This window comes from Polaromonas sp. AET17H-212 (assembly GCF_002379085.1).
Lineage (GTDB): Bacteria > Pseudomonadota > Gammaproteobacteria > Burkholderiales > Burkholderiaceae_C > Polaromonas.
The window spans coordinates 1-45,386 of the sequence record NZ_NBZW01000032.1; the positions used below are offsets into that span (position 1 = coordinate 1).

Consider the following 45,386-nt stretch of genomic DNA (forward strand, 5'->3'; position numbering starts at 1 on the left):
CGCTTGCATGCACAAGTTGTTGACCATCCTGAATGCGGTCATCAAGTCAGGCAGGCCGTGGCAGGCCACCTTCGGTTGTGCACAGCTTGCCAACGCTTGAAAAAACCTCAAAATGGATTTGACTTTGAACACAGTTGCTGATCCGCTTTCGGCTGCGCTCCTCGGCCCAGCCCGACGGGTGGGGAACAAGCAATACGGGAAAAAGAATCCGGAGTCCTTGAAGCGCAAAGCGCTTCAAGGACGGAACTCCCAACGAACGGTCATGTGTGCACGCGAGCGCAGCACAAGCGGCCAAATGAAGTCCCCCTCCATCGCCCAGCGGGGCGAGGGAGGGATAGGGGTGGGAGTGGGGAGTTGCGCCTACGGTCCAAGGCAAACCGCAGGCGCAGCGTGATGCCGCGAAGGGACTTGCACCCTTCTTGCGCCGATTTCTGAATGAAATCAGCCTTCAGCCCATATGCGACAAGCGCCACCAGCTACAAAAACAGGAGCAACTAGATGCGGCCTTCTTCGACAGCGTGGCAGGCGATCTTCACACCCTGAATGGTCAAAAGCTGCGGCCGCTCGGCGCGGCAGCGGTCATTGACATGCGGGCAGCGCGGGTGAAAGGTGCAGCCGGTGGGCGGGTTCAAGGGGTTGGGCACCTCGCCCTGCACCGGGGTGCGGGCGCGGCCGGTGTCGTGCATTTTCGGGATCGCGTCCAGCAGCATGCGTGTGTAAGGGTGCTTGGGGCTGGCAAACAGCGTCTGCTTGTCCGACAGTTCGACCAACCGCCCCAGGTACATCACACCCACCTGGTCACTGACGTGGCGCACCACAGCGAGGTTGTGCGAGATGAACAGGTAGGTCAGCCCGCGCTCGCGCTGCAGGTCCTTCATGATGTTGAGCACCTGCGCCTGCACACTCACGTCGAGCGCCGAGGTTGGCTCGTCGCACACCAGGAATTCCGGCTCGGTGGCGAGCGCCCGGGCAATCGAGATGCGCTGGCGCTGGCCGCCGGAAAACTGGTGCGGAAACTTGACCATGTCCAGCGGCGACAGGCCGACCGACTTGAGCAGTTCGCCCACGCGCGCCTTGAGCTCGGCCTCGTTCGTGATCAGCCCGTGTTCCTTGAGCGGCTCGCCCACGATGTCCTCCACGATCCAGCGCGGATTCAGGCTCGCGTACGGGTCCTGGAAAATCATCTGGATGCGGCGTCGCAGTTGCCGGCCCTGCGGCGTCTTGAAGGCCGCATGGGCGTCCTGGCCGTCGAAGGTCAGGCCGCCACGGGTCGGCTCGTACAGGCCCACCAGCAAACGGGCCACCGTGCTTTTGCCGCAGCCCGACTCGCCGACCAGGGCCAGGGTCTTGCCTTTTTCAATCTCGAAGCTGACGCCATCGACGGCATGCAGCATCAGCCGGGGCTTGCCTTCGAGCACCCGGTTCAGCCAGGGCGGCGACACATCAAAGGTTTTGGCCAGGTCAAAGGCCTGAACGAGAGGAGCGCCCACGCTTGTCGTTTCGCTTTTGCTCATGCGGTCACTCCCACCGTGGCATCGTGCAGCCAGCAGGCGGCACGTGTGGCACCGGCAGGCAGCAGGTCCGGCCTGTCCTGCGTGCAGCGGTCAAACACCTTGGGGCAACGCGGATTGAAGGCGCAGCCTTGTGGAATGGCATTCAGACGCGGCATGGCGCCGTCAATCTGGTTGAGCCGTTCACGGTCCAGCGTGATGTCGGGGATCGCCTCCATCAGGCCGGCGGTATAGGGATGCGAGGGGTGGTTGATCACCTCATGCACCGGGCCAATTTCGGCAATACGGCCGGCGTACATCACGGCCACGCGGTCGCAGGTTTCGGCAATCACGCCCATGTCATGGGTGATCAGCATCACGGCAGCACCGCGCTTCTTGCAGATGCTTTTGAGCAACATGATGATCTGCGCCTGGATCGACACATCGAGCGCCGTCGTTGGTTCGTCGGCCACGATCAGCTTGGGCTCGGCGGCCAGCGCCAGGGCAATCACCACACGCTGGCGCATGCCGCCCGAGAACTGGTGCGGAAAATGTTCAATGCGCTGCTCGGCCGCCGGAATGCCGGTGTCCTGCAGCAACGAAATGGCGCGCTGGCGCGCTTCGGCGTTGCTGACCGGCAGATGCGCCTGGATCGTCTCGATCAATTGCCGGCCCACGGTGTACAGCGGGTTCAGCGAGGTCAACGGGTCCTGGAAAATCGCACCGATCTTGCGCCCGCGGATGTGGCGCATCTGCTCGTAGGACAGGTTGTCGATGCGTTCGCCTTCGAGCAGGATCTGCCCGCCGCCGATGCGGCCCGGCGGCTCCAGCAGCCCGATGATGGCAGCGCCGGTCAGCGACTTGCCGGCGCCCGACTCGCCGACGACGCCCAGGATTTCACCGGGGGCGATATCAAACGAAATGTCGTCCAGCGCCCGCAGCGTACCGCGCCGGCCGGGAAACTCGACGATCAGGTTCTTGACTTGTAATAGGCTCATTGATTGGACGGGTAGGTTCTGTTCGAGCAGTCACCGCGGAGCCGGCTTTGCCGGGCCACTGGTGGCGCCGCCTCAAGGGGAGGCTGCCGCAGGCTGCTTCGGGGTGTCATCGTAGTCTCGGGTTCAGCGCATCGCGCAGCCAGTCACCGAGCAGGTTCACGCTCAGCGAAATCAGCACCAGCATCAGGCCGGGAAACACCGTGATCCACCACTCGCCGGAGAACAGGTAGTCGTTGCCGATGCGGATCAGGGTGCCCAGCGAGGGCGAAGTGGGCGGCGCGCCCACACCCAGAAAGGACAGGGTGGCTTCGGTGATGATGGCCGTGGCCACCTGGATGGTTGCCAGCACCAGCACCGGCCCCATCACATTGGGCAACACGTGGCGGCGCATGATGCGCATCGGTGTCACACCGGTCACACGTGCCGCCTGCACGTATTCCTTGTTGCGTTCGACCAGGGTCGAGCCACGCACCGTTCTGGCGTACTGCACCCATCCCGTGAGCGTGATCGAGATGATCAGCACCCCCAGCGCCAGGGAGTCCTGCGCATTGGGAAACAGCGCCCGCCCCACCCCGGCAATCAGCAGGGCCACCAGAATGGCCGGGAAAGACAGCATCACGTCGCACAGGCGCATCAGGGCAGAGTCGATCCATCCGCCATAAAAACCGGCCAGCAGACCCATGCCCACGCCGAATACCACCGACAGGACCACCGAAGCAAAACCCACCGCCAGGGAAACGCGGGCACCGTACATCAGGGCCGACAGGATGTCCCGCCCCTGGTCATCGGTGCCCAGCAGGTACTTGGCGGAGCCTTCGGCCGACCAGGCCGGTGGCAGGCGGGCATCGCTCAGTTCGAGCGTCGTCAGATCAAACGGGTTGTGCGGCGCCACAAAGCCCGCAAACACCGAACAGAAGATGCAAATGAGGGCGACTGCAGCCGCAGCCATCGCCACCGGGGAGGTGCGAAAGCTGTAGCCGATGTCGCCATCCCACCATCGGAATAGCGCGCTTTTCATCAACCCGTGTTACTTGTTGACTTTGACGTATTTCCAGGGCATGCCGTTGTCGGGCCACTGAACCATGTCAATGTTTTTCTTGGCCGCCCAGTTCAGCGCCTGCTGGTGCAGCGGCAGATGGCCCACCTCATCCTGATGGATCTTCAGCGCTTCGTGGATCATCTCGTTGCGTTTCTTGTCATCGGTCTCGGAAGCCACCAGGTCGGTCAGCTGGTCAATCCGCGCATTGCTGTAAGCGCCCAGATTGAACTGGCCGCGGCCACCCTCACCTGGCGTGGACATGATGGGGTAGAGCACGTTGTGGGCGTCCACCGTGCTCGGTGTCCAGCCCAGCATGTAGAAGCTGGTGTCACGGCGCAGGATCTTCGGAAAGTAGGTGCCCTTGGTTTCGGCTTCCAGATTGATCTTGACCCCGATGCGGGACAGATTTGCGGCCACGGCCTGGCAGATTTCACCGTCGTTGACATAACGGTCGTTCGGGCAGTTCATCTTCAGCTCGAACCCGGCGCCATAACCGGCGTCGGCCATCAGCTTCTTGGCGGCTTCCACGTCAAACGGCAGGCGCTTGGCGAGGTCGGGGGCGTAACCCTTGATCTCGGGTGCCAGCAGCGTGGCCACCGGCGTGGAGGCACCGCGCATCACACGGTTCTTGATGGCTTCGATGTCGATGGCCTGGTAGAACGCCTGGCGGACGCGTTTGTCCTTGAACGGGTTTTTGCCCTTGACGCTGGAAAATTGCAGTTCGTCGCGCTTCTGGTCCATGCCGAGGAAAATGATGCGCAACTCGGGGCCTTGCAGCACCTTGAGTTCGGCGTTGGCCTTGATGCGCGCCACGTCCTGCACCGGCACCGGTTCCATCACGTCAATTTCGCCGGACAGAAGCGCCGCGACGCGGGTGCTGTTGTTGCCGATGACGTTGAAGACCACTTCGTCCACATTGCCGTCGATCTTGCCCCAGTAGCTGCCGTTGCGGATAAAGGTGGTGCGGACATTGGGCTGGCGCTCACGCACTCGGAAAGGGCCGGTGCCGTTGGCGCGGAAAGACGCGGCGTTTTCAATGCCTTTGCGGCGGTCCACCGGCTTGGTGGCCTGGTTCGTTTCGCACCACTTCTTGCTCATGATGTGCCACTGCGTGAACAGCTCGGGCAGGATCGGAAAGGGGTTGTTCAGCACGAAGTCGATCGTGTGATCGTTGATCTTCTTGATTTCCTTGATCTGGCCGACATAACTCTTCATGTCGGAGCCGTCACCTTTGGCGCGTTCATAGCTGAAGATCACATCGTCCGCGGTGAACGGCGAGCCGTCATGGAACTGCACGCCCTTGCGCAGGTTGAAACGCCAGACCGTCGGCGAGGTCTGCTTCCAGTCGGTTGCCAGCGAGGGGGCCAGCTTGTAGCTGCGGTCGCGCGTGACCAGCGGTTCGTACACATTGCCCACCACCGTCAGTTGCAGCGATTCGTTGAGCGAATGCGGATCCAGCGAGAGGGCGTCACCCTGGTTTCCGACCCGCAGGGTCACTGCGGACGCTACAAAAGTTGTAGCTGCCAGCGCTGTACCCACAAGGGCGAAAGCGGCTTTTTTCGTGAAATTCATGGGACTCTCCTGTTGAACAAAAAATAATCAGCGCGGCACGGACAAAGGCATGGACTGCTCCACCAGCCCGGCATGCAGGGCGGCACCCAGCGGCAGGATGTCGTCATTGAAATCGTAACGGCTGTTGTGCAGAAAACAGCTGCCGACACCGTTTTCGGCGCCCTGGCCGATGCGCATGTAGGCGCCGGGTTTGACCTGCAGCATGAAAGAAAAGTCTTCGGCACCCATGCTGGGCTCCATGTCGCGCACGACGTGGTCCTCGCCCAGCAGGGTTTCCGCCACATCGGCGGCAAACATGGCTTCATCGAACGAGTTGATGGTGGCCGGATAAATGCGCTCGTAATGCACTGAGGCGGTGGCACCAAAGCCGAGCGCCACTGCGGTGCAGAGTTCGTTGAGACGACGCTCTATCAGGTCCTGCACGTCCGGGTTGAAGGTGCGAACCGTGCCCACCAGGGTGGCCTTGCCCGGCACCACACTGAAGGCACCCATGTCGCCGGCCTGCATCGCGCACAGGCTGATCACGGCGCTGTCAATCGGCTTGACGTTGCGCGAGACAATGCTTTGCACCGCCGTGATGATGTGCCCCGCCACCAGCACCGGATCAACCGTCATGTAGGCGTGGGCGCCATGCCCGCCGCGGCCGGTGATCTCGATGGTGATGCGGTCAGCGGCCGCCATCATGGGCCCCGGGTTGATGCCCACCGTGCCTGGCTTCATGGACGGCCAGTTGTGCATGCCATAAACCGCCTGCACCGGAAACCGGTCAAACAGGCCGTCTTCAATCATGACCCGCGCGCCGGCAAACCCCTCTTCGCCGGGCTGGAAAATCAGCACGGCCGTCCCGTCAAAATTGCGCGTGGCCGCCAGGTAGCGGGCTGCGCCCACCAGCATGGCAACATGCCCGTCATGGCCGCAACCGTGCATCATGCCGGCGCGCGAGGATTTCCAGGGAAAGTCGTTGTGTTCCGTCATCGGCAACGCGTCCATGTCGGCACGCAGGCCGATCATTTTTCCGCTGCTGTTGTGCTGGCCCTTGATGACGGCCACCAGCCCGGTCTTGCCGATGCCGGCATGCACCTCGTCCACGCCACAGCGCTGCAGCGCTTCCTTCACGCGGGCGCTGGTGTAGACCTCTTCGAAGCCAAGCTCCGGATGGGCGTGCAGATCGCGGCGAAAGGCCGTGATCTCGGGATGGAACTCGCTGATTTGCGCGAAGGCGCGGCCATTGGCCTTGAGCGCCGGAGCAGGCCGGGGCGACAACATCAGTGCCCCCCCGCCGTGCTGACACGCAAGCGTGGGTCCACCACAAAATACAGCAGGTCAACCACCAGGTTGATCACGACAAAAATCAGTGCAATCAGGCACAGGTAGGCGGCCATCACGGGAATGTCGGCAAAAGTCACGGCCTGGATGAAGAGCAGGCCCATGCCTGGCCACTGGAAAACGGTTTCGGTGATGATGGCAAAAGCGATCAGCCCGCCCAGCTGCAGACCGGTGATGGTCATGACCGGCACCAGGGTGTTTTTGAGCGCGTGCCCAAAATGGATGGCGCGGTTGGACAGGCCGCGCGCGCGCGCAAACTTGATGTAGTCGGTGCGCAGCACTTCGAGCATTTCGGCGCGCACAAGCCGCATGATCAGCGTGAGCTGGAAAATCGCCAGCGTCACGGCCGGAAGCACGATATGGTGCCAGCCCTTGGCCGTCAGCAGGCCACTGCTCCACCAGCCCATCTGCACCACGTCGCCACGTCCGAAGCTGGGGAACCAGCCGAGGCCCACGGAGAAACCCAGAATCAGCAGGATCCCGATCAGGAAGGTCGGGAGCGACACGCCCACCAGCGACACCGTCATGAGCAGCTGGCTCAGAAAGGTTCCGCGGCGCAGGGCCGCATACACACCCATCGGGACACCAATCGCCAGGGCCATGACGGCAGCCACCAGTGCCAGCTCAAGCGTCGCGGGGAAACGCTCTGCGATCAGGCGCGAGACCTTGGCGCCCTGGCGCAGGCTGAGACCGAACTCGCCCTGCACGGCATTGACCAGAAAGTGGCCGAACTGCACGAAAAAGGGCTTGTCCAGCCCCAGATCGGCGCGTAGCTGCGCAATCTGGTCAGGCTGCGCATCCTGCCCAAGCAGAAACACCACCGGGTCGCCAACATACTGGAACAGCATGAATGCAATAAAAGCCACAGCGACCATCACGATCACGGCCTGGAGCAGGCGACGGAGAATAAATGCAAACATTCGGGAGTATGGTTTTGAGCGAAAGACAATGCTAGCAGAGCAAGCACTGTGCCGACACCGGGATTTCCTTTAGGCCTAAAGAAAATAACTACAAAAAAGGGCCCCGGAAGGCCCTCTTTGACGGCACGCTCAGTTGACCTTGATCAGTCTCCAGTCAAGCCGGTTGTCGGCGCGGTGCACGACATCAATGTTTTTCTTCATCGCCCAGGGAATGATCTGGTTGTGCAGCGGAATATGTGAGACCGTGTCGTTCGACAGCTGCAAGGCCTCGGTCAGCAGGCGGTTGCGCACCGGCAAATCGGTTTCCACTTTCACGCGGTCCACGATGTAATCCATGCGCGGGTTGCTGTAGCGGCCCACGTTGTAGTTGCCATCACCGCCCGTACCCACACTGCGCGTCAGTGACTGCAGGCTGTAAAGGCCATCGAAGGTCGGCACACCCCAGCCCAGCATGTAGATGCTGGCCTCGTAGCGCTGGATCATCGGGAAATAGGTGACCAGCGGCAAGGTGCGCAGCTTCGCCTTCACACCGGCCCGGGCCCACATCGCAGTGACAGCCTGGCAGATTTCCTCGTCATTGATGTAGCGGTTGTTCGGACAGGCAAAATCCACCTCGAATCCATTGGGATAACCGGCCTGGGCGAGCAGCCTCTTGGACGCCTCGGGATCAAAGGGGTGGCGCTTGTGGACACCTTCGGTCCAACCATTGACCTGCGGCGCCACGATCGCTCCCGTCGGCTGGCTCAGACCGCGCATGGTGACGCGCTGGATCGCGTTGATGTCTATGGCCTGGTACAACGCCATGCGCACGCGCTGGTCCTTCAGCGGGTTCTTGCCCTTGATGTTGGAACCCGGCAGCTCGTCGCGAGACTGGTCCATGCCGAAGAAAATGGTGCGGTTCTCGATGCCATCGATGACCTTGAGGTTGCCGGTGCTGCGCAGCCGGCCCAGATCCTGGATGCTGGGATCAAGCACAAAATCGACTTCACCCGACAACAAGGCAGCGACCCGGGTGGCCTCCGATTTGATCGGTGTGTAGACAACTTCGGTCACATTGGACTCGTTCTTGCCCCAGTAATTGGGGTTTGAAACAAGAACCAGCTTCTGGTCAGGTTGCCATTCCTTGACCATGAATGGGCCGGTGCCCATGGCATTGCGGTGTGCAAAGGTTTCGTCCTTGGCGCGGATGTCTTTCGGCTCGGTCGACTTGTTTTTCTCGGCCCACGCCTTGCTCATGATGCGCAGTTCGGTCAACTGGTTGAGCAGCACCGGGTTCGGGCCTTTCATCATGATGTCCACGGTCGAATCGTTGACCTTGACCACCTTGTCGATGCCCTGGGTATACACCGCATAGTTGGAGGTTTTGGCCGTCGCGCGGGTCAGCGAGAAAACCACGTCGTCCGCCGTGAGTGGTGTGCCGTCACTGAACTTCACGCCGGAACGCAAGGTAAAGCGAACCTGCGTCGGCGAGACGTCGCGCCAGGAAGCGGCGAGCTGGGGTTCCACCTTGAAAGTGCGGCTGTTGTAGTAGACCAGCGAATCGTAAACGGCTGCGTGGACGCCATTGCCAAGCGCATTGTTCTGCGAGTGGATGTCAAACGTGGGGATATCGCTCGCGCTTGACCATTTAAAGGTCTTGGCCTGCACGGCGGGCACAACAGCAAAGGATGCGGCCGCAGCAGCAGCGATAAAAAGCAGGTGGAATTTCATGGTTTTCTCTTTGAAGTAAGCGACGAATATACAACCGGCCCATCAGGGCAAGGCAAGGGGTTTCCCCTGAAAGCCCCCCCCCCCGAAACATGCGCGAGACCCAGGGCTGCGCGACCAGGGTGCGCACGCCATCAGATGCCTGCAAAGGTCAGGCCAGGCAGGCGGCTAACGCGCGCGCGCAACCTTGTCGAGCGTGACCGGCCCATACCATGCAGCGGTATTCGAGCGTGTGTTGTCGCTGTCGGTCATGATGCCTATGCCCACCAGCGCGCCCGGCGCTTCGCCGAAAGCCTTTTCATAGTCAGCACGGATATTGCGCTCGTAGTCGACCCATTGGCGCAATTTGCCGGCGCCGGATTCGACGACAAGCTTGCGTATCCTGTCGGTACGCGGATTGACAATCACGGTGCCCGGCGGGCGGGTGTTGCACCACACGTACATCAACGTTGCATAAGGCAACTCCTCGCCGGTCAACGCGCGTGCCAGTTCGGACAACATGGCGTTCTTGCTGGAGAACTTGCTGCGGTCGCCTTCAAACACCAGCACCACGCGGACCGGCGAATCATCAGCATCGCGCAGCGCCATGTCGGCTTGCGCAATCAGCTCAGGCACTTTCCACGAAAACCGCACATTGGCCAGATCGTCCGGTTCCACGCGCAACTCCTGGCGCACCATGCTGGCCGACGAATTGGAAGTGGCCGCCATCGCCTCGCGCCCGTCCTTGCGTTCATAACGGAAGAGGCTGGGTTTCTTGCCCGGAAAAGGGTAGTGCCGCCAGTCTGGCGTGACCCGGTTGCTGGCGGACGCGACCACCCAGGGGGTTGAACTGAGCTTTGCTGGATCAGGCGTGGCAGCCGGCGGCATCCATGATGCACAGCCTGCCAGTTGCGACAAGGCCAACAACACTACCCCCATACCCAAACCACCCCACCATTGCCTCCCCTCAACTTTCGTCATTAGCATCTCCCAAAGTGGCATGCAATTTGCATTTTCCATGAAAAAAGCCGCCCGAGGGCGGCTTTTTAAACTCTCTAAATTGAAGCTGGCACAAGGCCAGCCGTCAATTAGAAGGAGTGCTTGATACCGAAGTCGTAACCGGTCGAACGTGCGTTCACTGCAGTCACGGCACCGTTCAGAGCCTGGGATGCACCGCCGCTGTTCGTCACGCGAGCGAACGTGGTGTACAGAGCCGTACGCTTGGACAGGTTGTGCACATAACCCAGAGCCCATTTTTTGGACTTGGGTGTACCAGCAGCGTCGGTTTTGTAGGTGGAGTAAGCCACACGGATCTGGCCGGCACCCATGGGAACCAAAGCACCAACCAAAGCGCCTTTGCCCGTCACATTGGTGGGGACAGAGTCAACTTTGTCACGGGTCACCAAAGCCATGGCTTGGGCGACACCGAAGTCATACGAACCGCCAATGTTGGTGGACTGGATCTTGCCCGTGGTGGCGGTCGCAGCGTACTTGGTGCTGGACGTTGCCAGAGCCACGTTGATCGGGCCGTTGGCGTAGCCGAGGCGAATAGCAGAACCCGTGCCGTCTTTTTCAGTGGCTGCGCCGTTCTTGTTGTTCTCACCGAGGTAGTGCTGAAACTGGCCGTAGAAGCCGCCCAGATTGCCTGGCAGGAAGTAGCCAACGCTGTTGGAAGCGCGAACGCTGACTGGCCCACCAAGGCTGGAAACGTTGGCCTGGGAGCCGCCCACGCCAACCGTACCGAACGGATCAAACACGGTCTGATTCCAGAACTGTGGCGTGTAGTCACGGCCCAGACGCAGTTCACCCAGGCCGCTGGCCAGGCTGACCGTCGAACGACGGTTGAAGGTCAGGCCGCTGCCCACGGAAGCGCCATTAGCCTGGTTGTTGGTGTTCGTGGCTTGAAAGGTGCCATTGTCGGCGTTTATGCCGGCTTCCAGCCAGAAGCTGGCAGACATGCCACCGCCGAGGTCTTCCGTACCACGGAAGCCCAGACGGCTGGTGTTGTAACCACCGCTCGTCAGTTGGCTCTTGCTGGAAGAACCAACGCCGGAACCGGAGCCGTGAGCGTAGTTCACGTCAACAACACCAAACAGGGTCACGGAAGACTGGGCCGAAGCCACGCCGGCAGTAGCCAGAATAGCCAAAGCGACTAGGGATTTTTTCATTGCGAGTTTCTCCAAGGTTAAACATAGGGCTCCAGGATTTTGGATCCCCGGGCCAACCTCCATTTAGGAAGTTGTATGTATTGCACCAGAGGCCGAGAGCTTTCGCAAAGGAAATGGCCCGATAAATTCAATTCCGTTGCACCCCTGCAACAAACGCAAGTACCCCTAGCGCGGCATTTATCCGTCTTTCAAAAGCCGGCTGACACCGATACTCATGTACTACAATTTGTACTACATTTACAAAAATCAGCTGGACTAAACCATAGCCGCGATCAATAACTTTCCGGCCCACCCTTTCCCCATGATTTCCCCCAATGACATTCCAGCTGATCTCGCTGCGCGACGCCAACCAGAATTTTTCCAGGCTCATCGCCGCTGTTGAGCGCGGAGAAGCCTTCTGTATCACCCGGCGCGGACAGGAGGTGGCGCGGTTGACACCCTCGCCCACGCCTGCGCCGGTGGAGAAATTGCCTGGCCTTGAAGACCGGTTGCCGGCCGACATGGCCGCACTGGACGTGTCCCTCGGGGAACGTGTCCGCCAGCTGGAGGCCCGACTGGATAAACTTTCATCAGCCCTTCCACCCACTGACAAGCGATAAATACCCCCATGGATGCCCTGCTCACTACCGCCGACAGCGCCCTGCGCACCCTGTTTGCCAAGCCCCGTGCCAGCCGGACATGCCCGACCGTGCCGGCCCAAGACACCGAGCTGAGCGCCGCGGACAAGGCGCTGGCCGGTGCGCTGATGCGGGTCAACCATGTCGGTGAGGTCTGCGCGCAGGCGCTGTACGCCTCGCAGGCCCTGAGTACACGCAATCCCGTTTTGCGCCAGCAATTCCTCGAGGCCAGCAAGGAGGAAGGCGACCACCTCGCCTGGACGCGCGAGCGGCTCGATGAACTCGGCGCCCGCCCCTCCCTGCTGAACCCGCTGTGGTACGCCGGGGCTTTCGGGCTGGGCCTGCTGGCGGGCCGTCTCGGTGACCGGGTCAGCCTGGGGTTTGTGGTGGAGACCGAGCGGCAGGTCGAAGCCCATTTGGCCAGCCACCTGGAGCGCCTGCCGGAAGGCGACCATGCCTCGCGCGCCATCGTGGCGCAGATGAAGGACGACGAGGCGCGTCACGCACAGGAGGCGCAAGGTGCCGGCGCATTGGCGCTGCCCGCACCGGTCAAGGCGTTGATGCGGGCCTCCGCCAAGGTCATGACGACAATTGCGCATTACCTCTAGTCGCTATCTTTTCAGTAGCTTATCGCGCTTTATTTACAAGCGTTTCAGACCTATTCACCCTAAAACTCAAGCCTCGATCAACTCGAAGCTGGTAGTGATGTCGGCCGTTTTTCCAAGCATGATGGTGGCCGAGCAGTATTTGTCATGGCTCATGGCAATCGCGCGTTCCACCGCGCTGGCCGCGATGCCGCGTCCCGTCACGACAAAATGCATGTGGATTTTCGTGAACACCTTGGGGTCGGTTTCGGCCCGCTCGGACGTCAGCCGAACCGTGCAGCCGCGCACATCGTGGCGACCGCGCTTGAGGATCAGCACCACATCGTAGGCGGTGCAGCCGCCGGTGCCGGCCAGCACGGTTTCCATCGGGCGCGGCGCCAGGTTGGCGCCGCCGTTTTCCGGCTTGGCGGCGTCGGGCGCGCCATCCATCACCAGCGTGTGGCCGCTGCCTGTGGTTGCCAGAAAACTCATGGCCGAGCCAGAAGTTGTTGTTGTCCCCGCGCCGGTGTTGGGGCCGGTCCAGCTCACTGTGCATTCCATGAATTACCATCCTCAAAGTCAGAAATTTGTTGTCAAAAGTAGCGGCAAGTGTTTATTTTTCGCAACAAAACATTGTTGCAGCGCAACATGCCTCCGCTATACTGAAATCATCGCATGAAGACAGCTTTGTTTTCATGCAATGGTTGTCTCCTCCATCCCTGAAAGGGTGGATTTACAGGCCCAGACCGCAAGGTCTGGGCCTTTTTTCTTGCCTACTATGATGTCGGGTTGCGAGAAAGACACATGCCCACTTCCCCCAAACCCGCTTCCCGCCGTTCACCCGGCACCCCCCGGCCATCCGCCGCCGGGGCACTCACGCCCGCCGACTACCTGAAAAAAATCCTGACTGCACGCGTCTACGACGTGGCGGTGGAATCCGCGCTGGAGCCGGCGAAAAACCTCAGCCGCCGGGTGCACAACACCGTGCTGCTCAAGCGCGAAGACCAGCAGCCGGTGTTCAGCTTCAAGCTGCGCGGCGCCTACAACAAGATGGCGCACCTGAGCCCCGCCCAGCTCAAGAAAGGCGTCATCTGCGCCTCGGCCGGCAACCATGCGCAGGGCGTGGCCCTCGGCGCGCACAAGCTCGGAACGCGCGCGGTGATCGTGATGCCGGTTACCACGCCGCAGGTCAAGGTCGATGCCGTCCGGGCACTGGGCGGCGAGGTGATCCTGCACGGCGACAGCTACTCGGACGCCCACCTGCATGCCGTCACGCTGGAGAAAAAAAACGGCCTGACCTTTGTGCACCCGTTCGACGACCCGGACGTGATTGCCGGCCAGGGCACGATCGCCATGGAAATCCTGCGCCAGATTCAGACCATCGGCAAGGGCTCGCTTGACGCGGTGTTTGTGGCCATAGGCGGCGGCGGGCTGATTTCCGGCGTGGCCAACTACATCAAGGCCGTGCGTCCCGAGGTCCGGATCATCGGCGTGCAGATGAACGATTCCAACGCGATGGTCCAGTCGGTCGGCGCGGGCAAACGTGTCACGCTGCCCGACGTCGGCCTGTTCGCCGACGGCACCGCCGTCAAGCTGGTAGGTGAGGAAACCTTCCGCATCAGCCGCGAGCTGGTCGATGAATTCATCACGGTGGACACCGACGCCGTCTGCGCCGCCATCAAGGACGTGTTCATCGACACGCGCAGCATTGTCGAACCCTCGGGCGCCATGAGTGTGGCCGCCATCAAGCAGTACGTGGCCACGCACAAGACCAAAGGCGAAACCTACGCGGCGATCCTGTGCGGCGCGAACATGAATTTCGACCGCCTGCGTTTTGTCGCCGAGCGGGCGGAAGTCGGCGAAGAGCGCGAAGCGCTGTTTGCGGTGACGATTCCCGAGGAACGCGGCAGCTTCCGGCGCTTTTGCGAGCTGATCGGCGGGCTGCCGGGTGGCCCGCGCAGCGTGACCGAGTTCAACTACCGCATCAGCGATGCCAGCCAAGCCCATGTGTTTGTCGGCCTGACCACCCACGGCAAAGGCGAGAGCACCAAAATCGCCAGCAACTTCAGCAAACACGGCTTCAAGTCACTCGACCTGACCCATGACGACCTGGCCAAGGAACACATCCGCCACATGGTGGGTGGCCACACGGCGCTGTCCAAAGACGAGCGGTTGCTGCGTTTTGTGTTTCCCGAGCGGCCCGGGGCGCTGATGAAGTTCCTGGGCGCCATGAAGCCGGGCTGGAACATCAGCCTTTTCCACTATCGCAACCAGGGCGCGGACTACGGGCGCATCCTGGTCGGGCTGCAGGTCCCCAAGGCCGACAACAAGGCCTTCAAGGGCTTTCTCGACACCCTGGGCTACCCGCATGTGGAAGAGACCGACAACCCGGTCTACCGGCTGTTTCTGCAAAGCTGACGGGCCTGGCCATGACTGCGACAGGCGCATCCGTGCCAACCAATTCATCGTGCCCCCGCTGCGGCGCGACTTTTCGCTGCGGCATGGTGGGAGGGGACGCCGAATGCTGGTGCGTCAAGTTGCCCCACATCATGCCGGTGCCGCCCGGCTCACCGTCCACAATTGTTGAGAACTCCAAAAATCATGACCGGCAACTTACTACCGTTCGCCCTGAGCTTGTCGAAGGGCTTCGACAAGCTCAGCCCGAACGGTATGGTGTCGTGAATGACGAAAACATCCATAGCACCGCGGAGGCCTCCTGCTTTTGCCCCGCCTGCCTCCAGAAAATCACCGATGACCGACAACAAAACACTTCTTCTGCCCGCGATTGAATCGACCGCCGACGCCACGCTCTCGGCGCGGCTGCAGCACAAGATCGACCAGAAGACCAAGCCGCTGGGCGCGCTGGGCCAGCTTGAAACGCTGGCGCTGCAGCTCGGCCTGATCCAGCGCAGCGAGGCCATCACCTTCGCGTCGCCGCAGATGGTGGTGTTTGCCGCCGACCACGGCATCGCCAGCGAGGGCGTGTCGGCCTTTCCGCAGGCCGTGACGGTGCAGATGGTGGGCAACATGCTGGCCGGCGGTGCCGCCATCAATGTGTTTGCGCGCCAGCACGGTTTTGCCCTGCAGGTGGTGGATGCCGGTGTGGCCGCCGCCCTGGCCGACCACCCGCAGCTGCAGCAGCGAAAAATAGCCCCGGCCACCCAGAACATTTGCGAAGGACCCGCCATGTCGCAGGCACAGGCCCACGCCGCGCTGCAGGCCGGCATGGACGTCATGCGGGGCCTGCCCGGCAACGTCGTGGCCTTTGGCGAGATGGGCATTGCCAACACCTCGCCCGCCGCGCTGCTGCTGGCCCGGCTCGCCGGCCTGCCGGTCAGCGACGTGGTCGGGCGCGGCACCGGCCTGGACGATGCGCAACTGGCCCACAAACAGGCGGTGCTGCAGCGTGCCCTGGCCCGCCATGCCGATGTGCATGAGCCGCTGGCCGTGCTGGCGGCGCTGGGCGGTTTTGAAATCGCCATGATGGCCGGTGCCATGCTGCAGGCCGCCAGCGAGCGCCGCGTGGTGCTGGTCGACGGCTTCATTGCTGGTGCCGCCGCGCTGGTGGCACGCGCCCTGGTGCCGCAGGTGCAGGACTACCTGGTGTTTTGCCACCGCTCGGCCGAGCGCGGCCACCACCTGCTGCTGGCCCACCTGAAGGCCGTGCCGCTGCTGAACCTGGACATGCGCCTGGGCGAGGGCACGGGCGCCCTGCTCGCCTGGCCACTGCTGCAATCGGCGGCCCTGTTCATGGCCGAGATGGCGAGTTTTGATTCGGCCGGGGTCAGCGGCAAGAATTAGGCATGCTCCAGTTCATTCGCCACTACCTGCTGGCCGTGCAGTTTTTCACCCGCATTCCGGTGACCGGCGCACTGGCGGCGTGGACCGGCTACAGCCCGGCCATGCTGCGCGCCAGTGCCGCGCACTTCCCCGGCGTCGGCTGGCTGGTCGGCGCCGTGGCGGCCGGCGTGTACAGCCTGCTGATGGCGCTGCTGCCGGCCACCGACTTCGCACCGCTGGTGGCCGCCGTCCTGTCCACGGTGGCGACGGTGCTGCTGACCGGCGGCTTTCACGAAGACGGGCTGGCCGACGTGACGGACGGACTGGGTGGCAGTTACGACCGGGACCGCGCCCTGGAGATCATGAAGGATTCGCGCGTCGGCGCTTTCGGCGCGATGGCACTGGTGCTCGCGCTGCTGGGCAAGGTGGCGCTCTTGGCGCTGCTCGGTTCGGTCGAAAGCGCGCTGTCCGGTGGGGAGGAAACGCCCGCCGACCTGCCCCTGGATGGCTGGCTGGTCGCCGCGGCCCTGTTTGCCGCGCATGTGGTCTCGCGCACCCTGCCGCTGCTGCTGATCCGCGCGCTGCCGCATGTCGGCGATACCGCGGTCTCCAAGTCCAAACCCCTGGCCGACCAAATCACGCTGAGCAGCCTGGGGGTGGCGTTTGTATGGTCATTTTCGGCCCTGGCCTTGGCCAGCTATGCGCTTCCCGCTATGAGTTTGATAGTAGCCTGCAGCTTCTCCGTGCTCGCCCTGCTGTGGATGGGCCGCCTGTTCTCGCGCCGTCTGCAGGGTTTCACCGGCGACTGCCTGGGCGCCACGCAGCAGGTCTGTGAAATCGCTTTTTACCTCGGCCTGGCCGTCGCCTTATGACCCTCTGGCTGGTGCGCCACGCGCAGGTGCTGCTGGCGCCGGGCACCTGTTACGGCGCGCTGGATGTGGCGGCGGACCGGGAGGCGACGCAACACAGCGCCGCCTCCCTGGCCGGCGTGCTGCCCGCCGGCGCCCGCATCAACACCTCGCCGCTACAAAGATGTGAGCAGCTTGCGCAGGTTCTACATGGGCTACGGCCCGATTTGACCCTTCAAACCGATGCCCGGCTGCAGGAGATGAACTTCGGCGCCTGGGAAGGCAGGCGCTGGAGCGACATCACGCGCAGCGAGTTCGACGCCTGGACGGCCGACTTTGCCGGCCACGCCGTCGGCGGCCATGGCGAAAGCGTGCGCGTCGTGATGGCGCGTGTGGCCCAGGCTTTCGACGAACTGCCGGCCGGGCCGGCCACCGTCTGGATCACCCACGCAGGCATCATCCGGGCCTCGCAGTTGCTGGCCGGCGGCATCCGCGAGGTCACGCGGGCCGACCAGTGGCCGACCGAGGGGGTGGCCTGCGGACAATGGCGCACACTTGAGCTATCGTTGACTCCACCCCCGCAGTAAACAGGTAAACCCCATGGCAGCAACTCTGGACGGACAACTGGTGGTGGCGATTTCATCGCGCGCACTGTTTGATTTCGAGGAAGAAAACCGGGTGTTCGAGGACGGCCTGGGCCAGCCGCCGGTGCCCGGCACCAAGCGCGACGCCGCGTACATGCAGCTGCAGCTGGACCGCCTCGACGTGCCGGCCAAACCCGGCGTGGCCTTTTCGCTGGTCAAAAAACTGCTGGCTTTCAACGACGCGCCCGACAGCCTGGACGACGCCTCGCCTTCGGCCAAACTGGCCCAGCGCGTCGAGGTGGTGATCCTCTCGCGCAACGACCCGGTCTCGGGCATGCGGGTGTTCCGCTCGGCGCAGCACTACGGCCTGGCTATCCAGCGCGGCACCTTCAACCGCGGCGAGCCGCCGTGGCGCTACCTCAAACCGCTGCATGCCAACCTGTTCTTGTCGACCCACCTCAGCGATGTGCGCGAGGCGCTGGCGGCCGGCGTGCCCGCCGCACAGGTCTATCCGCAGTCGGCCCATGCCAGCGACCAGCACCCGCACGAGGTGCGCATTGCGTTTGACGGCGACGCAGTGATTTTTTCCGATGAGGCCGAACGTGTGTTCCAGTCGCACGGGCTGTCGGCCTTCCAGGCGCATGAACGCGACAAGGCCACGCAGCCGCTGCTGGCCGGCCCCTTCAAGCCGCTGCTCGAAGCGCTGCACCGGCTGCAGCAGGTCGGCACCTCGTGCATGCGTATCCGCACCGCGCTGGTGACGGCGCGCAGCGCGCCGGCGCATGAACGCGCGATCCGCACGCTGATGGACTGGAACATCGAGGTCGATGAAGCCATGTTCCTCGGCGGCCTGGCCAAGGGGGAATTCCTGCGCGAGTTCGAGCCCGACTTCTTCTTCGACGACCAGACCGGCCATGTCGATTCGGCCTCGCAGCATGTGCCTTCCGGCCATGTGGTCAGCGGCGTGTCCAACCAGTTGTCCTGAGCCTGCCGCCCGCGTTTATTTGCCCTGGAAGCGCGCCGCGCGTTTTTCCACAAACGAGCGCACCCCTTCCGCCGCGTCTTCGCTGCGCGACAGCCCTTGTTGCACCGCGATGAAGTCCTGCATGGCCAGCACCGGGCCGTGCTCCACCGCCTTGAGTGCATTTTTTCGCGTGGCCACCACCGCCAGCGGCGCCTGGGCGGCAATGGCGTCGGCAATCCGCAGGGCCTCGTCCAGCGCCTGCCCGGCGGGCACCACCTTCTGCACAAAGTTCAGCCGCAGGGCTTCGGCACTGCCGAACTCGTCGCCGGTCAGCAGGTGCAGCAGCGCATTGCCCAGGCCGGCGCGTTCGGCCATGCGCAGGGTCGCGCCGCCGGTGGCCATGATGCCGCGCTTGACCTCGAGCTGCGAAAACCGGCAGTCGTCGGCAGCCACCACGATGTCGGCCGCCAGCATCAGCTCGATGCCCAGCGTGTAGGTGATGCCCTGCACCGCGACCACCATGGGTTTGCTGCGGCGCCGGTAACCCTCCATGCCCAGGTCCAGCGGATCGACCAGGCCCGGCGGCACGGCTTTTTCGCCGCGCTGCATCAGCGGCGCAATCGTCGGCAGGTCCAGCCCGGCGGTGAAGTGGTCGCCCAGCGCATGCAACACGCCCACGCGCAGTGCCGGGTCGTCGTCCAGGCGCGTGTAAGCCTCGCCGAGTTCGCGGAACATCTTCGGCGTGAAGCCGTTGCGTTTGGCCGGGCGGTTGATGGCGATCAGCAGCAGGGGGCCGCGCACGGTGCAGTCGATGCTGCCTTCGGGGGAAGGGGACGTGGAGGTGTTCATCCTGCCATCCTAGCGAATTCCCGCGCTGCGCCCATGCACTCGCGCGACAGGGCGCGGCACTACACTGGCTCTCCTTTCCGCCTCCAAGGATGACTCCCATGCCCCTGACGCCCCCGGTCCCCACCGTGCACGGCAAGTACGCCGCCTTCAAGGACTTCTGCCGCAAGGCCTGGGCGCTGACACGGCCCTACTTCGCGTCCGACGACAAATGGAAGGCGCGCGGGCTGCTGGTCGCCATCGTGCTGCTCAACCTCGGCGCGGTCTACATGCTGGTGCTGATCAATGAATGGAACCGGGTGTTTTACGACGCGCTGCAGGACAAGAACCAGCCGGTGTTCTGGGAGCAGCTCGGGCGCTTCACCTACCTGGCCTTTGCCTTCATCATCATCGCGGTCTACCGCTTTTACCTGACGCAGTTGCTGGAGATCCGCTGGCGCGCCTGGATGACGGCCCACTACCTGCAGCGCTGGCTGGCCGACCACGCCTTCTACCGCATGGAGCTGGCCCGTTATGCGAACCATGGCACCAACGGCACGGCCGCGCCGGACAACCCCGACCAGCGCATCCAGGAAGACCTCAACCTGTTCACCACCTACACCATCTCCCTGAGCATGGGCCTGCTCAACGCCGTGGTGACGCTGCTGAGTTTTGTCGGCATCCTCTGGAGCCTGTCGGGGCCGTTTGGTTTCACGCTGGGCGGCACCAGCTTCAACATTCCCGGCTTCATGGTCTGGATGGCGGTGCTGTATTGCGCGGCCGGCAGCATCATCACGCACTACATCGGCCGGCCGCAGATCCGGCTCAATTTCCTGCAGCAGCGTTACGAGGCCGACTTCCGCCACCACCTGGTGCGGGTGCGCGAGTACAGCGAATCGATTGCGCTCGACAAGGGCGAGACCGTCGAGCGCGTGCACCTGGAAAGCCGCTTTTCCACCGTGCTGGGCAACTACCTGACCCTGATCAGGAAGCAGAAAAACCTGATCTGGTTCACCAACTTCTTTGGCCAGGCCGCCGTGGTGTTTCCCTTTGTCGTGGCCGCCCCGCGCTTTTTCAGCGGTGCCATCCAGCTCGGCCAGCTGATGCAGATCTCATCGGCCTTCGGCCGCGTGCAGGACTCGCTGAGCTGGTTTGTCGACAACTACAGCAGCCTCGCCGCCTGGCGCGCCACGACCGACCGGCTGACCAGTTTTGAAGAGAGTTTTACGACCCTGGCCCAGACGCGGCAAGCGCAGACAGCTATGAATTCAGTAGCAACCAGCGAATCGGCCACCAGCCTGGACACGCAGGACCTGACCCTGGCGCTGCCCACCGGGGCGGTGTTGCTGGAAGGTGTCTCGCTGCATGCCGAGGCCGGCGAGAACGTGTTGATCAAGGGCCCGTCGGGCAGCGGCAAATCGACGTTGTTTCGTGCGCTGGCCGGCATCTGGCCCTTCAGCCGCGGTCGCACCGTGCTGCCGGCCAACACCATGTTCATCCCGCAGCGCCCCTACTTCCCGAACGGCAGCCTGCGCGATGCGCTGGCCTATCCGCAACCGGCCGCCAGCTACAGCGACGCGCAACTGCGGCAGGCGCTGGAAGACGCCCTGCTGCCCAAACTGACGCAGCGCCTCGATGACGAGGACGCCTGGAGCCAGAAACTCTCGGGCGGGGAGCAGCAGCGCCTGGCGATTGCCCGCGTGCTGCTGAAAAAGCCGGCCTGGCTGTTTGCCGACGAAGCCACCAGCGCGCTCGACGAGGATGCTGAAAAAACACTCTATGAACGGCTGCTGGTCCAGACCCGTCAAGCCGGAGGCGCTATTGTTTCCATAGCACACCGACCCACGGTGGCGGCGTTCCACGGCAAGCGCTGGGAACTTGAAAAACTGCCCGAAGGCGCAGCTGCGCTGTACCGGCTGACGGAAACCCGCGCCTGATCAGCGCCTGGACAGAGCGGCCGCATAGGCCGCATAACCGCGCAAGCGCAGCTCGCAGGCCGGGCACTGGCCGCAGCCATAACCCCAGGCCTGGCGGTGCGTGCGGTCGCCGAGGTAGCAGGTGTGGGTGTGTTCGATGATGAGTTGCACCAACGCCTGGCCGCCCAGCGCTTCGGCCAGCGCCCAGGTCGCCGCCTTGTCTATCCACATCAGCGGGGTTTCGATCAGGAAACGTTTGTCCATGCCCAGCGACAAGGCCAGCTGCATGGCTTTCATGGTGTCGTCGCGGCAATCGGGGTAGCCTGAAAAATCGGTCTCGCAGACCCCTGTGACCAGCACCTGCAGGTCGCGCCGGTAGGCCAGCGCCGCCGCCAGCGTCAGGAACAGCAGGTTGCGCCCGGGCACAAAGGTGTTGGGCAGGCCCGAACTCTCCATCCTGAACGCCGTGTCGCGCGTGAGTGAGGTTTCGCTGACCTGGCCCAGCACGGCGAGGTCCAGCAGGTGATCTTGCCCGAGCTTGTGCGCCCACTGCGTAAACTGCGACCGGATCTCGCGCAGCACCACCAGGCGCGCCTGCAACTCGACGCTGTGGCGCTGGCCGTAGTCGAAACCCACGGTTTCCACACGTTCATATTTCGACAGCGCCTGGGCCAGGCAGGTGGTGGAGTCCTGCCCACCGGAGAACAGGACGAGGGCGGTGGTGTGCATAGGGGGAAAGCAGTCAGGGCATGGTGCGGAGCGGTTATTGTGCCGCGCCGCCTAAAACCGGTAACTGGCGGACACGCTCAACACATGGTTGCGGCCGGCGGCCGGCTCGAAATAGCGGCCATTGCCTTCGTTGACGATGACCGAGCCCGCGTACTTGCGGTCGGTCAGGTTGTCGAGGCGGGCTGCGGCCGACAGGGTCCAGCGATTGATTTCGGCCACGTAGCCGATATGGGCGCCCAGCGTGACAAAGGACGCCGCCGCATCGCTGTTGAAATCGTTGACGGCCACGCTGCCGAGGTAACGCGCGTCGACACCGGCGCGCCAGCCGGTGGGCGGCCGCCAGCCCAGCTCGGCCGCCAGCGCCGTGCGGGCCGTCCCCGGGATGCGATTGCCGGCGGGCACCAGCGCGGCCGGACACTGGCCACCGATACAGGCAAAGGCATCGCGGTACCTGGCGTCCAGCAGCGTATAGGACAGCTGCGCCAGCCAGTGGCGTGCCGGCGTGATGCTGCCGGCCAGTTCCAGCCCGCGGCGGCGCGTGGCACCGGCGTTCTGGAAGGTGCTGCGTCCGCCGATGTTGCTCTGCGTGACAATTTCATCCCGGGTCGCGGTGTGAAAAACCGCCAACGTGGATTCGACGCGGGGCAGGGTGCCAGCGACACTGTGCCATTTGACGCCCGCCTCGAGGTTGTCGCTGCGTGACGGACGCAGCGCAAAGTTCAGCCCGGTGCCGACCGGCCGGTAAGCCAGCTCGTTGAAGGTCGGTGTTTCAAAACCACGTCCCGCCGCCGCGTACACCCGCCACTGTTCCGACGGCGCAAAGGTCACGCCGGCGGCCGGCAGGGTGGCGCTGTAGCGCACGCTGCCGCTGTCGTCGCGATTGGTCCCGACGATGTAACGGTCCGCGGAACTGAAGCGCACCAGGCTGTGGCGCACCCCGGCATTCACGGTCCAGCGCGCGTCTGGCTTCCAGGTCGCTTGAACATAGGGGTCGAGGCTGGTGACGCGGTTGTCTTCCTCGCGCCGCAAGGCACCCTGCACGCCCAGCGTGGCGCCCTGAAAATTTTGCCAGCCGCGCCGCGTTTCGTTCATCGTGTCATACGCCAGGCCGCTGACAATTTCCAGCGGGCGCTGCGCCAACGCCGTGCGTGTGGTCCAGCGCGCATCGAGACCGCCGTAGTTACGGTCCAGCCCGATCACGCCGCCGGGGTGCAAGGGGTTGTTTTGAGGCCCCGTCGGAATGGCCTGGAACTGCGTGGTGGCACGCTCGCCGCCATACATCATCAGCCGCAGCTGGTTGTCGGCATTGACCCGATGCTCATACACCGCGCCGAGCTGGCTCTGCCGCACGGTCTTGCGGGTGTTGAAGGTGGTCGCCGAGGCATCGGCACTGCGCGGTGCAACATCGAACTGCGCGCGGCTCAGGCCCAGCGGATCCTGCGCCTCCACCGACACGGTATTGGCCAGCAGGGTCAGCTTGCGATCGCTGTCCAGCGCCCAGTCCAGCCGCAGGTTGGCCCCCTCGCGTTCGGCGGAGCTGTGCGCACGATAGCCATCGGTGCTCAGGCGCCCGGCGCTCAGCACATACCCCAGCGCCCCGGCGGCACCGCTGGCCTTCATGTCGAAACGCCTGAGGCCATGGGAGCCTGTCGCCGCGCTGCTGCTCACCACCGGGCTGCCCTGGCCTTCTTCGGTGAAGACCTGCATGACACCGCCCGACGAGTTGCCGTACAGCACCGAAAAAGGCCCACGCAGCACCTCGATGCGGCCGACCGACGCGAGGTCGATGTGCGAGAGCTGGCCCTGGCCATCGGGCATGGTCGCGGGAATGCCGTCCACATACAGGCGCACGCCGCGCACGCCGAAGGTGGAACGCGCGCCAAACCCGCGCACCGACAGTTGCAGGTCCTGCGCCTGGTTCTGCCGGTCGCGCGCCAGCAGGCCGGGCACCAGCGTCAGGCTTTCCGACAGGTTGAGCTGCGCGCGCCCATCGCTGCGGATGCGCTCGCCGTCGAGCACATCGACCGAGGCCGGCACGTCGAAGGGCGGCAGTTCCGTGCGTGTGGCCGTAACGCTGATGGGTGCGAGCGTCTGGGCGCTGGCCGGCGCCGGCGCCACCCAGCCCGCCACCAGGGCGGCGGCAAGGGCGTGCGGACAGGAGAATAAACGGGTCATGGTGCTTCCTGCGCCATCACCCCCAAGGCAAATGGCAAATGGCAAATGGCAAATGGCAAATGGCAAATGGCAAACGACAAAAGGCAGATGCCGGATGGTAGGGCATGCAGACCTCGAGCAGGCGGGGCCTTCCAGAGGCCCCCTACTTCGGGGTCACTGAAATCTGTATCGACGCGTACCAGGCGGCCAGGTCGTCGATCTCCTGGTCGGTCAGCGGTTTGGCAATCACGCCCATCACCTCGTGCTGGCGTTTGCCGCTGCGGTAGTTTTTCAGCTGCTCCACCGTGTAGATGGCCGGCTGTCCTGCGAGGTTGGGCGCATTGGGCAACTGGCTCAGGCCCAGCGGGCCGTGGCAGGTGACACACAGGGCCGCCGCCCGCGCCTGGCCGGCCACCGGGTCACGCGCCTGGGCAACCAGGGGCTGCGCCATGGCGCAGCCCATCAGCAGGCCAAGCCTCGCCAGCGTCGAAAAAGAAGTCATCGCGGGCCTTTCGAAAAAGCAGCGCGCCCGAACCGCCGGTTCAGGCGCGCTGCACGATGAGATTGAGATCGAACGCCAACGCCTGGCTCAGGGTCCGGTGTAACTGATGCGGTAGATCGCGCCGGCAAAATCGTCCGACACCAGCAGGGAGCCGTCGGGCAGGTTGGCCACGTCCACCGGCCGGCCGCGGTACTGGCGCGTCTCGGGGTCCAGCCAGCCCTCGGCAAACACCTCGGTCTTGTCGGCCGAACCGTTGGCCTTGAGGCTGGTGAACATGATGCGCGCGCCTATCGGCTCGGTGCGGTTCCAGGAACCGTGCTGTGCCGAAAAGATGCCACCCTGGTACTTGGCCGGGAATTTCTTGCCGGTGTAGAAGGTCAGGCCCAGATCGGCTGCATGCGCGTCGGTCAGGACCTCGGCAGCGGTCACATTGGGTGGCAGCGGGTCCTTGTCGTAACCATGCTCGGTGATGCGGGTCTTGCCCTGGATCCAGGGGTAACCGAAGAACTGGCCGGCCTTGGTGACCCGGTTGATTTCACCGGCGGGAATCAGGTCGCCCATGCCGTCGGTCTGGTTGTCGGTGAACCACAACTCATTGTTCTTCGGATTGAATTCCAGCCCCACGGAGTTGCGGATGCCGCGCGCATAGACCTCTCGCTTGCTGCCGTCAAACGGGTTCATGCGGACAATCCCGCCGATGCCCAGCCCGTCATACAGCTTGAGCTTGTCGCGCGGCTGCACGTTGTGCGGTTGCCCCAGCGTGATGTACAGCATGCCGTCCTTGCCGACCCGGCAGGTGCGCGCGCCGTGGTTGTAGCTTTCTTCCTCCACCGGAATCAGCTTGCCCTGCGGCACCACCTCGATGACCGCCACGTCCGGGCCTTCATAGAAAAACTCGGCCGCCGGAAAATTGAGCACCCGGTTGTGTTCGGCCACGATCAGGAAACCGTCCCGCGTCCAGCAGACCCCATTGGGCACGCTGAACTTGAGCGAGGGCGCAAACGACTTCACCTCGGTGGCCATCTCGCCGCTGTTGCGGTTGGTCACGGCCCAGACCGTGGTCTTGCGCGTGCCGACAAACAGCATGTTGGTCGACGGCGCCACCGCCATGTGGCGGGCATCGGGCACCACCGCGTACAGGGAAATCTTGAAGCCTGGTGGCAGCTTGATGCGCTTGAGGTTTTCGCGGATGGCGTCCGCATTCGGCCCGGTCTGCGGCACGACCGGAATGTTCAGGTCCGTCGTCGCCACCTTCATCTGCTTGAGTTTTTCGATGTTCGCCGGCGGCCCCACTGGAGCCGCCGGCGGCACCTGAGCCATCGCCATGCCTGCCAGACCCAGAAGTGCAGCGGCAAGCGCACAAGACCTTGTTTTTGTATCCACAACAGCCTCCTCGATATAAACAGATGCCGAGTTTCCGCGGATGGAAGTCACCCGCGCAGCACTGAACCTGAAAATACAGGAGGCACTTTCCCTCCAGGAACTTCGCGAGAAAGCGTTGCCTTCTGCGCCCGCCCCGATGCGCCCAGCCAGCCTTGACAGGTTGGAACGAATGCTAGTCCTGCCTTTTTTTCCTGGCAAGCAGTGACGAAGGTCGCGCGGCCCGGATTTCACGCCAGAGCGGTGTTTACCCTAGGGGCTATTTCTGCCGCGCATGATCCATGTCAATCACGCTGCGCGGCATCAAATCCCGAGGAAACCAAACCTGAGTTCCGGCCGTTGCCCGTCGATCAGCTCGGCGATGGCCTTGCCCGACCCGGCGCCGTGGGTCCAGCCCAGCGTTCCGTGGCCGGCGTTCACCCAGAGCTTGCCGACCTGGGTCCTGCCGATGCAGGGAATGTTGGTTGGCGTCGCGGGACGCAGGCCTGCCCAGAAGTTGGGCTGGCCGCCCTGTGCCTCATTGCGGGTGTCGCACACGCCCGGCAACACCTGCTCGATGCGGTCGGCCAGCATCTGGCAGCGCGCCCTGGCCAGCGGCGTGTCCAGCGACAGGCTGTAACCCGCCACCTCGATGGTGCCGGCGACACGCAGGGTGTCCCCCAGACGGCTGATGGCGCACTTGACCTCGTCATCGATGGTGCTGACCCAGGGCGCGAGTTCGGGCTTGAGCAGCTTGAAGGTGGCGCTGTAGCCCTTGCCCGGATAAATGGACAGGTCCACACCGACCGTGCGCAGCAAGGGGGCCGACCAGGAACCACAGGCCACCACGAAGGCGTCGGCACGCCACGACAGCAACTCGCCGGTGCTGCGCTTCCGTAGCTTGACCGCGCTGATCTCGCCGCCGGTTTTCTCCAGCCGCACGATGTCGTGTTCGTAGACAAACTGCACGCCGGCCGCTGCGCACCGACGCGCCAGTTCCTGGGTGAACACCCGCGCGTCACCGCTTTCGTCGCTGGCGGTGTAGGTGGCGCCCACGATGTGATCGGCAAACGAGCGGTAGGCCGGTTCGATGGCAAACAGCTCGCTGGGGCGGATCACCTGGCGGTCCACGCCGAAGCTGCGCATCAGCGCGGCGGCCTCGGCCGCTGCGTCAAACGACTTCTGGTCGGTGTAGTAATGCGCGATGCCGCGCTCCAGCCGGTTGTAGGCAATGCCGGTGCCCTGCACGATGTCCTTGAGCGCTGCGTGGCTGTAGGCGCCCAGCGCCACGATCTGCTCGACATTGCGGCGAAAGGCCGTGTCGCTGCACTGGCTTAAAAACTCCAGGCCCCAGCGCCACTGGCGCCAGTCCAGCCGGGGCCGGAACAGCAACGGTGCATCGCTGCGAAACATCCATTTCAGCAGCTTGGCCGGCGCCTCCGGGTTGGCCCAGGGCTCGCAGTAGCTGACAGAGATCTGCGCGGCATTGGCAAAACTGGTTTCCATGGCGGCGCCGCTCTGGCGTTCGACCACCGTCACCTCGTGCCCGCGCTGGGCCAAATGCCAGGCCGTACTGACACCGATGATTCCGGCGCCCATCACAATGATTTTCATGGGCGCTAGTCTGGAGGAGCTTGCCGCAAATTAACAGTATCGTTAAACTCTTTGGCAAATCATTAGGAAGGCTAATAAGCCTATGTACGATCCCCTTGCCCTCGAATGCCTGGCCGCCATTGTCGAAGAAGGCGGTTTTGAGCGTGCCGCCCAGCGTCTGAACGTCACCCAATCGGCCATCTCGCAGCGCCTGCGGGTGCTGGAGGGCCAGGTCGGCGCCATCCTGATCGTGCGCAGCCGGCCGCTGCAAGCCACCTCGGCCGGCAAACTGCTGCTCAAACACACACGCCAGCTTCGCCTGATACGCGCCGACCTGGAACGCGACCTCAAGGAGCTGGCGCCGGGCCTGTCGGGCGGCGTCCGCGAGGAAGAGCGCATCTCGATTGCGGTCAACGCGGACAGCATTGCAAGCTGGGCGCTGGACGCCCTGACCGGCCTCGTCAGACAGGGCCTGCCCGTCGAGATCATCGTCGACGACCAGGACTTCACGCACGACTGGCTGCGCCAGGGCCATGTGCTGGGCTGCGTCACCACCCTGAAGCAGGCGCTGCGCGGCTGCAAGGTGGCCCAGCTCGGCGCCATGAACTATGTCGCCGTGGCCGGGCCGGCTTATGCAAAAAACCACCTGCCCGGCGGGCTGGACGCGTCGAATTTTCGCGCCCTCACCTATGTGGCGTTCAACCGCAAGGACGACATGCAAAGCGAGTTTGTCGCCCGGGCCGTCGGCCTCAAGCGGGTTTCGTTGAGCCAGCTGTTTGTCCCCAGCTCCGAGGGGCAGCTGCGCGCCGCCCTGGCTGGATGGGGGGTCAGCGTGTTGCCGGAGCTTCTCGTGCGCGGCTTGATCGACGACGGCGAGCTGGTCAATGTCGCGCCCCAGCACACGCTGCCGGTGCAGCTGTTCTGGCACTGCTGGAACCTGGAATCGGCTGTGCTGGACTCGATCTCCGCCGCGCTGACCTCCGAAGCCGACAAGCTGCTGCACTGAGCCCGGCCGTCTTTGCGCGAAAATGGCGGTTTGTCATTCCACCAAGACCCGCCATGAACATCGAAAAAGACACCGCCGTGACCCTGCGCTTCAAGGTCTCCGAAATCGGGGGCAAGCTGATTGAAGAAAGCAAGGAGCCCATGGTTTACCTGCACGGAGGGTATGGCAACACCTTGCCCAAGATCGAGGAAGCACTGGAAGGAAAAACACGCGGCTACCAGACCACGCTGGAACTGCAACCCGAAGACGCCTTTGGCCTGCGTGACGAAGCGCTGCTGCGAACCATTCCAAAAAGCCAGTTCCCGCCCGGCGTGAAAGTCGGCGGCCAGCTCGAAGGCCGCGACAACGACGGCAAGACGCATGCCTTCACCGTGACAAAAATCAAGGGCGACACCGTCATGATGGACGGCAACCACCCGCTGGCCGGCAAGGCGCTGCGTTTCAGCCTGACCGTTACCGATGTGCGCAAGGCCAGCGATGAAGAAATTGCGCACCGCCATGTGCATGGCGAGCACGGGCATCACCACTGAACTGAAGGGTCAGGCAGGCCGCCTCAGGCCTTCCTGAGGTAACAGGCCTTGAGCATGAGGCTGCCGGCGCCCATCTTGCAGTCCACCTCACGGTCGCCGCCGGCCAGCTGGACAAAAAACCGGTTGCCAGTCATGCACGGAAAGTTGCTGCATGCGCTTAGGGTTCATCAACAATCTCCGCTTGGTACTTGCAGGAGAAACCTGTCGCAGCAGTCCTGCCTTCGTGGCTGGGGTCAGCGCGGGTGCGCTCGGCCAACGGCAAAAGAAAACCGGCGTGCACCGTGCCTGAAGTCGCAATCAGCATCAGCCCAAGCTGGACACCCTCAGACTCAACAAGCGCTACATCACAGGCAGAACCCGATCGCCACCACGCTTGACCCTGGGATGGGGGTCTTTCACCGGCACTGGTGAGATCAAGAAATACCGCAAGACTTCAGCCCAACCAAGCCTTGATGCGTGAGCCGAACACTTCGCGGCTGATGCCATAGCGGTCATGGAGCGTAGGCAAAGCGCCGGCATCCAAGAACGCATCCGGCAAGCCGGCTAGCTTGAAACTTGCCGGCTGGACACTGTGGCGGAGCAGCGCGCTAGCCACAGCTTCCCCAAGGCCGCCGACAACAGAATGATTTTCAGCCACCACCACCAGCCGGTGCTTGTAGCGCACGGCCTCCACGATGGTTGCTTCGTCCAGCGGCTTGATTGTCGGGCAGTGCAGCACTGCGACGTCGACCTTGTCTGCGGCCAGGTCCTTGGCGACTTCCAGTGCGCGCATGGTCATGATGCCGCTGGCAATCACCAAGACGTCGGCGCCTTCGCGGAGCATCTTGGCCTTGCCCAGCTCAAACTTGTAGCCTTCAATCTCATCAAGCACCAGCGGCACGTTCCCTCGAAGTATGCGCATATAAACCGGCCCCTTGTGTTCGGCAATCTGCGGCACTGCCTGTTCGAGGTCGAGCGCGTCACACGGATCAACGACGGTCAGCCCAGGTATGGCGCGCATCATGGCCAAGTCCTCGGTCGCCTGGTGGCTAGGACCGTAACCGGTGGTCAGGCCGGGCAGCGCGCAGCAGATCTTGACGTTAAGGTTCTCCTCGGCGATCACCTGGTGGATGAAGTCGTAGGCCCGTCGTGTCCCGAAGACCGCATAAGTGGTGGCAAACGGAACCAGCCCTTCCTTCGCCATGCCGCCGGCTGCTCCCATGAGAAGCTGCTCGGCCATCCCCATCTGGAAGAAGCGTTCAGGATAGGCCTGGGCGAACAGGTGCAGGTCAGTGTATTTGGCCAGATCCGCAGTCAAGCCGACGACATCGGTGCGCGAGGCCGCGTATTCCACCAGCGCCTTGCCAAACGGAGCAGCCTTCACGCGCTGCCCCTCTGAAGCGATGGAGGCGATCATCGCCGAGGTGGTGAGGCGAGGCTTTTTCTCTACGACGGTGTTCATGCCGATGCTCCTGCGACGTAAGGGGTGGGTTGGTTTTGATCCAGAATGTCGAGGGCCTGCTGCCACTCGGGCGGATCGACGCGAATGAAGTGGTTTTTCTCGCGCTGCTCAAGGAAGGGCACGCCCTTGCCCATGAGCGTATCGAACAGGATCACGCGAGGCTTACCCTCCTTCAGAGCGCGGGCGGTGTCAAAAGCGGCATGCACTGCGGACAGGTCATTGCCCTTCACGCGCTGCACATGCCAGCCAAAGGCCGCCCATTTGTCCGCCAGCGGCTCGAAACCCAGCACCGCGGTCGAGGGGCCGTCTGCCTGCTGGTTGTTGACGTCGACCAGGCAGATCAGGTTGTCAAGGCGATGGTGCGCAGCGGCCATGGCCGCCTCCCAGGTCGAGCCCTCGTCGAGCTCACCGTCGGACATGGAGTTGTAGATGAAGGCCGGATTCTTCTTGTGCTTGAGTCCCAGCGCCATACCAACGCCGATCACAAGGCCCTGACCCAGCGAACCGCCGGAGATTTCCATGCCCGGGGTGTAGCTGGCCATGCCCGACATGGGCAGGCGGCTGTCGTCGCTGCCGTAGGTCTCAAGCTCGCTCTCGGGGATCACGCCCGCCTCGATCAGCGCGGCGTAGTGAGCGATGGCATAGTGGCCGTGCGAAAGCAGGAAACGATCGCGGCCCTCCCATTCAGGGTCCCGGGGGCGCAGATTCAGCGCGTGGCGGTAGGCTACGGCAAGCACGTCAGCCCAGCCCAGCGCCTGGCCGATGTAGCCTTGTCCCTGCACCTCGCCCATACGCACGGCATAGCGGCGGATGCGCCACGCGGCCGAGGCCAGCATCGTGGAGGAATGGTTCATTGAAATGACTCCTGTTAAAAAATGAAAATTGGATAGTTCGGCTTCAGCGCACGATGCTGGCCGGCACGTAGGACACCAGGGCAAGCACGCCGAACGCCACGAGGTAGAAAGGACCCAGTTCGCGCACCGTCTGCCCCACCTTGACCTTGGCCAGTGCGCTGGTGATGAACAAGGTGGTTCCGACAGGAGGGGTGTACAGGCCGATGGCGAGGTTCACAACCATCATGATTCCGAGCTGCGTCATGTCCATGCCAATGCTTTGCGCCAGCGGCACGAACACGGGCGTCAGCAGCAATATCGCGGCCGGCAGGTCGATAAACATGCCCAGGAAAAGCATCATCAGGTTCATCAGCAGGATGACCAGCCATTTGACATGGACGTTGGCCTGCACCCACTGGGCGATGCCCTGCGGCATCTGGTCGTAGGTAAGCAGCCAGCCGATGGCAGCTGAGGCCATGATCACCAGCAGCACCACGCCGGTGGCCAAGCCCGCCTGAACGATCGCGTTGTTCAGTCGCTTCCAGCCCAGGTCGCGGTAGATCAGGGCCGACACCAGGCCGGCGTACAGCGTGGACAGCACTGCCACTTCGGTCGGCGTGGCGATGCCAAAGCGCAGGAAGATGATGATCAGCACTGGCAGCACGACGGCTGGCGACGCATAGAGCATGTGCCGGCTGAACGCGACGCGGTTGAACGGCGAAGTGTCGCGCGGCAGTTGGCGACGCCAGCCCACCCACCAGCACGCGGCCATGAAGCCGCCGCACATCAACAGCCCCGGAAGCACCCCAGCGACAAATAGCGAAGCGATCGAGGCGTTGGACGTCAGCGCGAACAGGATCATCGGGATCGACGGTGGAATCAGGATGTCGATCGTGGCCGCCGCCGCCAGCGTGGCCGCCGAGAATGCCGGCGGGTAGCCCAGCCGCTTGTGCCAGGGGATCATCAGCGAGCCGATCGCCGAGGCGTCGGCAACCGCCGAGCCCGACACACCGCCAAACAGCGTGGACGACAGCACGCCTACCTGCGCCGGTCCGCCGTGGAAACGGCCGATCAGCGCGGACAACACCCCCACCAGCGCCTCGCCCAGCTTGCCGCCCATCATGAGAGTGCCGGTCAGCATGAAAAAGGGGATGGCGATCAAAGGGAAGCTCTGGACTTGCGCCACCATCTGCTGCACGAGCAGGTCGAGGGGTACCTTGTCAGAGGTAGCGGCCGCGGCCATGGCTGCCGCCAGCAGCGCGTGCGCGATGGGCATGGCGGCCACGGCCGTGACCATGAAAACGAGGAGGATCAGTGCGCTCATGAGTTCTTTCGTGGGGTGGCGTGTTACCAGTGCGCCGTAGGGACTTGGTCGCCGACGGATTCGCTGGGCTGCACCTGCATGAACCAGGCGCGCCAGGCCGATTGCGCAGCCAGCAGCCCCAGCAAGGCCATTCCAACCATCACACAGGCATAGGTGATGGAGCCGGGCACTTGCAGGATGGGAGACTTCTCGTCATGCACCACGTCCAGCATTCGGAAAGTGGCGACGGCAAGCGTGAAGTAGAGGCCGGCTACCACCAACCAGCTGAGCGTGGCGGTGATGCGTCGCGCGCGGCCGGACACCGCCTCCATCAGGAAGGTGGTGGCGATGTGCGCGCCTTGCAGGGACGCGAGCACCACGCCAGCCATCACCAGCCAGGGGAACAGCAACTCGGGCACCTCATTGGCCCATTGCACGCTGGAGCCGGTGGCGTACCGCAGCACAGTGTTGGCAACCAGGATCACGAAGATCACCGCGGTGGACAGCCACAGCACGACACGGCAAAGGACGGCCACGCTGCGGTCGACCGCGCTGTATTCGGTGGTTTTCATTACGACTTCTCCAGAATGAGGGCGCGCCCGCGCATTTGCTGCAGGGCGCCGCAAGGCAGGATTACTTCGCGCGCGCCGCGGCGACAACCTTCTTGACGTATGTGCCGATGTTGCTGGCCATCCACTTGTCGGTCACCTCGGCCGTGGCCTTGGCGAAGGCGGCCTGGTCCGGCGTGGTCACCTGCACGCCCTTGGCCTTGAGGTCCGCCAGCAGCTTGTCATCGGCCTCCTGAGACAGTTTTCGCTGCAAGGCGGTGGCCTCGACGGCTGCTTCCTGCACGGCCTTCTTGTCAGCGTCGGAGAGCTTGTCCCAGGTTCGCTTGCTCATAAGCAAAGGCGTCATCTGGAACTGGTGACTGGTCAGTGCGAGGTGCTTCTGGACCTCGTACAGCTTGCTGGCATGAATGTTCACCAGCGGGTTTTCCTGACCATCGACCACACCTTGCTGCAACGCGACGTAAAGCTCGGCGAACTTGACCTGCTGCGACTCCGCGCCCAAGGACTTCATGATGTCCACCAGCGTCGCATCGGGCGGCACGCGCATCTTCAGGCCTTTCATGTCCTCGACCTTGTTGATCGGGCGTTTGCTGTTGGTCATGTGGCGGATGCCGTTATCCCAGGTTCCCAAAAGGACCATGCCTTTTTCGAGAGATCGGTCGGCCAGCTCCTTGCCCAGCGGACCGTCCAGCAACTTGAAAGCGGCAGCGGGCGTCGAGAACAGGAACGGCATGCCGTAGGCGTTGTATTCAGCCACGGTATTGGCCACAGCGCCTTGGGAATTGGCCGACATGTCCAGTGCGCCGGTGCGCAATGCCGTCATCATCGCGGCGTCATCACCCAGCTGCGCCGACGGGGCCACCTGCACCTCGATGCGGCCAGCGGTCTTGGCCTTCAGGACGTCGGCGAATTTAACGGATGCTTCGTGTCGTGGATTGCCCGGTGCGGCGCCGTGGCCCAGCGTGAGCTTGATGGCCTGGGCCTGGACGGCCAGCGGCAGCACGGCGCAGGCGGTCAGGCCGATCAGGGTACGGGTGAAAGTCTTGCGTTGCATGGATTGTCTCCTTGGTTGTAATTGCTGGAACTGATGAATCAATGAATAAGCATCCCGCCGTTCACGTCCAGCGTGACGCCAGTGCAGTAGGCCGACAGGTCACTGCCCAGGAATACGCAGACGCCGGCCACGTCGTCGGCGCGACCGAGGCGGTTCAGTGGAATCGTCTGGGCGATTTCCTTCTTTTGCTCGGGCGAGAGCTTGCCCTGCGTGATGTCGGTCTCAATCAGACCGGGCGTGATGCAGTTGATGCGGATGCCCTCCGGACCGAATTCGCGGGCCATGGCGCGGGCCAGACCCAGCACGCCGGCTTTGGCCGCGGAGTAATGCGGACCACCGAAGATGCCGCCACCACGCTGCGCGGACACCGACGAGATGCAAACGATAGAGCCCGCCTGCTGCTGGCGCATGGCCGGCAGCACGGCCTGAGACATGTACAGCGTGCCGCGCAGGCTCACGTCCAGGATGCGGTCGTAGTCGGCACCGGTGATCTCCAGCGTCTTGACCGGCTGGGTGATCCCGGCGTTGTTCACCAGAATGTCGATGCGGCCAAAAGCCTCGAGCACCTTGGCGGTGGCGGCCTCGCAGGCGGCCTTGTCCGTCACGTCGGCCACAAAGCCCAGGTGGCCGGCGCCCAGGCGCGCGGCGGCCGCGGCGGGCTCGGCGCGCGCCAAGTCCATGATGACCACGCGGGCGCCCTGCGCGGCCATCTGGCGGGCGGTGGCAAAGCCCAAGCCGTTGATACCTGCACCGCCGGTAATCACGGCGACCTTGTCTTTAAGCAGCATCTGAGTTGTCTCCATTGGGGATTGTTTTGAACAGCCGGGGTCTGCAGCAATCGCGGGCTCCCGGTTCGTGCTGCGAATGATCTTCGACGGCTAGGTTTAAAACAAGCGATGTGTTTTCAGCTTAAGATGACAGTTCGTCACCTTAAGTCAGGGTTCACCCCATGCCCGCCGTACCGCCCGCTCCCAACCTGCTTGCTTTTGAAGCTGTCGCACGTCGCAGAAGCTTCGCCCTCGCCGCCGCTGAACTGCACCTGACCGCATCAGCCATCAGCCACCAGGTGGCGCGGCTGGAAAGCCACCTGGGCGTGCGACTTTTCGAACGAAGCGCCCACGGTGTGCGCCTGAGTGCAGCGGGCGAGCAGTATCTGGCGCGGGTGGGTGGCGCCTTGTCGGCCATCGCCGCAGCGACGGAGGACCTGCGCCAGGGCGTGGGAAACAGTCTGTATGTGCACTGCGCGCCCAGCATTGCGAGTCTTTGGCTCATGCCGCGGCTGCGGGCATTTTCCGAGGCTTTTCCGAACATCGCACTGAATCTATCGGCCGCCCACACCCGAAGCGACTTCGCGCTGGGACAGGCGGATATTGACATCCGCTACGGCGTGCCCCCGTGGGACGATCTGATTGTCGAACCCTTGTTCGAGGAACGCATCGTTCCGCTGGCCAGCCCGGCGTTCATCAAAGAACACCGTCTCAAGCGGATAGAGCAATTGACCGAGGTGCCACTCATTCAGAGCAATGTCAGCGTGGTCCAGTGGCCCGACTGGTTCGCAGCGTTTTCAAATCAGCGCGCGCCTGACCGCTTTCCGGTGCGCTTCGACCGCGCTCAGATGTCGCTGGATGCTGCTACCCAAGGGCTGGGGGTGGCCCTCGAGAGCACCACCATCGGTGGATTGCATCTGTCCGAGGGAAAACTGCGGCCGGTGTTCGGTCTCGACAAGGCGATTCGGGTCAAGGCCCACTTCGCGGTCTACCCCGTGCGGCATGCCAAGCGACCCGCGGTGGAGGCTTTTCTGTCGTGGCTCCATCGCGAAGCGGCTCGGTCGGCGGGTCGTTAGTTGACCCTCGTTCGATCAGCGCAAGAAACCATACTTCGGGCTGGCACAACCTCCAGCCGTCCGTCTCGAAAATCCCACGACCCGCAAACCCGCCTGGATGCTGGAGCCGTGTTTACGACTTTAATTGCTCGGAATAATTTCATGCAGCCGCAAATCCGTCACTCTACGGTGACGGATTTCGCCAGGTTTCTTGGCTTGTGCAGCCGCCTAACTTCCCGGCGGGAAGTGAGCGTCCACCAAACCGCGCAGCGCGCTTTCGCGCGCCGTTCCCGTCATTCGACGGTCACGCTCTTTGCAAGATTGCGCGGCTTGTCCACATCCGTGCCGCGTGCCACCGCTGTGTGATACGCCAGCAACTGCAGCGGCACCACATGCAGCAGCGGGCTCAGGGCGCCGTAATGCTCGGGCATGCGGATGACGTGGATGCCGTCGCCGCTCTCTATTTTGGTGTCGGCGTCGGCCAGCACGTACAACACGCCGCCACGCGCCCGCACTTCCTGCATGTTGCTCTTGAGTTTTTCCAGCAAGGCGTCGTTGGGCGCGACGGTGACCACCGGCATGGCGCTGGTAACGAGCGCCAGCGGGCCGTGTTTGAGTTCGCCGGCCGGGTAGGCCTCGGCGTGGATGTAGCTGATTTCCTTGAGCTTGAGCGCGCCTTCGAGCGCAATCGGGTAATGCAGGCCGCGCCCCAGGAACAGGGCGTTTTCCATCTTGGCAAAATCTTCGGCCCAGCTGATGACCTGCGGCTCCAGCGCCAGCACGGCTTGCAGGGCGGCCGGCAGATGGCGCATGGCCTTGAGGTGGCCCTCTTCCTCCTGCTCACTCAGCAGGCCCTTGCTTTGCGCCAGCGCCAGCGTGAGAAGGAACAGGCCGGCCAGCTGGGTCGTGAAGGCTTTTGTCGAGGCCACGCCGATTTCGACGCCGGCACGGGTGATGTAGGCCAGCTTGCACTCGCGCACCATGGCGGAGGTGGACACGTTGCAGATGGTCAGCGTCTGTGTCATGCCCAGGGATTGCGCGTGGCGCAACGCGGCCAGCGTGTCGGCGGTTTCGCCGCTTTGCGTGATGGTGACCACCAGCGTCTTGGGGTTGGGGACCGAGGAGCGGTAGCGGTATTCGCTGGCCACTTCCACCTGCGTCGGAATCCGGGCGATGGATTCCAGCCAGTACTTGGCGGCGCAGCCGCTGTAGTAGCTGGTGCCGCAGGCCAGGATGAGCACGGAGTCGATGTCCTTGAACACGCGGTAAGCGTCGTCGCCGAAGAGTTCGGGAACGATGCCTTCAACGCCTTCAAGCGTGTCGGCAATGGCGCGCGGCTGCTCGAAGATTTCCTTTTGCATGTAGTGGCGGTACGGGCCAAGCTCGGCCGCGCCGCTGTGCGCCTGCACGGTTTTGACCTCGCGCTGGACGGCCTTGTGGTCACGGTCAATGACCCAGTATTTGCCCAGCTGGATGTCGACCATGTCGCCTTCTTCCAGGTAGAGGATCTGGTCGGTCACGCCGGCCAGGGCCATCGCGTCGCTGGCCAGAAAGGTCTCGCTGACGTCCTTGCCGACGCCCAGGATCAGCGGCGAGCCCGAACGGGCGCCCACCACGCGGTGCGGCTCGTCCTTGCAGAAAGCCGCAATCGCGTAGGCGCCATGCAGGCGGGCGGTGGTGGCTTGCAGGGCCTCGAACAGGTCACCATCGTAGAGGCTGTCCATCAGGTGCACGATCACTTCGGTGTCGGTCTGGCTGGCAAACACATAACCCTTGGCCTGCAGCGCGGCACGCAGCTCGTCGTGGTTTTCGATGATGCCGTTGTGCACCAGCGCCACCCTGCCCGGCTTGTGCGCGGTCGCCCCGGTGCCATGGCTGAAGTGGGGGTGGGCGTTGTGCACGGCGGGCGCGCCATGCGTGGCCCAGCGTGTGTGGGCAATGCCGGTGCCGCTTTCGAGCTGTTCCGCGCTGACCTGTTCCATCAACTCGGCCACGCGGGACGTGCTGCGCGTCCGCTTCAGGCCACCCGCATAAACGGCGACCCCGCAGGAGTCATAACCGCGGTACTCCAGCCGTTGCAGGCCCTGCACGAGGATGGGAACAATATTTCTTGTCGAAACCGACGCCACAATGCCGCACATAAACCGCTCCTGAGAAAAACAATAGGCGGATGCTAGGCGTTTCCTGTTTTTTTAAATCATCTAAATTTCTTCTTTAATGAAATTAAATTCCATAAAAATGCATTCATGGAATAATATTTCTTAATTAGTAAATTTATGGAATAAAAATGAATATTTCCATCGATGGGATTGACATCAAACTGCTTGAAGCCTTGCAGGACGATGCCTCGCAGAGCAACCAGGCCTTGGCCGCACGCGTCCATATTTCACCGCCCACCTGCCTGCGGCGTATCAAGCGCTTGCGTGACGCCGGCCTGATCGAACGCGAAATCGCCATCCTCCACGCCGACAAGCTGGCCGACACCCTGGGCCACGGCCTGACGGCGCTGGTGGAAATCACGCTTGACCGGCAGGGCACCGAACAGCAGGAAGTGTTTGAAGCCCGGGTGGTGCTCGATGGCGCCGTCCAGCAGTGCTACCGCGTCTCGCCGGGCCCGGACTTCATCCTGGTGGTGCATGTGCGCGACATGCCGGCTTACCTGGCACTCGCGCAGCGGCTGTTCAACAGCGACGCCAATGTGCGCAACGTGAAGGCATTTTTCAGCTTGAAGCGCTCGAAGTTTGAACCAAAACTGCTTCTGGCCCAATAGATTCGGGCGCCACCAGCTATTTATTCAATAGCAAACTCACACCCCCCGGCAGCTGCGCTGCCGGGGCCGGGTCCGCCTGCTGCACTTAGGCGCTGGGCTTGTTTTTGACCGGCCGCTGCCAGTTGGCAATGTTGACCTGCTTGCCGCGCGCCACGCTGAGGCCGCCGGGCGGCGTGTCCTTGGTGATCGTCGAGCCGCCGCCGACGGTGCCGCCGGCGCCTATCGTGACGGGGGCCACCAGCACGCAGTTGCTGCCGATGTGCACGTCGGCTTCGATCACGGTGCGGTGTTTGTTGGCGCCGTCGTAATTGGCCGTGATGCTGCCGGCGCCGTAGTTGACGCGTTCGCCCACCGTGGCGTCACCGAGGTAGGCCAGGTGGTTGGCCTTGGCGCCTTTGGCCAGCGTGGCGTTTTTCACCTCGACAAAGTTGCCGATGTGCACCTCGGCGCCCAGTTGCGCGCCGGGGCGCAGGCGGGCAAACGGGCCAATCAGCGCGCCTTCGCCAACCTGCACGCCGAGCTTTTCACCGTCGATGTGGGTGAAGGGGTGGATCACCGCGCCGGCGGCAATCGTCGCGTTGGCTATGCAGCAGTTGGCGCCTATGCGCACCCCGTTGCCCAGCGTCACCTCGCCGTCGAACACACAGTTCACATCAATCTCCACGTCCTGCCCGCAGGCCAGCGTGCCTCGCACGTCAAAACGCGCCGGGTCGGCGAGCCGCACGCCCTGCTCCATCAGGGCCGTGGCTTGGCGCAGCTGGTACACACGTTCGAGTTCCGCCAGCTGCACCGGGCTGTTGACACCGGCTACCTGCGCAGCATCCGTGATCTGGTGCGCGACCACGGCCACGCCGTCGGCAACGGCAAACTTCACGATGTCGGTCAGGTAGTACTCGTTCTGCGCGTTTTTGTTGTCCAGCCGGGCCAGCCAGCTGCGCAGCAGGCGCGTGGGCACGGCCATGATGCCGCTGTAGATTTCGCGGATCTCGCGCTGGGCGTCCGTCGCATCCTTGTGCTCGACGATGGCGCGCACCTGGGCGGAGGCCTCTGCGCCGGCGCGGACGATGCGCCCGTAACCGGTCGGGTCCGCCATGCTCAGCGTGAGCAGGGCCAGGCGCTGGCCGTCACACTGCGCCAGCAGGGCCTGCAGCGTGGCCGCCTGCGTCAGGGGCACGTCGCCCGACAGCACCAGCGTGACGCCGTCGTCCGCCAGCAGCGGCAGCGCCTGCTGGACCGCGTGGCCTGTGCCCAGCTGGGGTTCCTGCCGCGCGAACTGCAGCCTGGGCACGGCATGCACGCCGGCAGCGGCTTGCGTCATGCTGTTGCAAGCAGCCTCCACTTCGCCGGCACCGTGGCCCGTGATGACCACCGCCTGCCGGGCCGATAACCGCGCTGCGCAGTCAATCACATGCGCCAGCAAAGCACGGCCGCCCAATCGGTGTAACACTTTGGGCAATGCACTTTTCATCCGCGTGCCCTTGCCCGCGGCCATGATGACGACATCAACTGGAACTGAAATGGCCATGAAGTTTCCTGTGAATTGGGGGTCTCGAAGGTGGCATCCGGCCGGGCCGGGACTGAAACGCAGCACACAGATTATCGGTGTGCTGCTGCTGGGCGGGTCGCTGCTGGCCTGCAGTGCGGTGAAATTGGCCTACAACCAGGCGGCCGAGCTGGCTTACTGGCAGCTCAACAGCTACTTCGAATTCGACGACACGCAAAAGCCTCTGGTCCGGGAAGAACTGGCCCGCCTCCATCAGTGGCACCGGCAGACACAGCTGCCGGCGTATGTTGAAACGCTGGAGCAATGGACGGCCTGGCTGCCCGCCGAGATCGACGAGGCGCGTGCTTGTGGCATCTTCGAGGAGGTGAAAACCCGGCTGCAAGCCATTTCGGACCGCGCCGTGCCCGCCATGGGTAGCGTGGTGGGCACGCTGGGGCCGGAACAGCTGGACGCCCTGAAGCGGAAATTCTCGAAACTCAACGCCGAGTACCGTGACGACTTTCTCGCGGGCAGCCCCGACGACCTGATCAACCGGCGCCTGAAGAAGGCAGTCAGCCGCGCCGAGATGCTGTACGGCACGCTGGATGACAAGCAACTGGCGGTGCTGCGCAGCCGGATCACGCAGTCGGTGTTTGATGCCCGGCTTTCACTGGCCGAATACCAGCGCCGCCAGCGGGATGCCTTGCAGAGCCTGGGGCCGCTGATCGCCGGCCGCGCCACCTCCGAGCAGGCCAGGCCGCTCATGCAGGCGTACGTCGAGCGAGCCGTCAATTCGCCCGACCCCGCCTACCGCAACTACCAGGAGCGGCTGACACGCGACAGCTGCAAAACCTTTGCGGCCCTGCACAACAGCACCACGGCGGCGCAACGCGCCAAGGCAGTGCAAACCCTGCAGGGCTACGCGCAGGACTTCGGCATTCTGGTCGCCCGGCGCTGAGTGCCAAGGCCGCTGCCTCGCCGTTCATGGTGGGTCCTGGCTGGCAGGGCTGCCAGCGGCAGATGGCGCGGCGACCCTCACCGCTGCGGGGGGTTGCGGTTGGCCAGGAAGGCAGAAGAGGGTTCTCCCGCCTGCCTGAGGCGGCGTGGCTGGAATTCGCCGGAGCCACTGCTTTGCTGCTGCTGCCGGTTCGCGGGGTGCTGCGGCTGTTGCTGCAGACGGCGTGCCGGGGAAATGTGATTGCTGTTCAAGAAAAGCTCCCGAGGCGGGAAATCCATGTGTCAGAACAACACATTCAATGGCACCTCAAGGCCTAGCCTAAAAAGATGAGCAGGCGGGTCCTGTCATCACGCCTTGCCGCTTGTTGTCAGACGCGTCCTACAGGCCCTAAAGCATTGGCACTTTGCGCATCGGCAGGTCGTAATAATCGGCAATCCGGTGCAGGGCCTTGGGGTTGAGCAGGGACAATTGCCCGCCCTTGAGCTCATGCAGCCCCAACTGTTGCAGGCGCCGCAGGGTCTTGTTGGTGTGCACCAGCGACAGGCCCAGCGCGTCGGCGATGTGCTGCTGGTTGATGGGAAAAGCCATGGCCCCATCCTGCACCAGCCCCACCCGCTCGGCCCGCCGGTAAAGATGGATCAGCAGCATCGCGACGCGCTCGGTGGCATTGCGCCGGCCTGTCGTCAACATGCCCTCATCGACCATGCCCTCTTCGCGCGCCGACAACCAGGTCACGTCGTAGCCCAAGCTGGGAAACTGCCGGAACAGGTCCCACAAACCGTCTCGCGGAAACACGCACAGGGCCGTATCCGTCAGCGCCTCCACACCATGCGAGGCCCCGTCGGCAAACTCCTGCTGCAAGCCGATGAGGTCGCCGGGCAGCAGGAAGTTGAGAATCTGCCGCCGCCCGTCACTCAGGGTTTTGTAGCGAAAGGCCCAGCCGGCATACAGGGTGAACAGCTTGCCGTTGGGGTTCTGCTCCGAAATGATGGCGCTGCCGGCCAGGGCAACGGCCGCACCGCTTCGGAACGACTCGAAAAAAGCCAGCTCCTGCGGCGACACCGGCGTGAAGGCCTGGGTGGCGCGCAGCCCGCAATTGGCGCAGCGGCGGGGACAGGGGCTGGCGCCCGACAGGGGGATGAAGTGCACCGAAAAATTTTAATACCGAAACCCAGTGTCTTTTGACATTGTGGCGCCCGGGGCCGCTGGCTACATTACACGCCATCCATGAACAAAGTACCCGAATTGCATGAAGTGCTGTACCTCAGCACCCTCGCGCCCGACGCGCCGCTCAAGGTGGTTGCCAGCATCGCCTCCCAGGCACGCAAGGCCAACCAGGCCGCAGGCATCACCGGTCTGCTGGTGTTTGACGGCATGCAGTTTTGCCAGCACATCGAGGGGCCGCGCAAGGCGGTGCTGGCGCTGACCGAACGCATCCGCCAGGATCCGCGGCATGTTGATGTCGACATCCTGTACCACGGCCCGCTCGCGCAGCGCCGCTTCAGGCATTTTGGCCTCGGTTACACCGCCGTCGAGGACGTGGATGTGCTGGCCCGGCTGCGGGACGCCGGCGCCGACGCGGCACTGGCCCAGTTTCTGGCGCTGCAACCAACGCTGGATCTGGACGGCTGACACCGCCGGCGGCCAGCCAGATTGCCGCCGAGAAAAAGGCTCAGGCTTGCAGCGCGGCCCACATGTCCTTGTCACGCTCGACCGTCCAGATGCGTGGCGAACAGTTTTTCGACCTGCGAGGGGCCCCGCTTGCGGGGATCGAAGCGAAAAACTGTGAGGTTAATCCGCGCGCCGCCGAGAAACAGGGTCAGGCTTGCAGCGCGGCCCACATGTCCTTGTCACGCTCGGCCGTCCAGATGCGCGGATTCTTGATGCCGCTGGCTTCGTCGTAGGCGCGGCTCACGTCAAACGGCAGGCAGTGTTCGTAAATGAACACCTGGCCAAAAATCGGGTCCATGCTCTTGCGGGTGTGATCCATCGCCGCCTTCAGGTCCATCTTCGCGGCTGCCGCTTCCTTGCCGCAACGAAACAGGGTTTCGACCCACTGTTTGGTGTAGTCGATGGCCTTGTTCACCTCGGCGGCCCCTTTCATCGCCTCGCCGCGGCCGGGCACGATGGCTTCGGCCCGCAGCGCGCGCAGTGCTTCCAGCGTGGCGGGCCACTCTTCGAGCTGGGCATCACCGGTGTAAACGCCGGCGTTGTACTCGACCAGGTCGCCGGAGAACAGCACTTTTTCTTCCTCGACCCAGGCGATCGTGTCGCCGCGCGTGTGGCCTGGGCCCGGGTGCCAGATCTGCACCCGCACGCCGCCGAGGTCGATCACCAGCTTGCCGGGGACTTCGCCCTTGACCGGGTTGCCGCCGGCAATGATCATGGTCGGCCAAGTCAGGCCGGGCACGCTTTCGGCGTTGCGGAACAGGCGCGGGAACCGCTCCATCTCGCTTTGCATGTCCTGGGCGCCGCGCTCGACGATCAGCTCGTAGGTGCCCTGGCTGGCGATGACTTCGGTCGCGCCTTCGGCGGTATAGGCACTGGCGCCCAGCACGCGTACTGCGTGATAGTGCGTCAGCAGCACGTACTTGATGGGCTTGTCGCTGATGGCGCGGATGCGCGTTATCAGGTCCTGTGCCATGGCCGGGGTGGCCGTTGCATCGCTGACCATGATGAACTTGTCGCCAATGATCACGCCGGAATTCGGGTCGCCCTCGGCGGTGTAGGCCCAGCAGTGCGCGCTGAGCTGCTCAAAAGTGATCTTTTTGTCCGTGAGGTCGGACTGCGAGGCAAAGGCTTTGGACATGGGGGAGTCTCCGTTGGGAAGGGCCGAGAGCACGGCCTGAATTGTTGAAATTTTACTATACGTAACTTATTACGAATAGTAAAACCCCAAACCCCCAAACCCCCAAAACCCTTCAGCCCTTGACCTTCACCCTTGTGCTGCGACAGTCAGGACAGTCCGCGTTCGAGCATGGCGACCACCTCCTGGGCATAGTCGCGGTAACTCATGGGCCCGTCGGGACGCATCCAGGTGAAGGTCCAGTTGATCATGCCGAACAGCATCATGGTCACGGCCGTCTGGTTGGCGGGTGTGATGCGCTGCGGGTAAGCGCGCTTGAGAAAACGCGTCATGGCCGAGACCACGTCGCGCTGCCGGTCCAGGATCAGCTCGCGCTGCACGTCCCCGAGGAACTTGGTGTCGCCCAGCAGGGCGCTGTGGCGCGTGGCCGAGGTTTCGTACTGGTCCAGGAAGTTGCGGATCAGTTCGTGCAGGGCGGCACGGTCGTCCAGGTTCTTGCGCTGGGCGCTGGCCTCGGTCTGGCCGATGATGGCCAGCAGGTGCTGGGTGTAGCGGTCCAGCAGGTCGAACAGGATGGCTTCCTTGCTGCCGTAGTAGTGGTACAGCCTGGCCTTGGAGGTGCCGCAAGCCGCGGCGATGTCGTTCATGCTGGCGGCCATGTAGCTGCGCTGCGCAAAACACTGGGCGGCGACGTCGAGGATGGCCTCGCGCTGGAGCTCGTGGGTGGCGGATTTGGGGCGGGCCATGCGCTATTGTGAAGCACGCCGGCCGCGCTAAAGTAGCGGCATGCCTGCCGACCTGTCCTTTGCCCACTACTGCTGCGAGCTGCTCGCCAGCGCCGGGCCGTGCACGGCACGCCGCATGTTTGGCGGCTTTGGCATCAGCACCGGGGGGCTCAACATCGCGCTGCTGGCCGACCTCGGCCGGGGTGACACCCTCTGGCTCAAGGCGGACGAGGAAACCCGCGGACTGTTCGAAGCCGCGGGCTGTGCGCCTTTTGTCTACCAGGCTGTATGGACAGGACACATACGAAACAGGTGTTCGGAGACATAGGAAACACTTCTTCAGCGCCATTGGCGCAAGGAGAAGCGCATGCCCTGGCAACCGAGAGACCTGATGGACACCAAACGCGAGTTCGTGCAATTGGCCTTGCAAGA

General features: G+C 63.5%; 43 protein-coding genes. 16 read left to right on the forward strand and 27 right to left on the reverse strand.

The features are described 5' to 3' along the window. Window positions 1–494 precede the first annotated feature (494 nt). The 9 genes from B7G53_RS19115 to B7G53_RS19155 all read right to left on the reverse strand — a co-directional run bounded on the left by B7G53_RS19115 (window position 495) and on the right by B7G53_RS19155 (window position 11,199). Entirely contained in the window at window positions 495–1,514 is a 1,020-nt protein-coding gene (locus B7G53_RS19115) for an ABC transporter ATP-binding protein (RefSeq protein WP_096670663.1), read from the reverse strand. Next, window positions 1,511–2,488, reverse strand: coding sequence for an ABC transporter ATP-binding protein (locus B7G53_RS19120; RefSeq protein ID WP_096670665.1), 978 nt, complete (start codon window positions 2,486–2,488; stop codon window positions 1,511–1,513). Before B7G53_RS19120 ends, B7G53_RS19115 begins: the two co-directional genes overlap by 4 nt. Window positions 2,489–2,594: 106 nt before the next feature. Further along, window positions 2,595–3,506: an ABC transporter permease gene (locus tag B7G53_RS19125; protein ID WP_096670667.1), complete on the reverse strand. Its 912-nt coding sequence runs from the start codon at window positions 3,504–3,506 to the stop codon at window positions 2,595–2,597. A gap of 9 nt (window positions 3,507–3,515) precedes the next feature. Then, window positions 3,516–5,099: an ABC transporter substrate-binding protein gene (locus B7G53_RS19130; RefSeq protein WP_096670669.1), complete on the reverse strand. Its 1,584-nt coding sequence runs from the start codon at window positions 5,097–5,099 to the stop codon at window positions 3,516–3,518. Between the two features lie 27 nt (window positions 5,100–5,126). Beyond that, entirely contained in the window at window positions 5,127–6,365 is a 1,239-nt protein-coding gene (locus B7G53_RS19135) for a M20 aminoacylase family protein (protein WP_096670671.1), read from the reverse strand. Beyond that, a complete protein-coding gene (locus tag B7G53_RS19140) occupies window positions 6,365–7,345 on the reverse strand; it encodes an ABC transporter permease (protein WP_096670674.1) in 981 nt (326 codons plus the stop codon). The genes B7G53_RS19135 and B7G53_RS19140 overlap by 1 nt, the downstream gene beginning before the upstream one ends. Window positions 7,346–7,474: 129 nt before the next feature. Further along, on the reverse strand, window positions 7,475–9,055 hold the full coding sequence (locus B7G53_RS19145) for an ABC transporter substrate-binding protein (protein ID WP_096670676.1): 1,581 nt from the start codon (window positions 9,053–9,055) through the stop codon (window positions 7,475–7,477). 165 nt (window positions 9,056–9,220) lie between these two features. Further along, the gene (locus tag B7G53_RS19150) at window positions 9,221–9,868 is read right to left on the reverse strand and encodes a DUF3047 domain-containing protein (RefSeq protein ID WP_255250090.1); all 648 of its coding nucleotides are present in this window, start codon (window positions 9,866–9,868) and stop codon (window positions 9,221–9,223) included. A gap of 251 nt (window positions 9,869–10,119) precedes the next feature. After that, window positions 10,120–11,199, reverse strand: a complete 1,080-nt coding sequence (locus B7G53_RS19155) for a porin (RefSeq protein ID WP_096670680.1) — start codon at window positions 11,197–11,199, stop codon at window positions 10,120–10,122. Window positions 11,200–11,513: 314 nt separating this feature from the next. Here B7G53_RS19155 and B7G53_RS19160 point away from each other — a divergent pair, with 314 nt between their 5' ends. Beyond that, a complete protein-coding gene (locus B7G53_RS19160; protein ID WP_096670682.1) occupies window positions 11,514–11,798 on the forward strand; it encodes a type II toxin-antitoxin system Phd/YefM family antitoxin in 285 nt (94 codons plus the stop codon). An 8-nt stretch (window positions 11,799–11,806) separates the two neighbouring features. Then, a complete protein-coding gene (gene coq7, locus B7G53_RS19165; protein WP_176491418.1) occupies window positions 11,807–12,424 on the forward strand; it encodes a 2-polyprenyl-3-methyl-6-methoxy-1,4-benzoquinone monooxygenase in 618 nt (205 codons plus the stop codon). 66 nt (window positions 12,425–12,490) lie between these two features. On the opposite strand, the gene B7G53_RS19170 is transcribed toward coq7, so the two are convergent. Beyond that, complete coding sequence (locus B7G53_RS19170) at window positions 12,491–12,961, reverse strand: OsmC family protein (protein WP_096670686.1); 471 nt, start codon at window positions 12,959–12,961, stop codon at window positions 12,491–12,493. Window positions 12,962–13,204: 243 nt separating this feature from the next. Between B7G53_RS19170 and ilvA the strand changes: the two genes are divergently transcribed. Genes ilvA through B7G53_RS19200 form a run of 6 tightly spaced genes read left to right on the forward strand, consistent with a single transcriptional unit; the run spans window position 13,205 to window position 18,597 of the window. Continuing rightward, on the forward strand, window positions 13,205–14,818 hold the full coding sequence (ilvA, locus tag B7G53_RS19175) for a threonine ammonia-lyase, biosynthetic (RefSeq protein WP_096670688.1): 1,614 nt from the start codon (window positions 13,205–13,207) through the stop codon (window positions 14,816–14,818). Window positions 14,819–14,829: 11 nt separating this feature from the next. Beyond that, window positions 14,830–15,189, forward strand: a complete 360-nt coding sequence (locus tag B7G53_RS19180; RefSeq protein WP_096670690.1) for a cysteine-rich CWC family protein — start codon at window positions 14,830–14,832, stop codon at window positions 15,187–15,189. Beyond that, entirely contained in the window at window positions 15,152–16,201 is a 1,050-nt protein-coding gene (cobT, locus tag B7G53_RS19185; protein WP_096670692.1) for a nicotinate-nucleotide--dimethylbenzimidazole phosphoribosyltransferase, read from the forward strand. Before B7G53_RS19180 ends, cobT begins: the two co-directional genes overlap by 38 nt. 2 nt (window positions 16,202–16,203) lie before the next feature. After that, window positions 16,204–17,052 carry an adenosylcobinamide-GDP ribazoletransferase gene (locus B7G53_RS19190; protein WP_096670694.1) on the forward strand — a complete coding sequence of 283 codons (849 nt, stop codon included), beginning with the start codon at window positions 16,204–16,206 and terminating at the stop codon, window positions 17,050–17,052. Beyond that, window positions 17,049–17,615, forward strand: coding sequence for a histidine phosphatase family protein (locus B7G53_RS19195; protein ID WP_096670696.1), 567 nt, complete (start codon window positions 17,049–17,051; stop codon window positions 17,613–17,615). The genes B7G53_RS19190 and B7G53_RS19195 overlap by 4 nt, the downstream gene beginning before the upstream one ends. A gap of 13 nt (window positions 17,616–17,628) precedes the next feature. After that, complete coding sequence (locus B7G53_RS19200) at window positions 17,629–18,597, forward strand: 5'-nucleotidase (RefSeq protein ID WP_096670698.1); 969 nt, start codon at window positions 17,629–17,631, stop codon at window positions 18,595–18,597. Window positions 18,598–18,612: 15 nt separating this feature from the next. On the opposite strand, the gene B7G53_RS19205 is transcribed toward B7G53_RS19200, so the two are convergent. Further along, on the reverse strand, window positions 18,613–19,425 hold the full coding sequence (locus B7G53_RS19205) for a crotonase/enoyl-CoA hydratase family protein (RefSeq protein ID WP_096670700.1): 813 nt from the start codon (window positions 19,423–19,425) through the stop codon (window positions 18,613–18,615). A 98-nt stretch (window positions 19,426–19,523) separates the two neighbouring features. On the opposite strand from B7G53_RS19205, the gene B7G53_RS19210 reads away from it, so the two are divergent. Further along, a complete protein-coding gene (locus B7G53_RS19210) occupies window positions 19,524–21,338 on the forward strand; it encodes an ABC transporter ATP-binding protein/permease (protein WP_096670702.1) in 1,815 nt (604 codons plus the stop codon). Here B7G53_RS19210 and queC read toward each other — a convergent pair whose 3' ends face one another. The 5 genes from queC to B7G53_RS19235 form a co-directional block, all read right to left on the reverse strand. Further along, window positions 21,339–22,046, reverse strand: coding sequence for a 7-cyano-7-deazaguanine synthase QueC (queC, locus tag B7G53_RS19215; RefSeq protein WP_096670704.1), 708 nt, complete (start codon window positions 22,044–22,046; stop codon window positions 21,339–21,341). A gap of 51 nt (window positions 22,047–22,097) precedes the next feature. After that, window positions 22,098–24,221 (reverse strand): TonB-dependent receptor family protein, encoded by a 2,124-nt coding sequence (locus B7G53_RS19220; protein WP_096670706.1) that lies wholly within the window; start codon window positions 24,219–24,221, stop codon window positions 22,098–22,100. A gap of 142 nt (window positions 24,222–24,363) precedes the next feature. After that, window positions 24,364–24,702, reverse strand: a complete 339-nt coding sequence (locus B7G53_RS19225) for a c-type cytochrome (protein ID WP_096670708.1) — start codon at window positions 24,700–24,702, stop codon at window positions 24,364–24,366. 87 nt (window positions 24,703–24,789) lie between these two features. Continuing rightward, window positions 24,790–26,028, reverse strand: a complete 1,239-nt coding sequence (locus tag B7G53_RS19230; protein WP_096670710.1) for a PQQ-dependent sugar dehydrogenase — start codon at window positions 26,026–26,028, stop codon at window positions 24,790–24,792. Between the two features lie 357 nt (window positions 26,029–26,385). Next, entirely contained in the window at window positions 26,386–27,675 is a 1,290-nt protein-coding gene (locus tag B7G53_RS19235; RefSeq protein ID WP_096670712.1) for a D-amino acid dehydrogenase, read from the reverse strand. An 82-nt stretch (window positions 27,676–27,757) separates the two neighbouring features. Here B7G53_RS19235 and B7G53_RS19240 point away from each other — a divergent pair, with 82 nt between their 5' ends. Continuing rightward, a complete protein-coding gene (locus B7G53_RS19240) occupies window positions 27,758–28,660 on the forward strand; it encodes a LysR family transcriptional regulator ArgP (RefSeq protein WP_096670714.1) in 903 nt (300 codons plus the stop codon). A 53-nt stretch (window positions 28,661–28,713) separates the two neighbouring features. Further along, complete coding sequence (locus tag B7G53_RS19245) at window positions 28,714–29,190, forward strand: FKBP-type peptidyl-prolyl cis-trans isomerase (RefSeq protein ID WP_096670716.1); 477 nt, start codon at window positions 28,714–28,716, stop codon at window positions 29,188–29,190. Window positions 29,191–29,623: 433 nt separating this feature from the next. Here B7G53_RS19245 and B7G53_RS19255 read toward each other — a convergent pair whose 3' ends face one another. The 6 genes from B7G53_RS19255 to B7G53_RS19280 form a co-directional block, all read right to left on the reverse strand. Beyond that, window positions 29,624–30,631: a transketolase family protein gene (locus B7G53_RS19255; RefSeq protein ID WP_096670718.1), complete on the reverse strand. Its 1,008-nt coding sequence runs from the start codon at window positions 30,629–30,631 to the stop codon at window positions 29,624–29,626. Then, entirely contained in the window at window positions 30,628–31,485 is an 858-nt protein-coding gene (locus B7G53_RS19260; protein WP_096670720.1) for a transketolase, read from the reverse strand. The genes B7G53_RS19255 and B7G53_RS19260 overlap by 4 nt, the downstream gene beginning before the upstream one ends. Before the next feature lie 43 nt (window positions 31,486–31,528). Beyond that, a complete protein-coding gene (locus B7G53_RS19265) occupies window positions 31,529–32,788 on the reverse strand; it encodes a TRAP transporter large permease (protein WP_096670722.1) in 1,260 nt (419 codons plus the stop codon). A gap of 23 nt (window positions 32,789–32,811) precedes the next feature. Continuing rightward, window positions 32,812–33,339, reverse strand: a complete 528-nt coding sequence (locus tag B7G53_RS19270; RefSeq protein ID WP_096670724.1) for a TRAP transporter small permease — start codon at window positions 33,337–33,339, stop codon at window positions 32,812–32,814. A gap of 61 nt (window positions 33,340–33,400) precedes the next feature. Further along, complete coding sequence (locus B7G53_RS19275) at window positions 33,401–34,390, reverse strand: TRAP transporter substrate-binding protein (RefSeq protein WP_096670726.1); 990 nt, start codon at window positions 34,388–34,390, stop codon at window positions 33,401–33,403. Between the two features lie 38 nt (window positions 34,391–34,428). Next, window positions 34,429–35,178, reverse strand: coding sequence for an SDR family NAD(P)-dependent oxidoreductase (locus tag B7G53_RS19280; protein ID WP_096670728.1), 750 nt, complete (start codon window positions 35,176–35,178; stop codon window positions 34,429–34,431). Window positions 35,179–35,339: 161 nt separating this feature from the next. On the opposite strand from B7G53_RS19280, the gene B7G53_RS19285 reads away from it, so the two are divergent. Continuing rightward, on the forward strand, window positions 35,340–36,233 hold the full coding sequence (locus B7G53_RS19285; protein WP_096670730.1) for a LysR substrate-binding domain-containing protein: 894 nt from the start codon (window positions 35,340–35,342) through the stop codon (window positions 36,231–36,233). Between the two features lie 272 nt (window positions 36,234–36,505). On the opposite strand, the gene glmS is transcribed toward B7G53_RS19285, so the two are convergent. Next, on the reverse strand, window positions 36,506–38,353 hold the full coding sequence (glmS, locus tag B7G53_RS19290) for a glutamine--fructose-6-phosphate transaminase (isomerizing) (RefSeq protein ID WP_096670732.1): 1,848 nt from the start codon (window positions 38,351–38,353) through the stop codon (window positions 36,506–36,508). A 146-nt stretch (window positions 38,354–38,499) separates the two neighbouring features. Here glmS and B7G53_RS19295 point away from each other — a divergent pair, with 146 nt between their 5' ends. Further along, complete coding sequence (locus B7G53_RS19295; protein WP_096670734.1) at window positions 38,500–38,982, forward strand: Lrp/AsnC family transcriptional regulator; 483 nt, start codon at window positions 38,500–38,502, stop codon at window positions 38,980–38,982. 85 nt (window positions 38,983–39,067) lie between these two features. Here the strand turns inward: B7G53_RS19295 and glmU are convergent, their stop codons facing one another. Next, entirely contained in the window at window positions 39,068–40,507 is a 1,440-nt protein-coding gene (gene glmU, locus B7G53_RS19300; protein ID WP_096670736.1) for a bifunctional UDP-N-acetylglucosamine diphosphorylase/glucosamine-1-phosphate N-acetyltransferase GlmU, read from the reverse strand. Here glmU and B7G53_RS19305 point away from each other — a divergent pair. Continuing rightward, complete coding sequence (locus B7G53_RS19305; protein ID WP_255250091.1) at window positions 40,506–41,423, forward strand: DUF6279 family lipoprotein; 918 nt, start codon at window positions 40,506–40,508, stop codon at window positions 41,421–41,423. The two genes, glmU and B7G53_RS19305, sit on opposite strands and share 2 nt — an antisense overlap. 387 nt (window positions 41,424–41,810) lie before the next feature. On the opposite strand, the gene B7G53_RS19315 is transcribed toward B7G53_RS19305, so the two are convergent. Further along, window positions 41,811–42,572, reverse strand: a complete 762-nt coding sequence (locus B7G53_RS19315; RefSeq protein WP_255250092.1) for a Crp/Fnr family transcriptional regulator — start codon at window positions 42,570–42,572, stop codon at window positions 41,811–41,813. Between the two features lie 78 nt (window positions 42,573–42,650). On the opposite strand from B7G53_RS19315, the gene B7G53_RS19320 reads away from it, so the two are divergent. Further along, window positions 42,651–43,055, forward strand: coding sequence for a BLUF domain-containing protein (locus tag B7G53_RS19320; RefSeq protein ID WP_096670742.1), 405 nt, complete (start codon window positions 42,651–42,653; stop codon window positions 43,053–43,055). A 187-nt stretch (window positions 43,056–43,242) separates the two neighbouring features. Here B7G53_RS19320 and B7G53_RS19325 read toward each other — a convergent pair whose 3' ends face one another. Together B7G53_RS19325 and B7G53_RS19330 are read right to left on the reverse strand one after the other, a co-directional pair. Continuing rightward, window positions 43,243–44,232, reverse strand: coding sequence for an MBL fold metallo-hydrolase (locus B7G53_RS19325; protein ID WP_096670744.1), 990 nt, complete (start codon window positions 44,230–44,232; stop codon window positions 43,243–43,245). Window positions 44,233–44,378: 146 nt separating this feature from the next. Then, window positions 44,379–44,975 (reverse strand): TetR/AcrR family transcriptional regulator, encoded by a 597-nt coding sequence (locus B7G53_RS19330; protein ID WP_096670746.1) that lies wholly within the window; start codon window positions 44,973–44,975, stop codon window positions 44,379–44,381. Window positions 44,976–45,015: 40 nt separating this feature from the next. On the opposite strand from B7G53_RS19330, the gene B7G53_RS19335 reads away from it, so the two are divergent. Beyond that, on the forward strand, window positions 45,016–45,282 hold the full coding sequence (locus B7G53_RS19335) for a TfoX/Sxy family protein (protein ID WP_096670748.1): 267 nt from the start codon (window positions 45,016–45,018) through the stop codon (window positions 45,280–45,282). Window positions 45,283–45,386 lie beyond the last annotated feature (104 nt).

Coding starts and splice junctions, on each gene's coding strand:
- B7G53_RS19265 (WP_096670722.1), bottom strand. CDS start 32,788: ATGAGCGCACTGATCCTCCTCGTTTTCATGGTCACGGCCGTGGCCGCC.
- B7G53_RS19320 (WP_096670742.1), top strand. CDS start 42,651: ATGAACAAAGTACCCGAATTGCATGAAGTGCTGTACCTCAGCACCCTC.
- B7G53_RS19245 (WP_096670716.1), top strand. CDS start 28,714: ATGAACATCGAAAAAGACACCGCCGTGACCCTGCGCTTCAAGGTCTCC.
- coq7 (WP_176491418.1), top strand. CDS start 11,807: ATGGATGCCCTGCTCACTACCGCCGACAGCGCCCTGCGCACCCTGTTT.
- B7G53_RS19270 (WP_096670724.1), bottom strand. CDS start 33,339: ATGAAAACCACCGAATACAGCGCGGTCGACCGCAGCGTGGCCGTCCTT.
- B7G53_RS19145 (WP_096670676.1), bottom strand. CDS start 9,055: ATGAAATTCCACCTGCTTTTTATCGCTGCTGCTGCGGCCGCATCCTTT.
- B7G53_RS19180 (WP_096670690.1), top strand. CDS start 14,830: ATGACTGCGACAGGCGCATCCGTGCCAACCAATTCATCGTGCCCCCGC.
- B7G53_RS19200 (WP_096670698.1), top strand. CDS start 17,629: ATGGCAGCAACTCTGGACGGACAACTGGTGGTGGCGATTTCATCGCGC.
- B7G53_RS19295 (WP_096670734.1), top strand. CDS start 38,500: ATGAATATTTCCATCGATGGGATTGACATCAAACTGCTTGAAGCCTTG.
- B7G53_RS19255 (WP_096670718.1), bottom strand. CDS start 30,631: ATGAACACCGTCGTAGAGAAAAAGCCTCGCCTCACCACCTCGGCGATG.
- B7G53_RS19115 (WP_096670663.1), bottom strand. CDS start 1,514: ATGAGCAAAAGCGAAACGACAAGCGTGGGCGCTCCTCTCGTTCAGGCC.
- B7G53_RS19335 (WP_096670748.1), top strand. CDS start 45,016: ATGCCTGCCGACCTGTCCTTTGCCCACTACTGCTGCGAGCTGCTCGCC.
- B7G53_RS19135 (WP_096670671.1), bottom strand. CDS start 6,365: ATGTTGTCGCCCCGGCCTGCTCCGGCGCTCAAGGCCAATGGCCGCGCC.
- B7G53_RS19205 (WP_096670700.1), bottom strand. CDS start 19,425: ATGAACACCTCCACGTCCCCTTCCCCCGAAGGCAGCATCGACTGCACC.
- B7G53_RS19225 (WP_096670708.1), bottom strand. CDS start 24,702: ATGACTTCTTTTTCGACGCTGGCGAGGCTTGGCCTGCTGATGGGCTGC.
- B7G53_RS19260 (WP_096670720.1), bottom strand. CDS start 31,485: ATGAACCATTCCTCCACGATGCTGGCCTCGGCCGCGTGGCGCATCCGC.
- B7G53_RS19230 (WP_096670710.1), bottom strand. CDS start 26,028: ATGGCGATGGCTCAGGTGCCGCCGGCGGCTCCAGTGGGGCCGCCGGCG.
- glmS (WP_096670732.1), bottom strand. CDS start 38,353: ATGTGCGGCATTGTGGCGTCGGTTTCGACAAGAAATATTGTTCCCATC.
- B7G53_RS19190 (WP_096670694.1), top strand. CDS start 16,204: ATGCTCCAGTTCATTCGCCACTACCTGCTGGCCGTGCAGTTTTTCACC.
- B7G53_RS19330 (WP_096670746.1), bottom strand. CDS start 44,975: ATGGCCCGCCCCAAATCCGCCACCCACGAGCTCCAGCGCGAGGCCATC.
- queC (WP_096670704.1), bottom strand. CDS start 22,046: ATGCACACCACCGCCCTCGTCCTGTTCTCCGGTGGGCAGGACTCCACC.
- B7G53_RS19305 (WP_255250091.1), top strand. CDS start 40,506: ATGAAGTTTCCTGTGAATTGGGGGTCTCGAAGGTGGCATCCGGCCGGG.
- B7G53_RS19130 (WP_096670669.1), bottom strand. CDS start 5,099: ATGAATTTCACGAAAAAAGCCGCTTTCGCCCTTGTGGGTACAGCGCTG.
- B7G53_RS19160 (WP_096670682.1), top strand. CDS start 11,514: ATGACATTCCAGCTGATCTCGCTGCGCGACGCCAACCAGAATTTTTCC.
- B7G53_RS19285 (WP_096670730.1), top strand. CDS start 35,340: ATGCCCGCCGTACCGCCCGCTCCCAACCTGCTTGCTTTTGAAGCTGTC.
- ilvA (WP_096670688.1), top strand. CDS start 13,205: ATGCCCACTTCCCCCAAACCCGCTTCCCGCCGTTCACCCGGCACCCCC.
- B7G53_RS19170 (WP_096670686.1), bottom strand. CDS start 12,961: ATGGAATGCACAGTGAGCTGGACCGGCCCCAACACCGGCGCGGGGACA.
- cobT (WP_096670692.1), top strand. CDS start 15,152: ATGACCGACAACAAAACACTTCTTCTGCCCGCGATTGAATCGACCGCC.
- B7G53_RS19220 (WP_096670706.1), bottom strand. CDS start 24,221: ATGACCCGTTTATTCTCCTGTCCGCACGCCCTTGCCGCCGCCCTGGTG.
- B7G53_RS19240 (WP_096670714.1), top strand. CDS start 27,758: ATGTACGATCCCCTTGCCCTCGAATGCCTGGCCGCCATTGTCGAAGAA.
- B7G53_RS19195 (WP_096670696.1), top strand. CDS start 17,049: ATGACCCTCTGGCTGGTGCGCCACGCGCAGGTGCTGCTGGCGCCGGGC.
- B7G53_RS19155 (WP_096670680.1), bottom strand. CDS start 11,199: ATGAAAAAATCCCTAGTCGCTTTGGCTATTCTGGCTACTGCCGGCGTG.
- B7G53_RS19280 (WP_096670728.1), bottom strand. CDS start 35,178: ATGCTGCTTAAAGACAAGGTCGCCGTGATTACCGGCGGTGCAGGTATC.
- B7G53_RS19120 (WP_096670665.1), bottom strand. CDS start 2,488: ATGAGCCTATTACAAGTCAAGAACCTGATCGTCGAGTTTCCCGGCCGG.
- B7G53_RS19235 (WP_096670712.1), bottom strand. CDS start 27,675: ATGAAAATCATTGTGATGGGCGCCGGAATCATCGGTGTCAGTACGGCC.
- B7G53_RS19140 (WP_096670674.1), bottom strand. CDS start 7,345: ATGTTTGCATTTATTCTCCGTCGCCTGCTCCAGGCCGTGATCGTGATG.
- B7G53_RS19275 (WP_096670726.1), bottom strand. CDS start 34,390: ATGCAACGCAAGACTTTCACCCGTACCCTGATCGGCCTGACCGCCTGC.
- glmU (WP_096670736.1), bottom strand. CDS start 40,507: ATGGCCATTTCAGTTCCAGTTGATGTCGTCATCATGGCCGCGGGCAAG.
- B7G53_RS19210 (WP_096670702.1), top strand. CDS start 19,524: ATGCCCCTGACGCCCCCGGTCCCCACCGTGCACGGCAAGTACGCCGCC.
- B7G53_RS19325 (WP_096670744.1), bottom strand. CDS start 44,232: ATGTCCAAAGCCTTTGCCTCGCAGTCCGACCTCACGGACAAAAAGATC.
- B7G53_RS19125 (WP_096670667.1), bottom strand. CDS start 3,506: ATGAAAAGCGCGCTATTCCGATGGTGGGATGGCGACATCGGCTACAGC.